At 56.8% G+C, this 57671-nt stretch carries 51 protein-coding genes, 3 tRNA genes and 1 other annotated feature (2 of these 55 running past the window's edge); of the genes, 25 read left to right on the top strand and 29 right to left on the bottom strand.

Annotated features, from left to right (window positions below):
• On the top strand, nucleotides 1–290 hold the 3' portion of the coding sequence (locus EC836_RS20275; RefSeq protein ID WP_158612806.1) for a fimbrial protein. Its footprint begins 205 nt before the window's first position; 290 of the gene's 495 nt are visible here — the last part of the coding sequence; its start codon lies off the left edge, out of view; it ends in the stop codon at nucleotides 288–290.
• Nucleotides 291–347: 57 nt separating this feature from the next.
• On the opposite strand, the gene thrC is transcribed toward EC836_RS20275, so the two are convergent.
• The 4 genes from thrC to EC836_RS20250 all read right to left on the bottom strand — a co-directional run bounded on the left by thrC (nucleotide 348) and on the right by EC836_RS20250 (nucleotide 6087).
• Nucleotides 348–1634, bottom strand: coding sequence for a threonine synthase (gene thrC / locus EC836_RS20270; protein WP_123336440.1), 1287 nt, complete (start codon nucleotides 1632–1634; stop codon nucleotides 348–350).
• A 3-nt stretch (nucleotides 1635–1637) separates the two neighbouring features.
• The gene (thrB, locus tag EC836_RS20265) at nucleotides 1638–2567 is read right to left on the bottom strand and encodes a homoserine kinase (protein ID WP_123336438.1); all 930 of its coding nucleotides are present in this window, start codon (nucleotides 2565–2567) and stop codon (nucleotides 1638–1640) included.
• Between the two features lie 2 nt (nucleotides 2568–2569).
• Nucleotides 2570–5032, bottom strand: coding sequence for a bifunctional aspartate kinase/homoserine dehydrogenase I (gene thrA, locus EC836_RS20260; protein ID WP_123336436.1), 2463 nt, complete (start codon nucleotides 5030–5032; stop codon nucleotides 2570–2572).
• Nucleotides 5033–5057: 25 nt separating this feature from the next.
• Nucleotides 5058–5173 (bottom strand) — a sequence feature (Thr leader region).
• A gap of 215 nt (nucleotides 5174–5388) precedes the next feature.
• Nucleotides 5389–6087: a tRNA/rRNA methyltransferase gene (locus EC836_RS20250; RefSeq protein WP_123336432.1), complete on the bottom strand. Its 699-nt coding sequence runs from the start codon at nucleotides 6085–6087 to the stop codon at nucleotides 5389–5391.
• 612 nt (nucleotides 6088–6699) lie between these two features.
• Here EC836_RS20250 and arcA point away from each other — a divergent pair.
• Entirely contained in the window at nucleotides 6700–7416 is a 717-nt protein-coding gene (gene arcA, locus EC836_RS20245) for a two-component system response regulator ArcA (RefSeq protein ID WP_123336430.1), read from the top strand.
• Nucleotides 7417–7492: 76 nt separating this feature from the next.
• Here the strand turns inward: arcA and creA are convergent, their stop codons facing one another.
• Entirely contained in the window at nucleotides 7493–7969 is a 477-nt protein-coding gene (gene creA / locus EC836_RS20240; RefSeq protein WP_123336428.1) for a protein CreA, read from the bottom strand.
• A 215-nt stretch (nucleotides 7970–8184) separates the two neighbouring features.
• Between creA and robA the strand changes: the two genes are divergently transcribed.
• Nucleotides 8185–9063 carry an MDR efflux pump AcrAB transcriptional activator RobA gene (gene robA / locus EC836_RS20235; protein ID WP_123336426.1) on the top strand — a complete coding sequence of 293 codons (879 nt, stop codon included), beginning with the start codon at nucleotides 8185–8187 and terminating at the stop codon, nucleotides 9061–9063.
• Nucleotides 9064–9107: 44 nt separating this feature from the next.
• On the opposite strand, the gene gpmB is transcribed toward robA, so the two are convergent.
• Nucleotides 9108–9755, bottom strand: a complete 648-nt coding sequence (gene gpmB / locus EC836_RS20230) for a 2,3-diphosphoglycerate-dependent phosphoglycerate mutase GpmB (protein WP_123336424.1) — start codon at nucleotides 9753–9755, stop codon at nucleotides 9108–9110.
• A 49-nt stretch (nucleotides 9756–9804) separates the two neighbouring features.
• Here gpmB and yjjX point away from each other — a divergent pair, with 49 nt between their 5' ends.
• A complete protein-coding gene (yjjX, locus tag EC836_RS20225) occupies nucleotides 9805–10329 on the top strand; it encodes an inosine/xanthosine triphosphatase (protein ID WP_123336422.1) in 525 nt (174 codons plus the stop codon).
• Here yjjX and trpR read toward each other — a convergent pair.
• Both trpR and sltY read right to left on the bottom strand, forming a co-directional pair.
• Nucleotides 10326–10658: a trp operon repressor gene (gene trpR / locus EC836_RS20220; protein WP_123336420.1), complete on the bottom strand. Its 333-nt coding sequence runs from the start codon at nucleotides 10656–10658 to the stop codon at nucleotides 10326–10328. The genes yjjX and trpR overlap by 4 nt on opposite strands.
• A 99-nt stretch (nucleotides 10659–10757) precedes the next feature.
• Nucleotides 10758–12680 (bottom strand): murein transglycosylase, encoded by a 1923-nt coding sequence (gene sltY, locus EC836_RS20215; RefSeq protein ID WP_123336418.1) that lies wholly within the window; start codon nucleotides 12678–12680, stop codon nucleotides 10758–10760.
• A gap of 262 nt (nucleotides 12681–12942) precedes the next feature.
• Between sltY and atzF the strand changes: the two genes are divergently transcribed.
• The 9 genes from atzF to deoR all read left to right on the top strand — a co-directional run bounded on the left by atzF (nucleotide 12943) and on the right by deoR (nucleotide 25474).
• Nucleotides 12943–14745, top strand: a complete 1803-nt coding sequence (gene atzF / locus EC836_RS20210; protein WP_123336416.1) for an allophanate hydrolase — start codon at nucleotides 12943–12945, stop codon at nucleotides 14743–14745.
• Nucleotides 14738–18355, top strand: coding sequence for an urea carboxylase (gene uca / locus EC836_RS20205; RefSeq protein WP_123336414.1), 3618 nt, complete (start codon nucleotides 14738–14740; stop codon nucleotides 18353–18355). Before atzF ends, uca begins: the two co-directional genes overlap by 8 nt.
• A gap of 10 nt (nucleotides 18356–18365) precedes the next feature.
• Entirely contained in the window at nucleotides 18366–19076 is a 711-nt protein-coding gene (locus EC836_RS20200; RefSeq protein WP_123336412.1) for a GntR family transcriptional regulator, read from the top strand.
• Nucleotides 19077–19104: 28 nt separating this feature from the next.
• The gene (urtA, locus tag EC836_RS20195; RefSeq protein ID WP_123336410.1) at nucleotides 19105–20373 is read left to right on the top strand and encodes an urea ABC transporter substrate-binding protein; all 1269 of its coding nucleotides are present in this window, start codon (nucleotides 19105–19107) and stop codon (nucleotides 20371–20373) included.
• Nucleotides 20374–20450: 77 nt separating this feature from the next.
• A complete protein-coding gene (gene urtB / locus EC836_RS20190; protein WP_123336408.1) occupies nucleotides 20451–22010 on the top strand; it encodes an urea ABC transporter permease subunit UrtB in 1560 nt (519 codons plus the stop codon).
• On the top strand, nucleotides 22010–23086 hold the full coding sequence (gene urtC / locus EC836_RS20185) for an urea ABC transporter permease subunit UrtC (protein ID WP_123336405.1): 1077 nt from the start codon (nucleotides 22010–22012) through the stop codon (nucleotides 23084–23086). The genes urtB and urtC overlap by 1 nt, the downstream gene beginning before the upstream one ends.
• A complete protein-coding gene (gene urtD, locus EC836_RS20180) occupies nucleotides 23079–23870 on the top strand; it encodes an urea ABC transporter ATP-binding protein UrtD (protein WP_123336403.1) in 792 nt (263 codons plus the stop codon). Before urtC ends, urtD begins: the two co-directional genes overlap by 8 nt.
• Nucleotide 23871: 1 nt before the next feature.
• On the top strand, nucleotides 23872–24570 hold the full coding sequence (gene urtE / locus EC836_RS20175; protein WP_123336401.1) for an urea ABC transporter ATP-binding subunit UrtE: 699 nt from the start codon (nucleotides 23872–23874) through the stop codon (nucleotides 24568–24570).
• A gap of 160 nt (nucleotides 24571–24730) precedes the next feature.
• Nucleotides 24731–25474, top strand: a complete 744-nt coding sequence (gene deoR, locus EC836_RS20170) for a DNA-binding transcriptional repressor DeoR (RefSeq protein WP_123336399.1) — start codon at nucleotides 24731–24733, stop codon at nucleotides 25472–25474.
• A gap of 39 nt (nucleotides 25475–25513) precedes the next feature.
• Here deoR and EC836_RS20165 read toward each other — a convergent pair whose 3' ends face one another.
• A complete protein-coding gene (locus EC836_RS20165) occupies nucleotides 25514–26461 on the bottom strand; it encodes a 2-hydroxyacid dehydrogenase (RefSeq protein ID WP_123336396.1) in 948 nt (315 codons plus the stop codon).
• 205 nt (nucleotides 26462–26666) lie between these two features.
• Here EC836_RS20165 and ettA point away from each other — a divergent pair, with 205 nt between their 5' ends.
• Complete coding sequence (gene ettA / locus EC836_RS20160) at nucleotides 26667–28334, top strand: energy-dependent translational throttle protein EttA (RefSeq protein ID WP_123336395.1); 1668 nt, start codon at nucleotides 26667–26669, stop codon at nucleotides 28332–28334.
• A 68-nt stretch (nucleotides 28335–28402) separates the two neighbouring features.
• Here the strand turns inward: ettA and EC836_RS20155 are convergent, their stop codons facing one another.
• Nucleotides 28403–30145: a ShlB/FhaC/HecB family hemolysin secretion/activation protein gene (locus EC836_RS20155; protein ID WP_148050393.1), complete on the bottom strand. Its 1743-nt coding sequence runs from the start codon at nucleotides 30143–30145 to the stop codon at nucleotides 28403–28405.
• Nucleotides 30146–30300: 155 nt separating this feature from the next.
• The gene (locus EC836_RS20150) at nucleotides 30301–32571 is read right to left on the bottom strand and encodes a filamentous hemagglutinin N-terminal domain-containing protein (RefSeq protein ID WP_158612805.1); all 2271 of its coding nucleotides are present in this window, start codon (nucleotides 32569–32571) and stop codon (nucleotides 30301–30303) included.
• Nucleotides 32572–33072: 501 nt separating this feature from the next.
• Here EC836_RS20150 and EC836_RS20140 point away from each other — a divergent pair.
• Complete coding sequence (locus EC836_RS20140; RefSeq protein ID WP_123336388.1) at nucleotides 33073–33258, top strand: hypothetical protein; 186 nt, start codon at nucleotides 33073–33075, stop codon at nucleotides 33256–33258.
• A gap of 238 nt (nucleotides 33259–33496) precedes the next feature.
• Here the strand turns inward: EC836_RS20140 and EC836_RS20135 are convergent, their stop codons facing one another.
• Nucleotides 33497–34393: a LysR family transcriptional regulator gene (locus EC836_RS20135; RefSeq protein ID WP_123336386.1), complete on the bottom strand. Its 897-nt coding sequence runs from the start codon at nucleotides 34391–34393 to the stop codon at nucleotides 33497–33499.
• 95 nt (nucleotides 34394–34488) lie between these two features.
• Here EC836_RS20135 and EC836_RS20130 point away from each other — a divergent pair, with 95 nt between their 5' ends.
• Nucleotides 34489–35490 carry a zinc-binding alcohol dehydrogenase family protein gene (locus EC836_RS20130; RefSeq protein ID WP_123336384.1) on the top strand — a complete coding sequence of 334 codons (1002 nt, stop codon included), beginning with the start codon at nucleotides 34489–34491 and terminating at the stop codon, nucleotides 35488–35490.
• Between the two features lie 59 nt (nucleotides 35491–35549).
• On the opposite strand, the gene nadR is transcribed toward EC836_RS20130, so the two are convergent.
• From nadR to serB, 3 genes are read right to left on the bottom strand one after another with little or no spacing between them, the layout of a single operon-like run.
• Nucleotides 35550–36809: a multifunctional transcriptional regulator/nicotinamide-nucleotide adenylyltransferase/ribosylnicotinamide kinase NadR gene (nadR, locus tag EC836_RS20125; protein WP_123336382.1), complete on the bottom strand. Its 1260-nt coding sequence runs from the start codon at nucleotides 36807–36809 to the stop codon at nucleotides 35550–35552.
• Between the two features lie 18 nt (nucleotides 36810–36827).
• Complete coding sequence (gene radA, locus EC836_RS20120) at nucleotides 36828–38210, bottom strand: DNA repair protein RadA (RefSeq protein WP_123336380.1); 1383 nt, start codon at nucleotides 38208–38210, stop codon at nucleotides 36828–36830.
• 9 nt (nucleotides 38211–38219) lie between these two features.
• Nucleotides 38220–39197, bottom strand: a complete 978-nt coding sequence (gene serB / locus EC836_RS20115; protein WP_123336378.1) for a phosphoserine phosphatase — start codon at nucleotides 39195–39197, stop codon at nucleotides 38220–38222.
• A gap of 125 nt (nucleotides 39198–39322) precedes the next feature.
• Here serB and EC836_RS20110 point away from each other — a divergent pair, with 125 nt between their 5' ends.
• Nucleotides 39323–40048, top strand: coding sequence for a YtjB family periplasmic protein (locus tag EC836_RS20110; protein WP_123336375.1), 726 nt, complete (start codon nucleotides 39323–39325; stop codon nucleotides 40046–40048).
• 56 nt (nucleotides 40049–40104) lie between these two features.
• Here EC836_RS20110 and deoD read toward each other — a convergent pair whose 3' ends face one another.
• The 10 genes from deoD to EC836_RS20055 all read right to left on the bottom strand — a co-directional run bounded on the left by deoD (nucleotide 40105) and on the right by EC836_RS20055 (nucleotide 50920).
• Nucleotides 40105–40824: a purine-nucleoside phosphorylase gene (gene deoD / locus EC836_RS20105; protein WP_105594813.1), complete on the bottom strand. Its 720-nt coding sequence runs from the start codon at nucleotides 40822–40824 to the stop codon at nucleotides 40105–40107.
• An 85-nt stretch (nucleotides 40825–40909) separates the two neighbouring features.
• Nucleotides 40910–42136 carry a phosphopentomutase gene (gene deoB, locus EC836_RS20100; protein ID WP_123336373.1) on the bottom strand — a complete coding sequence of 409 codons (1227 nt, stop codon included), beginning with the start codon at nucleotides 42134–42136 and terminating at the stop codon, nucleotides 40910–40912.
• Nucleotides 42137–42199: 63 nt separating this feature from the next.
• Nucleotides 42200–43522: a thymidine phosphorylase gene (gene deoA, locus EC836_RS20095; protein WP_123336371.1), complete on the bottom strand. Its 1323-nt coding sequence runs from the start codon at nucleotides 43520–43522 to the stop codon at nucleotides 42200–42202.
• An 835-nt stretch (nucleotides 43523–44357) separates the two neighbouring features.
• Complete coding sequence (gene deoC, locus EC836_RS20085; protein WP_123336367.1) at nucleotides 44358–45137, bottom strand: deoxyribose-phosphate aldolase; 780 nt, start codon at nucleotides 45135–45137, stop codon at nucleotides 44358–44360.
• Between the two features lie 285 nt (nucleotides 45138–45422).
• Complete coding sequence (locus tag EC836_RS20080) at nucleotides 45423–46199, bottom strand: TatD family hydrolase (RefSeq protein ID WP_123336365.1); 777 nt, start codon at nucleotides 46197–46199, stop codon at nucleotides 45423–45425.
• A complete protein-coding gene (locus tag EC836_RS20075) occupies nucleotides 46196–47242 on the bottom strand; it encodes a patatin family protein (RefSeq protein WP_123336363.1) in 1047 nt (348 codons plus the stop codon). The genes EC836_RS20080 and EC836_RS20075 overlap by 4 nt, the downstream gene beginning before the upstream one ends.
• A gap of 106 nt (nucleotides 47243–47348) precedes the next feature.
• Nucleotides 47349–47510 (bottom strand): DUF1328 domain-containing protein, encoded by a 162-nt coding sequence (locus EC836_RS20070; protein ID WP_105594818.1) that lies wholly within the window; start codon nucleotides 47508–47510, stop codon nucleotides 47349–47351.
• A 136-nt stretch (nucleotides 47511–47646) separates the two neighbouring features.
• Nucleotides 47647–48258, bottom strand: a complete 612-nt coding sequence (gene osmY / locus EC836_RS20065; RefSeq protein ID WP_123336361.1) for a molecular chaperone OsmY — start codon at nucleotides 48256–48258, stop codon at nucleotides 47647–47649.
• A gap of 318 nt (nucleotides 48259–48576) precedes the next feature.
• On the bottom strand, nucleotides 48577–50166 hold the full coding sequence (gene prfC / locus EC836_RS20060) for a peptide chain release factor 3 (RefSeq protein ID WP_123336359.1): 1590 nt from the start codon (nucleotides 50164–50166) through the stop codon (nucleotides 48577–48579).
• Between the two features lie 79 nt (nucleotides 50167–50245).
• On the bottom strand, nucleotides 50246–50920 hold the full coding sequence (locus EC836_RS20055) for a DNA-3-methyladenine glycosylase I (protein ID WP_123336357.1): 675 nt from the start codon (nucleotides 50918–50920) through the stop codon (nucleotides 50246–50248).
• 29 nt (nucleotides 50921–50949) lie between these two features.
• Here EC836_RS20055 and EC836_RS24750 point away from each other — a divergent pair, with 29 nt between their 5' ends.
• Both EC836_RS24750 and yghU read left to right on the top strand, forming a co-directional pair.
• Nucleotides 50950–51138: a hypothetical protein gene (locus EC836_RS24750; protein WP_158612804.1), complete on the top strand. Its 189-nt coding sequence runs from the start codon at nucleotides 50950–50952 to the stop codon at nucleotides 51136–51138.
• Nucleotides 51092–51943 (top strand): glutathione-dependent disulfide-bond oxidoreductase, encoded by an 852-nt coding sequence (gene yghU, locus EC836_RS20050; RefSeq protein ID WP_123336355.1) that lies wholly within the window; start codon nucleotides 51092–51094, stop codon nucleotides 51941–51943. Before EC836_RS24750 ends, yghU begins: the two co-directional genes overlap by 47 nt.
• 640 nt (nucleotides 51944–52583) lie before the next feature.
• On the opposite strand, the gene yjjG is transcribed toward yghU, so the two are convergent.
• From yjjG to EC836_RS20035, 3 genes are read right to left on the bottom strand one after another with little or no spacing between them, the layout of a single operon-like run.
• Complete coding sequence (yjjG, locus tag EC836_RS20045) at nucleotides 52584–53264, bottom strand: pyrimidine 5'-nucleotidase (RefSeq protein ID WP_123336353.1); 681 nt, start codon at nucleotides 53262–53264, stop codon at nucleotides 52584–52586.
• Nucleotides 53265–53277: 13 nt separating this feature from the next.
• Nucleotides 53278–53718, bottom strand: a complete 441-nt coding sequence (gene rimI / locus EC836_RS20040) for a ribosomal protein S18-alanine N-acetyltransferase (RefSeq protein WP_123336351.1) — start codon at nucleotides 53716–53718, stop codon at nucleotides 53278–53280.
• Nucleotides 53681–54103, bottom strand: a complete 423-nt coding sequence (locus EC836_RS20035; protein WP_123336349.1) for a DNA polymerase III subunit psi — start codon at nucleotides 54101–54103, stop codon at nucleotides 53681–53683. The genes rimI and EC836_RS20035 overlap by 38 nt, the downstream gene beginning before the upstream one ends.
• A gap of 104 nt (nucleotides 54104–54207) precedes the next feature.
• Here EC836_RS20035 and rsmC point away from each other — a divergent pair, with 104 nt between their 5' ends.
• From rsmC to EC836_RS20015, 4 genes are all read left to right on the top strand, one after another.
• Nucleotides 54208–55242, top strand: a complete 1035-nt coding sequence (rsmC, locus tag EC836_RS20030; RefSeq protein WP_123336347.1) for a 16S rRNA (guanine(1207)-N(2))-methyltransferase RsmC — start codon at nucleotides 54208–54210, stop codon at nucleotides 55240–55242.
• Between the two features lie 176 nt (nucleotides 55243–55418).
• Nucleotides 55419–55505, top strand: a tRNA-Leu gene (locus EC836_RS20025).
• A gap of 33 nt (nucleotides 55506–55538) precedes the next feature.
• A tRNA-Leu gene (locus EC836_RS20020) sits at nucleotides 55539–55625 on the top strand.
• Between the two features lie 35 nt (nucleotides 55626–55660).
• Nucleotides 55661–55747 (top strand) — tRNA-Leu (locus EC836_RS20015).
• A 142-nt stretch (nucleotides 55748–55889) separates the two neighbouring features.
• Here EC836_RS20015 and EC836_RS20010 read toward each other — a convergent pair.
• On the bottom strand, nucleotides 55890–56174 hold the full coding sequence (locus EC836_RS20010; RefSeq protein ID WP_123336345.1) for a DUF1435 domain-containing protein: 285 nt from the start codon (nucleotides 56172–56174) through the stop codon (nucleotides 55890–55892).
• Between the two features lie 247 nt (nucleotides 56175–56421).
• Here EC836_RS20010 and EC836_RS20005 point away from each other — a divergent pair, with 247 nt between their 5' ends.
• Nucleotides 56422–57540 carry a diguanylate cyclase gene (locus tag EC836_RS20005; RefSeq protein ID WP_123336343.1) on the top strand — a complete coding sequence of 373 codons (1119 nt, stop codon included), beginning with the start codon at nucleotides 56422–56424 and terminating at the stop codon, nucleotides 57538–57540.
• Between the two features lie 12 nt (nucleotides 57541–57552).
• Nucleotides 57553–57671, top strand: partial view of a YbaK/EbsC family protein gene (locus EC836_RS20000; RefSeq protein ID WP_123336341.1) — the 5' portion only. Its footprint extends 349 nt past the window's final position; the window shows 119 of its 468 coding nt (coding positions 1–119); it begins with the start codon at nucleotides 57553–57555; its stop codon lies beyond the right edge, outside the window.

Here is a 57671-nt window from a genome sequence, read left to right as displayed (position 1 = left end):
AACCGATCAATTACACCATCACCTGCAGCTCCTGGAGTAGTTCCCGGCAGATATCGTTAACGTTGGTGGGCGATGGGGCGAGCTTTGATAATAAATACCTTAAAACCGATCATCCCTCACTTGGCATAAAATTTCTGGCTGATGATAAACCGTTCGACCTGAACAAGCCACTGGTACCCAGTTACCCTAAACAGCCTGTCCTGCAGGCCGTACCGGTGAAGTCAGGTAATATCACAACAGGTGGGGGGAAGTTCAACGCCAGCGCCACGCTGAAAATAGACCTTCACTAAGTCTGACCACTGATAAAAAAAGGTCCCCTGAGGGGACCCTATCTCATGCCTACAGTGTTACTTCTTCAGCAGGAATTCTCGCAGATCGGCGAACTCGGCCTTCATCTTGTGCGACAGCAGCGGCAGATCCGCGCGCTCGGCCAGGGCTTCCGGCAGAGGCAGCTTGCGGTCGAGGATCGCTTCCACGCTCTCAATGAACTTCGCCGGATGCGCCGTGCCCAGGAACAGGCCAAACTCCCCTTCCTGGAGCTGATCGCGCAGCAGGCGATAGGCGATCGCCGCATGTGGCTCTGAGATGTAGCCCAGGTCGGCCAGTTCGCGCATGGTTTCTTTGGTGGTTTCATCACTCACCGCACCGAAGCCCAGATCCTGCAAACGCCAGGTTTTACGGCGGAAAATCTCTTCCACGCGCGGCCAGTTATTTGGCTGCGACACGTCCATGGCGTTAGACAGCGTGGCAACAGTGACATTTGGTGTCCACTGGCCGTCGGCCAGGAAGCGCGGCACGGTATCGTTGGCATTGGTGGCGGCGATAAAACGCTTCACCGGCAGGCCCAGTGATTTTGCCAGCAGGCCGGCGGTCAGATCGCCGAAGTTGCCGCTTGGAACCGAGATCACCAGCTGATTGCGTTTTTCCTGCGGCAGCTGCGCAACGGCTTCAAAGTAGTAGCAGATCTGCGCCAGCAGGCGGCTGATGTTGATCGAGTTCGCCGAGTTCAGGCCAATCGCCTTCTTCAGCTCTTCATCGTCAAAGGCCTGCTTAACCAGCGCCTGACAGGCATCAAAGTCACCGTCGATAGCGATAGTCTGGATGTTGCCGCCCAGCGTACAGAACAGTTTTTCCTGCAGCGGGCTGATTTTACCCTGCGGATACAGGATAACGACGCGCACGTTTTCCATACCGTAGAAGGCATGAGCCACGGCGGCACCGGTATCACCGGAGGTGGCGGTCAGAATAGTGATCTTCTCGTCTGAATCGCTGACATGCGACAGCATCTGCGCCATAAAACGGCCGCCGAAGTCCTTAAAGGCCAGCGTCGGGCCGTGGAACAGCTCCAGAGCGGCGATATCGTCCGTCACGCTGGCCACCGGTGCCGGGAAGGTAAAGGCGGTTTTCAGACGCGCCAGCAGCTGCTCTTTGGGAATTTCATCGCCGATAAATGCCGACAGGATTTTGCTGCTGCGAGTGACAAAGTCCTCCTCCAGCAGCGCATCAATATCGGTCAGTTCGAATTCCGGTAACTCCAGCGGAAAGAACAGGCCCTGCTGTGAACCCAGCCCCTGCTTCACCGCCTGGGCGAAGCTAACCTGCTCGTTGTGATCCTTAAGATTGTACAGTTTCATGCGTTATCCCAGTTTACGTGCGCCTGCCGTATCTAAACGACAAATATGAACGAAGCCTTCATCATTTTGCAGATAGTTCTGGCGAAGCCAGTCTGCCATCCGCTGTGCCGTATCCAGCTGATTGCACACGGCAAACAGCGTCGGCCCTGAACCCGAAATACCGCAGGCCAGCGCGCCGATATCGGCCGCCGCCTGACGTGCTTCGGCAAAGCCGGGCAGCAGTCGGGTACGGTAAGGTTCAGCAATCACGTCCTGCATCAGCTTCGCGGCCAGTGCCGGCTGCTGCGTGTGGCAGGCATGTATAAAGCCGCCGAGGTAGCGACCGTGACGAATAATATCCTCTTTGCGGTACTGCGCCGGTAAAATCGCGCGCGCCTCGGCGGTAGAGACTTTAATCCCCGGATACGCCATCACCCACAGCCAGTCATCAAAGCCTGGCACGGCCTGGCTGATAATGCCGTTTTCTTCCAGCATCAGCTGCATGCCGCCGAGGAAGCACGGGGCAACGTTATCGTAGTGAACGCTGCCGGAGATCCGCCCTTCCAGCTCGCCCATCAGCGCCAGAAGTTCGGTATCGTTCAGCGGCTTACCGCAGAACTCGTTCATGGCCATTAAACCGGCAACGACCGAGCAGGCGCTGGACCCGAGGCCGGAACCAATCGGCATGTTTTTTTCCAGCGTCATCGCCACCGGAACGCGCTTGCCGATCGCTTCACAGAAGCGGTCCCAGCACTGATAAACAATGTTTTCTTTCGGATCGGCGGGCAGTTTGCTGACAAAGCTGCCTTCATTGCGCAGGCTGAACTCATCAGCCGCTTCTACGCTGACGCAGTCGCCCAGCAGCGTGCCATCAATCGGCGATACCGCCGCCCCCAGCACGTCGAAGCCGACGCTGACGTTGCCAATTGAGGCAGGGGCATGAATCTTAACCATGTTTAAACTCCCAACTTCCACGACAGAGTGCGTAACAGATCGGCAAACACGCCCGCCGCGGTCACATCATTACCGGCACCGTAACCACGCAGCACCAGCGGAATTGGCTGATAGTAACGGCTGTAGAAGGCCAGCGCGTTTTCGCCGTTTTTCACTTTAAACAGAGGATCGTTACCGTCTACGGCATCGATCTTCACTTTACAGACGCCGCCCTCTTCAATCGCGCCAACGAAGCGCAGGACTTTGCCCGCATCACGCGCCGAGGCAACCCGGGCCGCAAACGCATCGTCCAGTTCCGGCAGGCGAGCCATAAAGGTATCGACATCGGCAATCGCGGTAAACTCTTCCGGCAGCACGGCTTCGATCTCAATATCATCCAGTTCCAGCTGATAGCCTGCCTCACGTGCCAGAATCAGCAACTTACGCGCCACGTCCATCCCGGAAAGATCGTCACGCGGGTCGGGCTCGGTAAAGCCCATCTCACGCGCCATGTTGGTGGCCGCAGACAGCGATACGCCTTCGTCCAGCTTACCAAAAATAAACGACAGCGAGCCGGAGAGAATACCGGAGAAGCGAAGCAGTTCATCACCGGCGTTCAGCAGGTTTTGCAGGTTCTCAATCACCGGCAGACCGGCACCCACGTTGGTATCGTACAGGAACTTACGGCGTGATTTCGCCGCCGCTGCACGCATCTGCTGGTAATAACTGTACGACGAGGTGTTGGCCTTTTTGTTCGGCGTCACCACGTGGAAACCATCGGCCAGGAAATCGGCGTAGCGGTCGGCAACCTGCTGGCTGGAAGTACAGTCAACGATCACCGGGTTAAGCAGATGATACTCTTTGGCCAGGCGCTTCAGCCGGTCCAGATCGAACGGCTCTTTTGTCGCCTGCAGCTGTTCCTGCCAGTTTTCCAGTGGAATGCCGTGAACGTTAGTCAGCAGCGCACGCGAATTGGCAATGCCGCACACGCGCAGATCGATGTGCTTGTTCTTCAGCCACGCCTGCTGGCGATGAACCTGATCGATTAATGCACCGCCCACGCCACCCACGCCGATCACAAACACCTCGATCACCTGATCGGTGGCGAACAGCATCTGATGCACCACGCGCACGCCGGTGGTCGCCTCATCGTTGCTGACTACGGCGGAGATAGAGCGCTCGGAAGAACCCTGCGCGATGGCCACGATATTGATGTTGGCGCGGGCCAGCGCGGAGAAGAACTTGGCCGAGATCCCGCGCAGTGTGCGCATGCCGTCGCCGACCACGGAGATCACTGCCAGCCGCTCCATCACGTCCAGCGGCTCCAGCAGGCCGTCTTTCAGCTCCAGATAGAATTCATCTTCCAGCACCTTGCGCGCACGTAACAACTCGCTCTGAGACACGCAGAAGCTGATGCTGTATTCGGATGATGACTGGGTGATCAGCACCACGGAGATGCCGCTGCGGGACATAGTGGCGAACACGCGCGCCGCCATGCCGACCATGCCTTTCATTCCCGGACCGGAAATGTTGAACATTGCCATATTGTTCAGATTGGTGATGCCTTTCACCGGCGTGTCGTCATCGCTGGCGCTGTCGCCGATCAGCGTGCCCGGAGCCTGTGGGTTGGCAGTGTTTTTAATCAGGCAGGGGATTTGGAACTGGGCGATGGGTGCGATGGTGCGGGGATGCAGAACTTTCGCGCCGAAGTAGGAGAGCTCCATGGCCTCCTGATACGACATCGACTTCAGCAGCCTGGCATCCGGAACCTGGCGCGGGTCGCAGGTATAAACCCCGTCGACGTCAGTCCAGATTTCGCAACAGTCGGCGCGCAGACAGGCGGCCAGCACGGCCGCAGAGTAGTCGGAACCGTTACGGCCCAGCACCACCAGTTCGCCGCGCTCGTTGCCGGCGGTGAAACCGGCCATCAGCACCATATTGCTGGCCGGAATTTTACTGGCAGCAATGCGGCGAGTGGATTCCGCGATATCCACGGTGGATTCCAGATAGTGCCCAATCGCCAGCAGGTTTTCGACCGGGTTGATCACGCTAACGCCGTAGCCGCGCGCCTGCAGAAGGCCTTCCATAATCGCAATCGAGAGTTTCTCACCGCGGCAGATGATGGCGGCGTTAACGCTGTCCGGGCACTGGCCCAGCAGGCTGATACCGTGCAGAACCTGCTTAAGCTGCGCGAACTCCCGATCGACCACGCCCTTCAGGCGGTCGAAGTCGAAGCCCGGCTGGGCTTCCGCCAGCCCCTGTAACAGCTCGGCAAAAATACGCTCGGCATCGGTAATATTCGGCGCCGCATCCTGCCCGCTGATAGTTTTTTCAATCATCGCCACCAGATGATTGGTAATTTTTGCTGGCGCGGACAATACGGTAGCAACCTGTCCCTGCTGTGCATTGCTTTCCAGAATGTCAGCCACACGCAGAAATCTTTCCGCATTGGCTACCGAGGTTCCACCGAATTTCAGCACTCGCATGTTCAAACTCTCCTGAATTTTTCACGAAAAAAAAGCCCGCACTGTTCAGGTGCGGGCTTTTTTCTATTTTACTCTTTATGCGTCAGCCCGCACCGTTACCTGTGGTAATGGTGGTGGTGGTGGTGGTAATAATGATTGTGGTAATCAGGCTGTTTTTACGCATTTTAGATTTATCGTCTGTCTGTCTGTAAAATCTGTCGGCCTTCAGAAGTAAAGCAATTGCCCCACTAAGTCAATTTTTTTATCGCCAGTGGCCCACCGGCCCGGCGACGTCAGTTGAGACAAATTTAGCCTGATGCCGATCTGTTCTGTTATCTCTGCGAAAGTTGGCAGTAAATCACGCCATCAATCCGGGATTAACCAGCGTTTTTATCTGCCAGCTTTTTTTCCACATCGTGAAGTAAACGGTGCAGCATTGCCGTATCGCGCTGCTGTAGCAGACCGAGGCGCTGCTGAAGCCAGTCCGCCAGTTTAACGTCATCCGCCACTTCCAGCGTCTCCAGCAGCTGCTGCGCACGCTGGCGTAGAGCCGCCAGTTGAGGAACCTCTGCTGCCGGTTCTGCGGCCGCACTGACCTGGCGCAGCGCCGAAAGCTGATAACAGAAGACCATTACCGCCTGGCCCAGATTCAGCGAAGGATAGTCCCCGGCCATCGGGATCCCGGTCAGCAAATCGACCTGCTCCAGCTCGTCATTAGTCAGGCCGCTATCCTCCCGTCCAAACACCAGCGCGGCGCTGCCGATCCACTGCTGCTTTTCTTCCAGCACGGCTTGTACCTGCTGCGGCGTGGCGTAGTAGCGAAACTTTGCCCGGCTGCGGGCGGTGGTGGCGATGCTGAAGTCGATGTCCTCCAGCGCAGCGGCCAGAGAATCCCAGCGGGTGGCGTTATCGAGGATTTCCGTCGCACCGTGGGCAACCCGCCTGGCGGCCTCGTCAAGATGCACATCGCTGCTGACGATACGTAACTCGCTAAATCCCATGGTTTTCATCGCGCGCGCAGCGGCACCGACATTTTCAGGACGAGCGGGGGATACAAGAATAAGAGGAAAACGCATAACCGCCTTTACTATTAACAAAACCCGGGCGGATACTTTGCCATGCCGGCCGCGCAAATGACAGAAAGTGATATTTAACAACTCGCCAACAGCACCACGGTAGCAATTTAAAAGCGGTGAATCTGATGTTACACTAGCCTTCTGTTGAATAAGCAATAAAAACCTGATGTTACGTAAATAAAACCAGTTTTATCAATTGATTAACAATTGTTAAATGTATAGCGAACGTTAGTTTAACCTCCCATGATTAATCGTTAGCATTTGGCTCCGTTTGTGAGCTAAGCTGGCATTCTGGGAAGAGTTTTTCACAAAACTGTTAACGTGCTACAATTGGTTTGATATAAGTCAACTAAGCGTTATTTTATTGCTTAATGGTTGTTGCCAGTGCTGTTATGTTGCCGTTGTTGCAGTTAGGATGTATGCCGTATTTGCACTGCCGGGGCATTCAGACGCCACCCGTTTGGCTACGCTGACCATGTTGTTGACAGTAACTTAGGTGTATCCAGAAAATTATTCTGTACTGCTGTTCTTTTACCGCTGATTTTTAACATCAGCCACGCGACAGCGGTATGTCCTGTTCCAGTTTTGTTGGCAATTTTAGGTAGCGAACACATGCAGACCCCGCACATACTTATCGTTGAAGACGAATTAGTCACTCGTAATACACTCAAAAGTATTTTTGAAGCCGAAGGCTACATGGTTTATGAAGCTACGGATGGTGCCGAAATGCACCAGATCCTGACGGAAAACGACGTCAATCTGGTAATTATGGACATCAACCTGCCCGGTAAAAACGGCCTGTTGCTGGCACGTGAACTGCGTGAGCAGGCCAATGTCGCTCTGATGTTCCTGACCGGTCGCGACAACGAAGTCGACAAAATTCTCGGTCTGGAAATCGGCGCTGATGACTACATCACCAAGCCGTTTAACCCACGCGAACTGACCATCCGCGCCCGCAACCTGCTGTCGCGCACCATGAATCTGGCCGCAGTTAGCGAAGAGCGCAAGCTGGTCGAAAGCTATCGCTTCAACGGCTGGGAGCTGGACATTAACAGCCGCTCGCTGATCAACCCACAGGGCGAACAGTACAAGCTGCCGCGCAGCGAATTCCGTGCGATGCTGCACTTCTGTGAGAATCCGGGGAAAATTCAAACCCGTGCCGATCTGCTGAAGAAGATGACCGGTCGCGAGCTGAAGCCGCATGACCGTACTGTGGACGTCACCATTCGCCGCATCCGTAAACATTTCGAATCAATTCCGGATACCCCGGAGATCATCGCCACCATTCACGGCGAAGGTTATCGCTTCTGCGGCGATTTGGAAGATTAACGGAAACCGTATTGAATCTGAATGGGCCGAATTTATTCGGCCCATTTTTTTGCTCAGAATCAATTAGTTCCGCAGATCACTTACCGCCCCATGGAATAATCGGCACCGCGCTGAGTGCATTTTTCGGCGAGCCGTCAACGACCTTGTCGGAATAACTCAGATAGATTAAAGCATTACGATTTTTGTCATAAAAGCGGACAACCTGCAGCTTTTTAAATACCAGCGAAGTACGCTTGCGGAAAACCACTTCACCATTCGATTTTCCCTGGGCAATTTTATCTGAAAGCGTAACAGGCCCCACCTGCTGGCAGGAAATAGCCGAGTCCGATGTATCCTCGGCAAGCCCCAGCCCGCCCTTGATGCCGCCGGTTTTCGCCCGGCTCAGATAGCAGGTGACATTCGTCACATCCGGGTCATCAAATGCCTCAACGACAATCTTATGATCCGGGCCAAATAATTTGAAAACCGTGTCAACCGAACCGACCTCTTCAGCCTGTAAAGAGAATGAAACCAGCGCGACTGAAGCGACTATTAACAATTTTTTAATTGTCATGACGTTACCATTTCAAAGAAAATAGCCAACATTGTATGTCATCTCGGATGACATACATAGCTCACGGCTACTCACGCGAACGACTATCAATGAGTAATTGATTCAGCACATTCTTAAAACTATAACCGCGTACTTAACTTTTGCTTTTAGTGCTACTATCCACCGACTTTGCTTTTTTGCTGCAACACTGAACTGAGTAGAATTGAGGACGATTTATGGACCAAGCCGGTATCATTCGAGATTTGCTTGTCTGGCTGGAGAGCCACCTGGATCAACCGCTGTCGTTAGATAACGTCGCGGCGAAGGCAGGCTATTCAAAATGGCATTTACAAAGAATGTTTAAAGACGTCACGGAGCACGCGATTGGTGCCTATATCCGTGCACGTCGGTTGTCGAAAGCGGCGGTTGCCCTGCGGTTAACCAGCCGTCCGATACTGGACATTGCTTTACAGTACCGCTTTGATTCGCAACAGACCTTTACCCGGGCCTTCAAAAAACAGTTTAACCAGACCCCAGCCTGGTATCGCCGGTCATCCGACTGGAACGCATCAGGTCTGCGCCCCCCTATTCGCCTTGGAGATTTCAAACTCCCGGAGCCGACGTGGGTCAGCATGCCCGAAACAGCGTTACTTGGGCAGACGCAGAGCTACACCTGCACTCTGGAACAGATTTCCCGTTTCCGCGACGACATGCGCCTGCACTTCTGGCGGCAGTTTCTGACCGAAACGGATACGGTTCCCCCGGTGCTGTACGGTCTGCACCAGTCACATCCCAGTTCTGAAAAAGATGACGAGCAGGAAATTCTTTACACCACCGCCGTTATGCCCGATCAGAACTCGAGCCAGCTACTCTCGGCACAGCAGGTCACGTTGGAAGGGGGGGACTACGTGCAGTTCACCTATGAAGGATCCACCAGCGGGCTGCAGGATTTTGTCCTGCTGCTTTACGGCACCTGTATGCCGACTTTGCAGCTTACCCGCCGTCACGGTCAGGATATCGAGCGCTTCTATACCCACGGCGGTAAGAAACGTGCTGAGCCACCGACGGAGATTCGCTGCGAATATCTGATCCCTATCCGACGCATGCCGGAGTAAGCAGGGGAAACAGTAAGGGGCCGGTCATACCGGCCCTTTTTTATTTAGCGCTGCAGTTCGTCTAGCGCGGGCTCGTCCAGGTGGGTGATATCCCCGGCGGTTTCCACCACCCAGCCGGAGGCCAGCCACGGGCTTTCCTGGTGCTCGATACGTGAAATCGAACAGTTACGTAGCCGCAGTCGGCGCTCCGCGTTAGCCGGCAGGCCGAGGATGGTGCTGAGCAACACACCCAGCGCCATGCCGTGGCTGACCAGCAGCGGGCGACTTCCCTCTGGCAGATCCAGACAGGCGTTGAGGGCCTGATGCATACGCTCTGCCATCTCACTCATCGATTCACCCTGCGGGATGCGACCATCCACGGTGCCGTCCACCAGCGCCTTGCGCCAGCTTTCTTCTTCCGGGTTGAGTGAATCCAGCGCGCGCTGTTCCAGCACGCCCATATTCAGCTCGCGCAGTCGCGGATCGACGGTAACATCACAGCCGCAGGCGTCGGCAATAATCTCAGCGGTACGGCGGGTACGACCCAGATCGCTGGCGATCACATGGGTAATTCCGAGGCTTTTAACGCGCTCTCCCACCTGATGTGCCTGTAATTCTCCCTTTACAGTCAGCGCGCTGTCTGACTGCCCCTGAATGCGACGAGCGGCATTCCAAAGCGTTTCTCCGTGGCGAACAAGATAGACCTGTAACATACGTTTTTCCGTTATACTGCGATTATTTACGTAAAGGGTTCAAACAATTATGTACCATGTTGTCGCTGCTACCAGCAATCCTGCCAAAATTAAGGCAATTACCCAGGCCTTCAGCGATATTTTCGGAGAAGGATCCTGCCACATTGAGGGTGTTGAGGTCGACAGTGGCGTAGCGGCACAGCCCATTACAAATACAGAAACGCGAACTGGCGCACGCCAGCGAGTGATGAATGCCAGACAGGTCCGACCTGAAGCCGACTTTTGGGTGGCGATTGAAGCCGGAATCGAAGAGGATACGGCCTTCGCCTGGATGGTGATTGAGAATCATAAGCTACGCGGTGAATCCCGTTCCGCCAGCTTTACGCTGCCCGCCATTGTGATGAAGGGTATACATGAAGGGCGCGAGCTGGGCGAGGAGATGGCGCGTCTGACCGGCATCGATAATATCAAACAGAAAGGCGGCGCTATCGGAGCCTTCACCGCCGGGCATCTGACCCGCACCAGCGTGTACCACCAGGCGCTGATCCTCGCCCTCTGCCCGTTCCATAACGACGTTTACAGCCAGCCGGTTTAAACCCGATCGCTGCCATTGAGCAGTTGCGCTTCCAGCCAGGCTTTCAGAGCCGGGGGCGCACTTTTCAGGCTGTTCGATCCGCGCGTAATGGTGGCGATCCCTGCACCCAGTTCGTTCTTCAGCTCGCGCTGGCTCATCTCGCCGCGCATCAGCTCTTCCACAATCCTCAGCCGGGTGCCCAACGCTTCACGCTCGTCCGGGGTCAGCATCAGCTGGAGCAGCGGCAGGTGCAGTTCGCTCTGATAGGCGCGCTGCATCAGGACGACAAAGCGCAACCAGTCTTCATTTGGGGGTTCAACGGATACCGGAACAGGGGAATCATCGGTCATGATGGGTTGCCATACTATTTAACTAGTACAGAAGTGTAGCATCATCCCCGCCATACTTGAAGCCGCAACTGCAACAGCCGCTGCGGCCTGAGAAGCCCTTTAATAACGCTGCTGCCACTCGCTGTCGGCAAACAGCTTGTCCGGCTTATTAAGGAAATAACGGTAATAGGCGTCATAGGCCAGCACGTTTTTCACATAGCCGCGCGTTTCTGAAAACGGAATGGTCTCAATAAACGCCACCGGATCCAGACGCCCGGCGCTGTTGCCCTGCCAGGTTCTCACCCGGCCCGGCCCGGCGTTGTAGGCGGCAGACGCAAAGATGCGGTTCTGTCCGAACTGCTGATAGACCGATTCCAGATACTGCGTGCCAATCTGAATATTGGTTTCCGGATCCAGCAGCTGGCTGCTGTTGCTGTAGCCGCTGATGCCGAATTTGGTCACCGTATGCTGGGCGGTGGCCGGCATCACCTGCATCAGCCCGGAAGCGCCAACCGGCGAGCGGGCTTTCGGATTCCACGCACTTTCCTGGCGCGCAATGGCCATCGCATAGCTTGGCGGAATGCTTTTCCCGTCGATGTAGCGCTCAAACTGGCTCTGCCACGCCAGCGGGAAGCGCTCCTGCAGGCTGTTCCACAGCTTACCGGCAATGGTCGCCTGCACGCTGAGATCCCACCAGCCCTGCTTCAGCGCATAGCTGGCCAGCATCTGCTGCTGACCGGCGGTGCGGCTGCCAATCAGATAGCTCCACTCGCTGCGCGCCAGATTATCCATGCCCCAGTACATCAACTCGCGCACCCGGGCAATTTCCGGCCCGGTGGTCAGCGCGCCGTCAATTGCCGGAGCCTTATCAATCTGCAACGGATATTCCACGCCCAGCCGCTGTGCGGCCACCATCGGATAGAAGCCGCGTTCCTGCATCAGCTTGCGCAGAATGCCTTCGGCTTCGTCATTGCGACCGCGTTCCAGCAGCAGGTCAGCCTGCCAGTACTGCCACTCGTCTTTCTCCTTCGCTTCCACCGGCAGGCGGGCAATCCAGGTATTCAGGCCACGGCGATCGTTGTTGCCCAGCGACATCCGCACCCGGCGCTCAACCAGCGAGGTCGAATCACTGCGCATCACCACATCATCACGCCAGCGGCCCTGTTCGCTGGTAATGTCGTTACCCATCATCCGCCAGGCCACCGCCTCTTTCAGCTCCTGCACCTGCTGCTCGTCGAGCTTCTGCTGCACCGTCAGCGAAGGGATCATCTGCCGCGCCAGTTCCGCATCGGTGCGTGCCACGCTGGCAAAGGCAATCGCCGTCGCCTGGCGGGTAAATTCAGTCGGACCAACGCTGGCCGCGAAGGTCTGAAGGGTCATCGGGTCGTTTTGCAGGTTCATTACCGCGCTGGCGATGGTCTGATAATCATCCGGCAGCTGCTTCGCCAGATAGTTAACCAGGCTACCGTTGCCCGCCTTCATCGCCAGGCGAATACGCTCCAGCGTGGTGATCGGATTTTGCTGCCCGGCCTGCTGCCAGACGGTGAAAAGTTTGTCGCAGGTGGCGGGCAGGGACGAGCCGGTCAACCAGATCTCTTTGGCGCCCTGCCAGGCCACCTGCTGCTCGCCGGTAGCCCATTTGGCGTAATACCAGTTACAGCGTGCGGCAACGGGCTTCGGGGCCTGCGGGCTGAATACCAGCAGCCCGCGCCAGTCTTCGCGGCGCGCCAGCTCATTAACAAACCGGGCCGGCAGCGAACGCACGGGCGGCAGCGTCGGATAGCGCTGGATAAAGGCGTTCACCGCCAGGCCGGTTTCCTGGCCCAGATCCTGCGTCAGCTGGCGATACTCCAGATAGGGATAAAGCGGATAATCCTGCAGGGTGGGCATCAGCTGCGCCACGGTATCCATCTGTTTGCTATCCCAGGCCTGCTTAATCTGTAAATAGCGGGTGCGCTGCGCATCCAGCGAATCTGCCTGCACGCTGCCTGCTGCCACCACCAAACAGGATGCTACTGTCCACAACTGCCACTTGTCCGCCATGACCTTCCCCACCTTACTTTATTAATCCTGAATACCTGAAACGACCCCCTTCATGCTAACCAGGTACGGCCGGTTGCGCCATGTGGCGAACAAATATTTACCGAAATCCCTTCAGCGCCCCATTTTTGGTCAATCGCTGCGCGCTGATTGTGCACACCAAAACGCAATAATAATAAAAACCACTACTATTCAGTTAGTTAAAAACATGGCACGCGCTTTGCTCTGTTGAATTCCATCTTGTATACCAGACGGAATTCAACATATGGCTTTAACCACAGGATTTACGTTACAGGACTGGCAGCATCACTATCAGCAGCATCCTGACTCGGTGCTGTCCACGCTGGAGTCGCTGCTCGCCGGGCTCTCCATCGCCGATAATGCCTGGCTGTACCTCGCCTCCCCCGCGCAGCTGCGGGCGCAGGTTGAACCGCTGCTGGCGGCCTGGCAGCAGAACCCGGCCTCGCTGCCGCTGTTTGGCGTTCCCTTCGCGGTTAAAGACAATATTGACGTCGCGGGCTGGCCGACCAGCGCCGCCTGCCCGACCTTCACTTATCAGGCCGAGGCCGATGCAACGGCGGTAGCCAGACTGAAGGCGGCCGGTGCCGTGGTGATGGGCAAAACCAACCTCGACCAGTTCGCCACCGGTCTGGTCGGCACGCGCTCGCCTTTCGGCGCGGTATGCAACACCTTTAATGCCGAATACGTCAGCGGCGGTTCCAGCTCCGGCTCCGCATCGGTGACCGCGCGTGGACTGGTTGGTTTTGCCCTCGGGACCGATACCGCCGGTTCCGGCCGCGTACCCGCCGGCTTTAACAATATCGTCGGCCTGAAGCCGACCAAAGGCTGGCTGTCGGCGACCGGCATGCTGCCCGCCTGCCGCCTGAACGACACCATTTCGATTTTTGCCCTGACGGTGGAGGATGCCTTCCTCGTCGCCAGCTGCGCCGGATGCTACGACAGCCAGGATGCCTATTCGCGCATTGACCCGGGCCTGGCTCCGGCCGCCCTCTCCACCGCGCCGCGCCTGGCGATTCCGGCTATCCCGGAGTTCTTCGGTGATGCCCAGGCCGCCGCCGCGTGGGAAGCCGCGCTGGCAGCACTGACCGCCGGAGGTGCAACGCTGCATCCGATTGATTTCACCCCGTTCCACCAGTTGGCCGAGCAGCTTTACTACGGCCCGTGGGTGGCCGAACGCACCGTGGCCGTCGGTGACATGCTTAACCGGCCGGACGAGATGGATCCGGTGGTGTACGGCATCGTCAACAGCGGCCATAACTACAGCGCCGTGGAAACCTTTAAAGCCGAATACCTGCGCGCCGAGCTGACCCGCCAGATCCAGCAGACGCTGAGCCAGTTTGACGCGCTGGTGGTGCCGACCTCGCCGACCATTCACACCCTCGAAGAGATGAAGCAGGAGCCGGTGCGCTACAACTCGCAGTTCGGCACCTACACCAACTTTACCAACCTCGCCGACCTGTCCGCGCTGGCGCTGCCCGGTCCGTTCCGCGCCGATGGACTGCCTGCCGGGATCACCGTGATCGCTCCGGCCTGGTACGACCGCGCACTGGCGGAGTTTGGCCGCCGCTGGCAGCAGCAGCAGGCGCTCAGCCTTGGCGCAACCGGGCTGCCGCAGCCCGCAGTTGCCACTTCATTACCTGCATCACCGCTGCATGTGCGCGTGGCGGTGGTCGGTGCTCACCTGACCGGCATGCCGCTGAATCATCAGCTGACCCGCCGCGACGCGGTGCTGATAGAAGAAACGACCACCGCCGCCTGCTACCGGCTGTATGCGCTGGCCAACACCACGCCGGCAAAACCCGGACTGGCGAAAGACAGCGCGGGCGCGGCGATTATCGTTGAGCTGTGGGATATCCCGCTGGCCCGCTTCGGCGAGTTTGTCGCGGAAATCCCGGCCCCGCTGGGTATTGGAACGCTGGAACTGGCCGATGGCCGCACGGTGAAGGGCTTTATCTGCGAACCGGCAGCACTGGCCGAAGCGACTGAAATCACCGCATTTGGTGGCTGGCGCAACTGGCTGGCCCGTCAGGAGACGTCACATGTTTAATACCGTACTGATTGCCAACCGCGGCGAAATCGCCTGCCGCGCCATCCGCACCCTGAAGCGCCTGGGGATTACCAGCGTGGCGGTGTTCTCCGATGCGGATCGGAATTCCCAGCATGTCAGAGATGCCGATATTGCCATCGCGCTGGGCGGCGAGAAGGCCAGCGACAGCTACCTGAAAATTGACAAGATCCTCAACGCGGCGCTGGAAACCGGCGCTCAGGCCATCTGGCCGGGCTACGGTTTTCTGTCAGAGAGCCTGCCGTTTGCCGCCGCCTGCGAAGAGGCCGGCGTGGTCTTTATCGGCCCGACCGCGCATCAGATCGGTGAATTTGGCCTGAAGCACCGGGCGCGCGAACTGGCCGCCGCCGCAGGCGTGCCGATGACGCCGGGCACGCCGCTGCTCTCCTCGCTGGATGAGGCACTGACCGCTGCAGAACGCATTGGCTACCCGATTATGCTGAAAAGCACCGCAGGCGGCGGCGGCATCGGTCTGACCCGCTGTGAGGACGACGCCGCGCTGCGCAGCGCCTGGGAGAGCGTCCGCCGCCTCGGCGAGCAGTTCTTCAGCGATGCGGGCGTGTTCCTGGAACGCTGTATCGATCGCGCCCGCCACGTTGAGGTGCAGATCTTCGGTGACGGCCAGGGCAAAGTGATTGCCCTCGGCGAACGCGATTGCTCACTTCAGCGCCGCAACCAGAAAGTGGTGGAAGAAACCCCGGCACCGAGCCTGCCCGCCGCCACGCGCAGCGCGCTGCTGGAATCCGCCGTCAAGCTGGGCGAGCTGGTGAACTACCGCAGCGCCGGCACCGTGGAATATATCTACGATGCCGCCCGCGACGAGTTTTACTTTCTCGAAGTGAATACCCGCCTGCAGGTGGAACATCCGGTCACCGAATGCGTCACCGGCCTGGACCTGGTGGAGTGCATGCTGCAGGTAGCCGCAGGCGAGCAGCCCGACTGGGCGCGTATGGCTCAGGCTCCGCAGGGAGCCTCGATTGAGGTACGCATCTACGCGGAAGATCCGCTGAAGAACTTCCAGCCCAGCCCCGGCGTACTGACCGAAGTCAGCTTCCCGGATGACGTGCGCGTGGACAGCTGGATCACCACCGGTACTGAAGTTTCCGCCTTCTACGATCCGATGATCGCCAAGCTGATCGTTCATGCCGAAAACCGCGGTGCGGCGCTGAAAAAAATGCAGATCGCGCTGAATCAGACCCGGCTGCACGGCATCGCCACCAACCTCGACTATCTGCGTCAGGTTGTCGCCACGGACGCCTTCCACAGCGGTAAGGTGTGGACGCGCATGCTGGACAGCTTCAGCGCCGCGTCGCCGGTGATTGAAGTGATTCAGCCGGGCACCTGGAGCAGCATTCAGGACTATCCGGGCCGCCTTGGCTACTGGGATATCGGCGTGCCGCCTTCCGGCCCGATGGATGACTACGCTTTTCAACTCGCCAACCGCATTGTCGGAAATGCGGAAGAGGCCGCCGCGCTGGAGTTTACCCTGCAGGGGCCGACGCTGCGCTTCCACAGCGATGCGCTGATTGCCCTGACCGGGGCGCGCTGCCCGGCCACGCTGGACGGTGAAGAGGTCGTTTACTGGCAGCCGCTGGCGGTGAAAGCGGGACAGACGCTGACGCTGGGCCGCGCGCAGCAGGGCTGCCGTACCTACCTGGCGGTGCGTAACGGTTTCGACGTGCCGGAATACCTCGGCAGCCGTTCGACCTTTGCCCTCGGCCAGTTTGGCGGCCACGCTGGGCGCACCCTGCGCGTCGCCGATATGCTGGCGATTTCGCAGCCCGAGCTGGAAGCCTGCACCACCCCGGCTCCGGTCAGCGAGCCCCGTGCGCTGCCTGCAGCCGCGCAGCCGGTCTACGGCGATGAGTGGCGCATCGGCGTGCTCTACGGACCGCACGGCGCACCCGACTTCTTTACCCAGCAGTCGATTGATGAATTCTTTGCCAGCGACTGGCACGTTCACTACAACTCTAACCGCCTTGGCGTTCGTCTGGTGGGACCGAAACCCGGCTGGGCGCGGGTTAACGGCGGCGAAGCCGGGCTGCATCCTTCCAACGTTCACGACTGCGAATACGCTATCGGCGCAATCAACTTTACCGGCGACTTCCCGGTGATCCTCACCCGCGACGGGCCGAGCCTGGGCGGCTTTGTCTGCCCGGTGACCATCGCCAAAGCCGAGCTGTGGAAAGTCGGCCAGGTGAAACCGGGCGATCGTCTGCGCTTCCACCCGATTAGCGCGGAAGAAGCTCATGCGCTGGAGCAGGCGCAGGCCCGCAGCGTGGAAAACCTGAGCGCGCTGCATCTGCCGAGCTTTGCGGTGCCGTCGCTGGCGGAAACCGTCCACGGTTCCGCCACCATCCTCGCCTCACTGAAAGCCACCGCCACCACGCCAACGGTGGTCTGGCGCCAGGCGGGCGACAATTACATCCTGCTGGAATACGGCGATAACGTGCTGGACCTGGCGCTGCGCCTGCGTATCCATCTGCTGATGACCGCGCTGCGCGAGTACGGCCAGCCCGGCGTTGAAGAGCTGTCGCCCGGCGTACGTTCGCTGCAAATCCGCTACGACAGCCGCATTCTCAGCCAGAAACAGCTGATGACGCTGCTGCAGGAGCTGGAGAAGAACCTCGGCGATGTCAGCCGGATGAAGGTGCCGTCGCGCATCGTGCATCTGCCGATGGCCTTTGAGGACAGCGCCACGCTGGGCGCGGTGGAACGCTATCAGGAAACCGTGCGCGCCAGCGCCCCATGGCTGCCGAACAACGTCGACTTTATCCAGCGCATTAACGGCCTCAGCAGCCGTGACGAAGTGAAAGACACGATCTTTGACGCCAGCTACCTGATCCTCGGCCTGGGCGACGTTTACCTCGGCGCACCCTGTGCCGTACCGATCGACCCGCGCCACCGCCTGCTGAGCTCGAAGTACAACCCGGCGCGAACCTTCACCGCCGAAGGCACCGTCGGCATTGGCGGCATGTACATGTGCATCTACGGCATGGACTCCCCCGGCGGCTATCAGCTGGTGGGCCGCACGCTGCCTATCTGGAACAAATTCCTGAAAAACGCGCAGTTTGCTGCGAATGAACCCTGGCTGCTGCACTTCTTCGACCAGGTGCGCTTCTACCCGGTCAGCGAAGCCGAGCTGGATGTGCTGCGCGACGATTTCCGTGAAGGCCGCGCCAGCGTGCGTATTGAGCACACCGAATTCGACTTTGCGGAACACACGCAGTTCCTCGCCGATAACGCCGGGTCTATCGCCGATTTCCGCCGTCGCCAGGCCAGCGCTTTTGATGCCGAAGTGGCGCTGTGGGCGCAGGAAGAGGAAGGCGCACCGCTCAGCAGCAGCGAGAATCTGCTGCCGCCGGAAGAGGACGACAGCGCCCTGCAGGTCAGTGCCGATATGAACGGCAACATCTGGAAAATTCTGGTGCAGGAAGGTGACGTCGTTGAGGCCGGACAGCCGCTAATCGTGGTAGAGGCAATGAAAATGGAGCTGGCAATCAACGCACCGCAGGCCGGTCGGGTAAAACGCATTGGCTGTCAGTCAGGCCGTCCGGTCAGTCCGGGCGATGCGCTGCTGTGGCTGGAATAGGGATCTGAATATGCAGGGATCGTCGCAGAAAAACAGCAAAGATCGGCCGGAGGTGCTGGCCGATCGCGTCTATCACGCACTGAAAAATGACATTTTTGACTTTCGTCTGATGCCGGGCGACCGCTTCAGCGAAAGCGAAATCGCCGCACGCATGGCGGTCAGCCGTACTCCGGTGCGTCAGGCGCTGTTTCGCCTGGAGCGTGAAGGCTATGTCGAAGTGTGGAACCGCCTCGGCTGGCAGGTTCGCCAGTTTGATTTTGCGTACTTCGAAGAACTGTACGACCTGCGCACGGTGCTGGAGTGCGAGGCGGTGAAAAGGCTGTGCCGCCTGCCCGCAAGGCAGTGCAGCGAGCTGCTCGACCGGCTGACGTGCTTCTGGATCGATGAACCGCGCCTGGCGGACTTTATTGCCGTTTCCCTGCATGACGAGGCGTTTCATATGGCGCTGGTTTCCGCCGCAGGCAACGAGGAAATGGCCCGTATTCACAGTGAGTTAACCGAAAAAATCCGCATCATCCGCCGCCTCGACTTCACCCGTGAGGATCGCGTTGATGCCACCTATAACGAACACGCGCAGATCTTAAACGCGGTACTACACCAGCAAAGCGAGGAGGCCCAAAAAATTCTGACCGACCATATTGCCGTCAGCAAGGCAGAGGTCAGAAAAATCACATTGCATATGCTCCAACAGGCGAGGCTACACACGGTTTCACCCACATAATCTTTTAAAAAATTTCAGGGGATTACTGATGAAAAGACGTTCATTGCTCAAGGCCTTTGCACTTTCTGCCACCGTTATTGGCATGGGATTATCCTGGAACGCTCAGGCGGCCGACACCATTAAAGTCGGCATTATGCACTCGCTCTCCGGCACCATGGCGATTTCCGAAACGCCGCTGAAGGACGTGGCGCTGATGACTATTGATGAGATCAACGCCAAGGGCGGCGTGCTGGGCAAAAAGCTGGAGCCGGTGGTGGTCGATCCCGCCTCTAACTGGCCGCTGTTTGCGGAAAAAGCCCGCCAGCTGCTGACGCAGGATAAGGCCGCCGTGGTGTTTGGCTGCTGGACGTCGGTATCCCGCAAGTCCGTTCTGCCGGTGTTTGAAGAGCTGAACGGCCTGCTGTTCTATCCGGTGCAGTATGAGGGCGAAGAGATGTCGCCGAACGTGTTCTACACCGGCGCCGCGCCAAATCAGCAGGCGATCCCGGCGGTTGAGTATCTGATGAGTGAAGACGGTGGCTCGGCAAAACGCTTCTTCCTGCTGGGTACCGACTACGTTTATCCGCGCACCACCAACAAGATCCTGCGCGCTTTCCTGCACTCTAAAGGCGTGAAGGACAGCGATATCGAAGAGGTCTACACGCCGTTTGGCTACAGCGACTACCAGACTATTGTTTCCAACATTAAAAAGTTCTCTGCCGGGGGCAAAACGGCGGTGGTATCCACCATCAACGGCGACTCTAACGTGCCGTTCTACAAAGAGCTGGCGAACCAGGGCATTAAAGCGACCGACGTGCCGGTCGTGGCCTTCTCGGTAGGGGAAGAAGAGCTGCGCGGGATTGATACCAAGCCGCTGGTCGGCAACCTGGCCGCGTGGAACTACTTCGAATCGGTGGATAACCCGACTAACGCCAAGTTTGTTGCGGCGTATAAAGCCTATGCCAAAGCGCACAAGCTGCCGAACGCCGATACCGTCGTGACCAACGACCCGATGGAAGCCACCTATGTCGGCATCCATATGTGGGCGCAGGCGGTAGAGAAAGCGGGCACCACTGACGTGGATAAAGTGCGTGCCGCGATGGCCGGACAGACCTTTGCCGCGCCGGACGGCTTCACCCTGACCATGGATCAGACCAACCACCACCTGCACAAACCGGTGATGATTGGTGAAATCGAAGATAACGGCCAGTTCAACGTGGTGTGGCAGACCGATAAGCCGGTTCGCGCCCAGCCGTGGAGCCCGTACATCGCCGGTAACGACAAAAAGCCTGACCACCCGGTAAAAACTACCAACTGATAGTCCCGTTCCGAAGGGCCAGGCGCTGCCTGGCCCGCTGAAATTCATCGCACCCGAGAAAAGCGAGAGAGCACACTATGATGCGATTGCTGCTAATACTGCTGTTCAGCCTGCCATGCCTTGCCGTGGCCGGACCGGCAGCGGACTTTTCCGCCGCCAGCCGCAGCGATCAGCTGAAGATCCTCCAGCAGTGGGCCGCCGCGCCGGACCCTGCCCGCCTGCCGCTGTTGCAGGCCCTGCACGGTGAAACCATGGTTCTGGACGAAAACAAACAGCCCTTCAACCAACTTAAAGATCGGCTGACGCCGCTGGAAGGCAGCGCCGCACCGGTAGGCGCCACCAAAAAGCTGTTTATGAACAACCGACTGCGCACGATGATTGCCACCACGCTGGCCGCCCATCAGCTGGTCAGCCCGCAGGCCACCACGCGGCTGAAGGCGGCGCGCGCGCTACAAAATGATGCTCAGCCCGATCAGCTGCCGCTGCTGCGCCAGCGTCTGGCCGCAGAGCAGGATAGCGACGTACACGCGGTATTAGCCCAGGCCGTTGCCGGGCTGCAGCTGGCCGACGGCGATCCGCAGGTACGCCTGCAGGCGGTCAAACTGCTGGGCGAAACCAGCGATCCGCAAACCCAGGCCAGCCTGGAACGCCTGCTGTCGCCACAAAATGAAGCGGATGCCGGCGTACGCGCCGCCGCCGCCGACAGCCTGAAGCAGATCCGCCATCGTCTGATGCTGGGCGAGGTGCTCGGCCAGGCCTTTACCGGCCTGTCGCTGGGCTCCGTGCTGCTGCTGGCGGCGCTCGGCCTGGCGATTACCTACGGCCTGCTGGGGGTGATAAATATGGCCCACGGCGAGATGCTGATGCTCGGTGCCTACGCCACCTGGATGGTGCAGAACCTGTTTCAACGCTTTGCCCCGGAGTGGCTGGCATTCTATCCGCTGCTGGCGCTGCCGGTGGCCTTCTTTATCACCGCCGCCATCGGCATGGTGCTGGAACGCACCATTATCCGTCATCTTTACGGCCGCCCGCTGGAAACGCTGCTGGCGACCTGGGGCATCAGTCTGATGCTGATCCAGCTGGTGCGCGTGGTATTCGGCACCCAGAACCTCGAAGTGGCTAACCCGGCCTGGCTCTCCGGCGGCATGCAGGTGCTGCCGAACCTCGTCCTGCCGTACAACCGCCTGGCGGTGATGGTGTTTGTGGTCGGCGTGCTGGTGCTGACCTGGCTGCTGCTGAATAAAACCCGCCTGGGGATGAACGTGCGGGCGGTGACGCAGAATCGCGCGATGGCCGACTGCTGCGGCGTGCCTACCGGGCGCGTCGATATGCTGGCCTTCGGCCTCGGTTCCGGCATTGCCGGACTGGGCGGCGTGGCGCTCTCACAGCTGGGCAACGTCGGGCCGGAACTGGGCCAGGGTTATATCATCGATTCCTTCCTGGTGGTGGTGACCGGCGGCGTTGGCCAGCTGGCGGGCACGGTGGTGGCCGCACTCGGCCTCGGTATTCTCAATAAGGTGCTGGAACCGCAGATTGGGGCCGTGCTCGGCAAAATCCTGATCCTCGTGCTGATCGTGCTGTTTATCCAGAAGCGGCCGCAGGGGCTGTTCGCCTTTAAAGGAAGGGTGATTGACTGATGACGCAACCCATGACGCTAACCGTGGCGCAAAAAGCGCCGCGTCTGACCCTCGGGCTGGGAGCGGTGCTGCTGCTGGCCCTGCTGGTGCTGCCGTTCCTCGCGCTGCTGCCGCAGGATAACCCGCTGGCGCTGTCGACCTATACGCTGACGCTGGTCGGCAAAATTCTCTGCTACGCCATCGTCGCCGTGGCGCTGGATCTGGTATGGGGCTACGCCGGGCTGCTTTCGCTCGGCCACGGCCTGTTCTTCGCGCTGGGTGGCTATGCGATGGGTATGTACCTGATGCGTCAGGCCGCCGGTGATGGCCTGCCCGCCTTTATGTCGTTCCTGTCGTGGAGCGAGCTGCCGTGGTTCTGGGCCGGAACGCAGCACTTCGCCTGGGCGCTATGCCTGATCGTGCTGGTGCCGGGGGTGCTGGCGCTGGTGTTCGGCTGGTTTGCCTTTCGATCGAAGATCAAAGGGGTCTACTTTTCAATCATGACCCAGGCGCTGACCTATGCCGGGATGCTGCTGTTCTTCCGCAATGAAACCGGCTTTGGCGGCAACAACGGCTTCACCGGTTTTACCACGCTGCTCGGCTTCCCGATTACCACCACCGGCACGCGCATCGGGCTGTTTGTCGCCACCGTGCTGCTGCTGGTTATCAGCCTCGGCATCGGCTTTGCGCTGGCCCGCAGCAAGTTCGGCCGCGTGCTGACCGCGGTGCGCGATGCGGAAAACCGCCTGATGTTCTGCGGCTACGATCCGCGCGGCTTTAAGCTGTTTGTCTGGACGCTGTCGGCGGTGCTGTGCGGGCTGGCCGGTGCGCTGTACGTGCCGCAGGTCGGCATTATTAATCCCGGCGAAATGTCGCCGACCAACTCGATCGAGGCCGCTATCTGGGTCGCACTGGGCGGGCGCGGCACGCTGATTGGCCCGATGCTGGGTGCAGCGATCGTTAACGGCGCGAAAAGTTGGTTCACCGTCGCCTTCCCTGAATTCTGGCTGTTTTTCCTCGGCCTGATGTTTATTCTCGTTACGCTATTCCTGCCGCGTGGCGTGATCGGCCTGCTGCGCAGGAGGAAACATGACTGAACAACTGTTTACCCAGCCCCATCCGTCCGACCGCCACCGCAGACAAACCGACCCGGTCCTGCAGTTGGAGAAGATCAATGTCTCCTTTGACGGCTTCCGGGCGCTGACCGATCTGTCATTGCAGATTGGCGTGGGCGAACTGCGCTGCATTATCGGCCCCAACGGCGCGGGCAAGACCACGCTGATGGACGTAATCACCGGGAAAACCCGCCCGGATACTGGCCGGGTAGTCTACGACCAGGATACCGACCTCACCACCCTGTCGCCGCCGGAAATCGCCCGCGTCGGCATTGGCCGCAAGTTCCAGAAGCCGACGGTGTTTGAAGCGCTGACGGTGTTTGAAAATCTCGAAATCGCGCTGAAAACCGATAAATCCGTCTGGGCCTGCCTGCGGGCAAAGCTCAACGGCGAGCAGCAGGACAGGATTGATGAGGTCCTCCAGCTGCTACGCCTCGGCGGCAGCCGCCAGCGCACCGCCGGACTGCTCTCACACGGGCAGAAGCAGTTCCTGGAGATCGGCATGCTGCTGGTGCAGGACCCACATCTGCTGCTGCTGGACGAACCGGCCGCCGGGATGACCGATGCCGAAACCGAGTACACCGCCGAGCTGTTTCGCGGCCTCGCCGGGAAGCACTCGCTGATGGTGGTGGAGCACGATATGGGCTTTGTGGAAACCATTGCCGACCACGTGACGGTGCTGCATCAGGGCCAGGTGCTTGCGGAAGGATCGCTGCGCCAGGTACAGGCCAACGAGCAGGTTATTGAAGTCTATCTGGGGCGCTGACATGTTAAAAGTATCGGAATTGAATCAGTACTACGGCGGCAGCCATATTCTGCGCGGGCTGTCGTTTGAGGCCCGCCCCGGCGAGGTTACCTGCCTGCTGGGCCGCAACGGGGTGGGGAAAACCACCCTACTGAAATGCCTGATGGGGCTGATCCCTGCGAAATCCGGCACCATCAGCTGGCAGGATAAGACCATCAATAGCCGCAAACCACACCAGCGGGTACAGGCCGGGATCGCCTACGTGCCGCAGGGCCGCGAGATCTTTCCCCGCCTGACCGTGGAAGAGAACCTGCTGATGGGGCTGGCGCGCTTTTCCGGCGCGCAGGCCGCTAAAGTGCCGGAGGAGATCTGGCAGCTCTTCCCGGTGCTGCTGGAAATGCGGCAGCGGCGCGGCGGCGATCTGTCCGGCGGCCAGCAGCAGCAGTTGGCGATCGGGCGTGCGCTGGCCTGTAAACCGCAGCTGCTGATCCTGGATGAACCCACCGAGGGGATCCAGCCTTCGGTGATCAAAGAGATCGGTGCGGTGATCGCCGGGCTGGCAGCGCGCGGCGATATGGCGATCCTGCTGGTTGAGCAGTTCTATGACTTCGCCGCCGAGCTGGCCGACAGCTACCTGGTGATGTCGCGCGGGGAAATTGTGCAGCGCGGTCGCGGCGAGGATATGGAAGCGGACGGCGTACGCGGGCTGGTGGCGATCTGACACCCGCCCTGGCCGCGCCTGCGTGCGGCCAGGATCGGTTTTCCGGCAGGTTTGCGCGGAATTTGCGGCGCTATCCTGTTGAAGGTACACTCCAAATGCCTGAAATGGTCCAGGGTAATCGTTTACCTTCACCGTCATTCGCCACATTGGAAGAACCATCATGGAAACCCGGCGCGACGAGCGCATAAACAAGCTGGCCCAGGCGCTGAAGCGCACCGATAAAATCCATCTGAAAGAAGCGGCCCGGCTGCTGGGCGTCTCTGAGATGACTATCCGCCGCGATCTGAATGAAGGTCCCGACGCGGTGGTGCTGCTCGGCGGTTATATCGTTGCCGATCCCATTCGCAATCAGAGCCACTACTTTGTTTCCGATCAGATGAGCCAGCACGTGGAACAAAAGCGGTTACTTGGCGTGCGGGCGGCGGCGTTGATTAACCCCAATGAGACGATCTATCTGGATTGCGGTACCACGATCCCCTGGATCATTGACGCCATCGATAACGATCTGCCGTTTACCGCCGTCTGCTGTGCGGTGAATACGTTTCTTGCCCTGAAGGAAAAACCGGCCTGCCGGGTGATCCTCTGCGGCGGTGAATTCCACCCGGACAACGCCATGTTTACACCGCTGGGCCAGCTGTCGGTGATGGACAATCTCTGCCCGGATAAAGCGTTTATTTCCGCAGCGGGCGTGGATATCAAACAGGGCGCCAGCTGCTACAACCTCAACGAGCTGCCGGTGAAACTGCTGGCGCTTCAGCGCGCGCGCCAGCGGCTGCTGGTGGCCGACAGCAGCAAATTCGGCAAGGTGCTGCCGGCGCGCATCGCCGATCTCAGCGCCTTCGACGGGCTGATCAGCGACGCCGCTCCGCCACAGGATCTGGGGATCCCGGTGATCTGCCCATAAAGCTGACGTCCCTACCGGCAACCGACAGCCCGTCAGGCTTTAAGATCGATCGTTAAGGATCGCCTCGCCGTCGCGCAGACGGCGCAGATTTTCACACACCCCGGCCACAATCCCACTGATGGAAATATCGGTCACGCCGCCGATATGCGGCGTGGCGATCACGTTGTGGCGGAACAGTCCATCCTGCGGGTCCGGCGGCTCCTGCCAGAACACGTCCAGCCCGGCTCCGGCCAGTTGTCCGCTCTCCAGCGCCGCCAGCAGTGCGCCCTTCTCGATCAAACCACCCCGACCCACGTTAATTAGGAAGCTGCCGGGCTTCATCTTCGCCAGCGCGGGTTCGTCAATAATATGGTGCGTTTCCGGGTTATCCGGCAGGCTCAGCACCACAAAATCGGACTCGGCCAGCAGCTCAGGCAGCTGTTCCATGGTGCCCAGCCAGTCCAGCCGATGGCGGCGGGCAAACTCCGCGTCCACGCTGCGCTTAACACCGGTTACCCGCATATCAAACGCCGCCAGCCGCTGCGCCAGCGCCTTGCCGATGCCCCCGAGGCCCACCAGCCCCACGGTTTTCCCCTTCAGGCCAAGGCCAATCGGCTGGCCGAGCCGACGATCCGCCAGCATCTGCGGGACTTCGCTGGCTTTACGGGCCAGGCCCAGCATCATCCAGATGGCCAGTTCGGCGACCGAGTCCGCATTGCCGGAGATATCGGTCGGCACGTTGGCGACCGCGATGCCACGAGCGCGAGCGGCGGCGATATCCACCCGCTCCAGCCCGGCACCCGACTGCTGGATCAGCTTCAGCCGATCGGCGGTGTGCAGCAGCGACTCGCTGACCTGGGTCATGGTCGGGATCAGCGCGTCAAACCCGGCCAGACTCTTCCCGGCCTGCTCTGCGGAAGCGACAAACTCAACGTCGGGCAGCGTCTCACGAAGCTGCTGGATCATGCCGCCCCAGGCATTTTCTTGCGCCGCGATCAGGACTCTCATCGATATCTCCATAATTTATAAGACAAAAAAATTAGCATAGCGTTACATGGTGAGAAATCAAACAGATATCCAATTGTTGGGGTGATATCGGGATAATCCGCTGCCTGGTGGCTGTGATTAAGCGGGGAAAACAGCTAAACTCCGTGGTTTGAAAGGGCAACAGTGCGCCCTGCTAATAACTCAGACCATAAGAGGCTCAATCTACGTGGCTCAATTCGTCTATAGCATGCATCGCGTCGGCAAAGTCGTGCCGCCGAAGCGTCATATTCTAAAGAACATCTCACTCAGCTTCTTCCCGGGTGCCAAAATCGGCGTGCTCGGCCTGAACGGCTCGGGTAAATCCACCCTGCTGCGCATCATGGCCGGCATCGATAAAGATATCGAAGGCGAAGCGCGTCCGCAGCCTGGCATCAAAATTGGCTATCTGCCGCAGGAACCGCAGCTGAATCTGGAACACACCGTGCGCGAATCGGTGGAAGAAGCGGTTGCCGAAGTGGTTGGTGCGCTGAAAGGTCTGGACGAGGTGTACGCGAAGTACGCAGAGCCGGATGCAGACTTCGACAAACTGGCTGCACAGCAGGGCAAGTTCGAAGAGATTATCCAGGCGCACGACGGCCACAACCTCAACACCCAGCTGGAACGTGCCGCCGACGCGCTGCGCCTGCCGGACTGGGATGCGAAAATTGCTAATCTGTCCGGTGGTGAACGCCGCCGCGTGGCGCTGTGCCGCCTGCTGCTGGAAAAACCGGACATGCTGCTGCTGGACGAACCGACCAACCACCTGGACGCCGAGTCCGTTGCCTGGCTGGAACGTTTCCTGCACGACTTCGAAGGGACCGTTGTGGCGATTACCCACGACCGTTACTTCCTGGATAACGTAGCGGGCTGGATCCTGGAGCTGGACCGTGGCGAAGGTATTCCATGGGAAGGCAACTACTCCTCATGGCTGGAGCAGAAAGATGCGCGTCTGGCGCAGGAAGCCTCCAGCGAAGCCGCACGCCGTAAATCGATTGAGAAAGAGCTGGAGTGGGTGCGTAAAGGCGCCAAAGGCCAGCAGTCGAAAGGTAAGGCGCGTCTGGCTCGCTTCGAAGAGCTGAACAACACCGAATACCAGAAGCGTAACGAAACCAACGAGCTGTTTATTCCACCTGGTGCCCGTCTGGGTGACAAAGTGCTGGAAGTCAGCAACCTGCGTAAATCCTACGGCGACCGTCTGCTGATTGACGATCTGAGCTTCTCCGTACCGAAGGGTGCAATTGTCGGCATCATCGGTCCGAACGGCGCGGGTAAATCCACGCTGTTCCGCATGATGTCCGGTCAGGAACAGCCTGATTCCGGCGACATCGTGCTGGGTGACACCGTCAAGCTGGCTTCTGTCGATCAGTTCCGTGACAGCATGGACAACTCGAAAACCGTGTGGGAAGAAGTGTCCGGCGGTCAGGATATTATGCGCATCGGTAACACCGAGATGCCAAGCCGTGCCTACGTGGGCCGCTTTAACTTTAAAGGCGTCGATCAGGGTAAACGCGTGGGCGAACTGTCCGGCGGTGAGCGCGGTCGTCTGCACCTGGCGAAGCTGCTGCAGGTCGGCGGCAACATGCTGCTGCTCGATGAACCGACCAACGACCTGGATATCGAAACCCTGCGCGCGCTTGAAAACGCCCTGCTGGAGTTCCCGGGCTGTGCAATGGTTATCTCGCACGACCGCTGGTTCCTGGACCGTATTGCTACTCACATTCTGGACTACCAGGATGAAGGTAAGATCGAGTTCTTTGAAGGTAACTTCACCGAATACGAAGAGTACAAGAAACGCACGCTGGGCGCAGAAGCGCTGGAGCCAAAGCGTATCAAGTACAAGCGTATGATTAAGTGATGAAGTAACCCCCTTTGCCAGATGGTATCAAGGGGGTTATCTCGTATGTCAATCATCATGAGCAGCGTCTAAAATCGTATCCCCGCCGTTATCCAACCGGTTGCTTTATTCTGAACGGTGACCAGTTCGTCACGTCCCTGTCGCCACGCATAGCTGGCATTAATAAATGCCCGCGTTTTAAAGTTATAATTAATTCCAACTCCGTATCCTTTCAGGGCAACCGTCTGATTAACAGCAGAAAATTTTTGTAGTTTCCCACGGCCGTAGTCATAGAACAGCTGGAAACTAGTATTGTCCATGCCGGGAACGTCCAGATTAAGCGAAGGTGAAATAACGAATCCACTGTCAATACTGGCGGCTGAGTTACTGTAAGCCCGCACTGCATATGCCCCGCCCAGCGACATTTTTTCCGCACCGTCAAGATTCTTGCTGGCCTGCTGTCCACTGAAGTTAAGCCCTAAAGTGATCCCCGGATACAATCCCTGAAGATAATTAAAACTTTCGGTTAAAACTGCATAACGGCCGCGTGTATCGCTGCCGTTCCATTCATCACTATTGCTGAGCACACCCAGAGCAGGAGATAGCCCATACTGAAGAATAAAGGGCTTACCCAGTAAACTACCCTGGCTGTCACCATTTACAGGCAGGCTGAATACCGGCGCATGCCGTCGGTTACTCATATCCCAAAAATTATCGTTCATACGCTTGAAATCAATATTCATGCCTAACGACAAATTATTTCGTCTGCCGCGTAACAGGGGATAACTGCCATAAAGGGAAGCAATGTCGGCATATCCATCCCCCAGTCCTCGCAGAGACGGTCCCCCCAACTTATAACTAACGCGCGAAAATGATAAACCCAGCCGCCCTCCTCTCACGCCAACAGGTGCATCCCAGGCAAGCCGCCCGATCAGCGTGTTGCCGTGGTTACTGTCATTTGTGGTTTGCAGAAAATCGGGGGCGGCATAGCCCAGTGCCTCAAGACGATCGCCAAGGCCCAGAGGACTGTTAATGTTAGCCTGGACGCCAAACCGCGTGCGACCGCTGGATAATGATCCCATATTATCAACCACCACCATGCCTTCCACACGCCGGGCAGGCGTGACATCCAACCATAATGCACTGCCCCCTGGTTCCTGACCTGCCTGTAAATAGGGGGTCAGCTCACCCACACCAGGCAAATTTGTTACATTTCCCAGGGAATTTTCAACTCGGGCAATCTGTTCTTTAAACTCATACATCTGCTTTACATAACGATTCAGCACACTGTCTTTCACCAACGAGCTATTTTTATGTATACGAATGGATTCAATTCGTCCCTGCATTACGTCTATAGTGACTACTCCACCCGTTATTTTTTGGTCAGGTATATAGGCATAGCTCAACCGCTCCCCGTGAGCCTGTAGCAGGGACGTAATATTAATCGCCACATTACGTAATGCATTCAACGTCATTTTCCTGTTACGGTAATCCGCTACCAGCTTCTCAACTTCATTCCTCGCGACCTCCGGCACATGGATAACACGAATAAGCTTTACTTCAATTTGGGCTCCGGCATTTTCATCCTCTGGCCTGGGTGTATTTTCCGGTAGAGATAAAGTTTCTGATTTTTCACTATTTCGTGGTGAAGGATTGTTGAGCATAGGGTTGTTTTTTAATATCTGTCCGCTAACCGACCCCATTTCAGCAGGCGTAGCAGCATGTAGCGGCACCGTCCCCATCATAAGACCTGTAAGTCCCGAAATCAGGGACAGAGGAAATGCTTTAAAAGGTGAAATTAAATTCATTAATCGGCTTAAAATCCATTTCAAAAAAAGCCACCTCAATATTTCTATTGAGGTGACATATTTATCATTATTTAATCTGAAGATGAAGCAGTTGCGCCAAAATCAGACCCATAAGGGAAAGTTTGGAGAAAAATGCACAATACAATCACAGACTGGCAGTGATTTTTATTGACTAGATGTTACCATCCACCCCTCTTAGGGGGGGCAAAGATATTATCACTACCATCTCCCCATGGGTCATTGTATCCACCAGAATGACCAGATCCACTATTACCCCATCCCCAGTCATTGTACCCGTCATGTTGTCCTGAACCACCCGGCTTTCCTGATTTAGGCTGGACTACGCCATTAACGATAACATCGCCTTTTGCATTTTTAAATTTGACATCAACATTTTTACCATTCAGGGTGAGATTGCCATTTCTGTATCCACCCGTTTGAACTGAATTAAGCGTAAGATTATTTTTTGCCGTTAAGTTTGCATCCCCTTCTACACTAATTGAATCTCCGCCATAGGCTGGATGAGAATCCTGGCTTTCGATAATATTATTGGCCTGGACGGTAAGGCTTCCATCGACAGACAACCCGTTAGAGACGATAAAATCTCCACCCGCCTGAATATCTGCAACGCCGCCAACGCTGGTTTTATCTGCCTTAACGTTTTTATCACCTTTAATAACAAGGTCATTACTAAAACGCGCGCCGGATTTTAACTCAATATCTGATTCATTGGATAAACGCAATGATCCAGCATTCCCGCTGATGCTCTTAATATTGTTGTGACCGGCCATCAGGTCATAATCAGCATAGGAAGTGTAACCGCTACCGCCAAGTTTCAAATTATCGGTATTAATAGAAGATGTTTTCCCTTGAGTGAGATTACCCGTCAAATTAATAGTAACATTCCTTGAAGAGACATCACCATCCAGCGTGATATTTTTACCGTAGAGTGATATATCCTCTGCTGAAGCCTTAGCTCCGGTTTTCTGGATAAAATTCTTCTCGGTAGCCAGAGTCAGAGAACGGCCAGCGGTAATATCGTCACCCATGGAAATGTCTTTCCATGAATGTAGATTTACGTCCTCTTTCATATTTATTTTTGCACCAGAAGATTGATTCACTCCTCCTCTGGAATCAACATACATGTTATTACCGCTCATATCACCATTAATATTCACGTCACCATCTGTGGTCGATAAATATAAATCACCATAATTATGAGATTTGTTATTAGCATTGATATCGCCACCGTAATTTGTAACGATTAATTTACTTTTGCTATTTACCACCGCATCGACAAACCCTTCACTGATTGAACCATGACCGGCTTTAATATTGTTCTTGTTTGTCGATTTATCTGCCAGTTCGTAGTTATTACCCCTTGTGACATTGTTAACACGAACTTCTTTACTAAACGTTGAATTTCGACCATTTTCGGTGGTTAACACATTATCAGACTGAATAATAACGTCACCATCAAATGTGCTTTTATCAACATTCACATAGCCGTCTTTTTTTCTACTAATAATTTTTATACCTGCATTTTTTGCGGTCAGATCGGCACCAATATTGGTATTTTGACCCTCAACGTAGATCTCACCCATCACCCCTGATTTTATCTTTCCACCAACATCAATCGTGCTGTTAGTGTTACCATAACTAATAAGAAGAACAGAACCATCATTCTGGTAGTTAACATTGCTGGCTTCTAATACGCCCGTGTTATTGATCACTCCACGAGTCAATTGGTCTGTAGCCCATGCTGTCAGCATGATGTTACCGCCTTTAGCGACAACAATTCCGCCATTTTTCACTAAGGCATTTAAGCTACCTGCATTCACTCTCACGTTCATTCGGCCGAGTGAAGGGAATGAAAGTGTGATATCTTTGCCTGCTGCTAAGTTGACATCACCCTGCTTAGTATTAATCTTGCCGTTATTTTCAACCTGACCCGCGCCAATCAGGGCAACGGAGTTAGCTGCATTAATATCACCCTGGTTAATCACCTTACCATCTTCATTACCGGTAAAGTGTAAGTTACCGTTATTGAATTCATCATTTTTTATATCAAGTGACGATGCAACAAGGCTTCCAACATTGATCGTAGCCCCCTTACTGATTAATACACCGTTCTGGTTAACGATAAACACCTTACCATTAGCGTTAAGCGCGCCCTGAATAACAGTTGGATCGATGCCATTTATCTTATTAAGAACAGATGAGTTTTGATTCTTTTGGTTAAAGGTCAACCTTTCGTTTTTACCTACATCCATATTATTCCAGTTAACAATCATTTTATCTGTATCTTGCTTTACAGTAGTTTGATTGTTGTTTTTGGAAATATTACCACTGCCACTGACAATTGTTCCATTCCCTACAGCACCAGCACTTCCTATAAATGACAAAGCTATCGCCAAAGAAACAGGCTTAATAACTAAATTTCCTTTCATATATAACTCCATTGTTTACTAACTAAGATCCACAATTATCTTAAATTAATGAGATCTAATGTCAATAAAATGAAAAATAGGAAAAAATCCATTATTCAATATCACAAAACTTAATTGATTAATAAAAAAATTAGCGACATATAAAATTTAGATTAGTGACATATCCAACAAGAAACAGCAGATAACATCGCATGATTTATAAAAAATTGAGATCGGGGCGTTTCATTTACGGCCTGAAGCTCATCTCTGCGTCGGCAGGCGGTCCTCACGCCATGCTTTGCGTGGTGCTCGCTGGCAGTCATAAACAGTTAATGGACTTTCATAGCATAGACAGATGGGGCGTTCAGATGAAGATAATATGCATGGGAGAAATTTATTCAGAATCCATGGTGACAGCAGAGAGCATCCCGGGGAAGCATCGGAGGGGTGTATCATCCTTGGTCCCGATGCAAGAAGAGAAATAATTAACTCGATAGATAAGACGCTTATCGTGGAGTAACTATGAAAAAAATCATGTTATTGACAACCCTGTTCTTTCCGCTATTTTCGCTAACTGCACCCCAGGATAGTTTGGAAAATAATCTAAATTACTGTGCCAGCGTGGGATCCTGGGCTGCTCAAAAAGTCATATCCCAGGAATTAAGTAAAAATAAAAATCTGGATAGTAAGAAAGCTACCGCATTGTGATCCACAGAACACGATTAAAAAATGAAAATAATCCGGTGACACTGGGTGACTGGGGGCAATTGTATACACAAACGATTACCATCACGATCCCCTATATTCATAAAAAGAAAAAACCGCTGACGCTTATTGCATCATCCATCATATCCGCAGCGGAATGTTCACTGACCGATCCCGCATATATCGATAGCACGCCGGAACATTATCGTTTCGATTAACGTCCTGATTATCAGCCTGAGGATTAGCGATAAAAATCCCCAAACACCGGCGAGCTCATCGCAAACTCAATAAAGCTTGCCAGCGCCGGCGTATTCAGCTTCCGCCCCGGATAGACCAGCCACAGTTCGTTGCCCTCTACCTCCCACTCCGACAGTACCTGCACCAGTGTGCCTGCGGCGATCGCCTCCTCGGTCAGAAAGCGCGGCAGCAACGTGATCCCGGCATGATTTAATGCACACTCGCGAGCATAAACCAGATTATCGGTCATATGGGTGGGCGGCAGCAGCCAGCGATAATAATCATCACCCCGCTTCAGCCCCCACTCGCTCCAGGCGTGATGGGCAATGCAGCGATGCTCTGAAAGCTGAGTGGGATCGCGCAGCGGCGCATAATGCGACAGATACTCGGGCGAAGCCACAAGCAGCCGCTCGCAGTAGCCAATCCGGCGGCCAATCAGCGATGAATCCTGCGGCTGCCCGGTGCGTAGCGCAATATCAAATCCCTCATGCACCAGGTCGCGGATCTGATCGGAGACCAGCACCTCCAGCGTGACATCGGGATACGCCTGCTGAAACGCCGCGTTAAAACGCGCCAGCAGTGTCGCACCGATTCCGGCAGGGGACGTGATCCGCAGCCGACCGCTGGGATTTTCCCGCAGGCGTTCAATCGCCTGCCCGGCACGTTCGCTGGCCTGCATCATCTCCTGGCAGTGCACCAGATAGCGCTCGCCGGCGAAGGTCAGATTCAGCTGACGGGTGGTGCGGTTAAGCAGGCGCAGGCCCAGCGCCTGCTCTAGCTGGCTGATGCGCTGGCTGACGCTGGATTTCGGCAGCCCGGCGCGTTTCGCCGCGGCGGTAAAGCTGCCGCATTCGGCCACCAGCGCAAAGAGCGCCATATCCTGAAGCTGTCTGAACATGATTGTTCACCTGAGAAGAACACTGAGTGCGTTATTGTCCATCTTATCATCCTACCGCTGAGCTTCTACACTGGTGTTAGCTCACTAAGGAGAACCGTATGACCATTAAAGCCATTGCCGTTAACCCGGAAAAACCGCAGCAGTTCATTGAAATCCAGCAGCCGCAGCCAACCCCCGGCGAGTACGATCTGCTGGTGGAAATTAAGGCCGTCTCGGTTAACCCGGTCGATACCAAAGTGCATAAGGGCGCTCAGAAGAACGGCTTACAGCAGCCGCGTATTCTCGGTTGGGACGCCAGCGGCGTTGTGCTGGCCGTTGGCAGCAAGGCCAGCGGTTTTAGCATCGGTGATGAAGTGTATTACGCCGGCGATATCACCCGCCCCGGCAGTAACGCCACCCAGCAGCTGATTGACGCGCGTATTACCGGCCACAAGCCGCGTCATCTCGACTGGGCGCAGTCGGCGGCGATCCCGCTCACCGCGCTGACCGCGTGGGAAGGCCTGTTCGATCGTCTGCAGATCGACAAAGCAGCTGAAGGTAAAACACTGCTGATCGTCGGCGGTGCGGGCGGCGTGGGGTCGCTGGCGATCCCGTTTGCCAAACTGCACAGCAAGGTGAAGGTGATCGCCACCGCCTCACGCCCGGATTCCGCACAGTGGTGCCAGGATCGCGGTGCCGATCTGGTGATTGATTACAAAGATATGGCGGCGGAACTGGCGAAGCACGGCCTCAAATACGTGGATTACATCTTCTGCCTGAACGACACCGACGGTCACTGGGCGGCAATGAGCCAGATTATCGCGCCGCAGGGGCAGATTTGTACCATCGTGGAGAACGAGAAACCGCTGAGTATGGACCAGCTGAAGCTGAAAAGTGCGGCGCTGCATTTCGAATTTATGTATACCCGCAGCATGTTCACCACCGACGATATCGCTCGTCAGGGTGAGATTCTGGATGCGACCGCGAAGCTGCTGGATGAGGGGAAAGTGGTTACCTCGCTCAGCAGAACGCTGCACGGGCTGAGCGTGGAAACGCTGACCGAAGCGCACCATCTGGTGCTGGAAGGCCATATGCGCGGCAAAGTGGTGATTGAGTACTGAGTCTGATAACAGCCGCTAGCGAGTAAATCACGTCGATAGCGGCCTGCCGGGCGGGCTGTTTACTGCGCGCCCAGCATCTCCTTCACCAGATCCACACAGCGCAGGAAGCGTTCGTCATAATTATCCTGCTCGACGTGAACAAAGCTGATGCCGTTCTCATTCAGCATTGATACCAGCAGTTCCTGGAACTCTTTGCGATCGACCGAACTGCCCAGGCTGCGCAGGCCGTCGGCCACCCACGGCACGTTGTTCTCCACCAGAATCACCAGATCGAAGCGGTATTCATCGATCAGCGCCTGCACGAAGGGATGTTCACGCCCTTCATACTTCTTGCAGAAGGCCTGAGTGGTGACGAAATCCGTATCGATAAAGGCCACTTTATTGGCGTATTTGACCGCGAAATCAATGTACTGAGCCTGACCCAGGGCGATTTTGTCGTAGTCAGAATACTGTAGCGCCATCTCATCGCCGCCCAGGTGTGAGAAGACGTAATCGCGGCCAAACTCCCATGCGCTGGTGGTGTTGAAGATGTTCGCCAGCTTGTTAACCAGCGTCGATTTCCCGCTGGATTCGCCGCCCAGGATCGCCACGGTGCGCACAAAGAACGGCTTCACTTCGGTAGGAATATATTCCCAGTAGCGGAACGGATCCTGGCGGATCTGCCCGCCGCTGATGCTCATAAAGGATCGCTGCGGATCGATCACCACCGTATCCACGCCCAGATGCGTTTTAAACTGCGGCGCATCGGCCTCTTCACTGGTATAGATCCGATCGGGCACAATGCCACGATCGTCCATAAAGGCGCGGACGCCTTCGCTCCACACGTCCCAGCCGTGGGGATAAGGCTCCATCCCCTCTTCATTAAACGAGTGGATGCGGATATTTTTCTGGTATTTAAAGGTCTGCAACAGCCAGCGCAAGCGGTCGCTGACGGTAGGCTGCTGCGACATCGCGCTGTCTTCAAACAGCTTTCTGTCGCGCGGTTCGTCATAGCCCATGATGATATGCAGCTCGTCCACCTGGCTGCAGGCGCGCTGGATCAGGTAAATATGGCCGGTATGCAGGGGGTAAAATTTACCGAACACCACGCCGATGGTTTTTTCCCGGCGCGGAAACTCCAGCCCGAGGAAGCGGTGCAGCGCCTCCAGCTTTTGCGCGCTGGGGCTTTTGATTTTGGCATTCAGCAGCTGGCTCAGGTAGCCCTTGGTCATGCCGCTGGCGTCAGCAACCTGCTGCAGCGTGCAGCCCTGCTGGCGAATGGCGGTTTTCAGATAATCAAACGACGACACAACATGCCTCCTGCGCGATCGGCGGGCCACTCGGCCCGCCCTGTCTCATTATAGGTCGTCAAGAATCGCCAGCGCATCCGCCAGCTTCTTCACTCCGTAAACCTTCATATTTTCCGGCATTTTCTTCGGCACGTTGGCCGCGGGCACAATCGCGCGGCGGAAACCGTGTTTAGCGGCTTCGGAAATGCGCTCCTGGCCGCTCGGTACCGGACGGATCTCCCCGGCCAGGCCGACTTCACCGAACACCACCAGATCCTGCGGCAGCGGACGATCGCGCAGGCTGGAGACCATCGACAGCATCAGCGCGAGATCGGCGCTGGTTTCCGTGACCTTCACCCCGCCGACCACGTTCACAAATACGTCCTGATCCGCCATCTGCAGGCCGCCGTGGCGATGCAGCACCGCCAGCAGGATCGCCAGGCGGTTCTGCTCCAGGCCCACCGCCACGCGGCGCGGATTGCCCATCATCGAATGATCGACCAGCGCCTGAATCTCCACCAGCAGCGGACGCGTTCCTTCCCACAGCACCATCACCGAGCTGCCGGAAGTCACTTCATCGCCGCGACTGAGGAAAATCGCCGACGGGTTGCTGACTTCGCGCAGGCCCTGCTCGGTCATCGCGAAGACGCCCAGCTCGTTCACCGCACCGAAGCGGTTTTTATGGCTGCGCAGCGTGCGGAAGCGGGAATCGGCGTCGCCATCCAGCAGCACCGAACAGTCGATACAGTGCTCCAGCACCTTCGGACCGGCCAGCGATCCGTCTTTGGTGACGTGGCCGACCATGACAATGGCCACGCCTGTGGTTTTGGCGAAGCGCGTCAGATAAGCGGCAGTTTCCCGCACCTGCGCCACGCTGCCCGGCGAAGACTGGATATCCGCCATATGCATCACCTGAATGGAGTCGATCACCATCAACTTCGGCTGTTCCTGCTCGGCGATCAGGCAGATCTGTTCGATGCTGGTTTCCGACAGCATATACAGATTTTCGGTCGGCAGACCCAGACGATGCGCGCGCATCGCCACCTGCTGGAGTGACTCCTCTCCGGTGACGTACAGGGTCTTCATCCCTTCCGACAGCTTGCACAGGGTTTGCAGCAGCAGCGTACTCTTGCCCGCACCCGGATTGCCGCCGATCAGAATGGCGCTGCCCGGCACCACGCCGCCGCCCAGCACGCGGTCAAATTCTTTAAAGCCGGTGGAGAAGCGCGGCAATGCCTCAAGGCTGATTTCCGACAGCTTCTGCACGCGGCTGGTACCGGCACTGCCGGCGTAACCAGACAGACGCTCATTGCGCGCAGCGGCCGGAGATGCGGCCAGCCGCACCTCGGTGATCGTGTTCCAGGCGTGGCAGGCACTACATTGCCCCTGCCAGCGCGGATAGTCTGCGCCACATTCATTACAGACAAAGGCGCGTTTTACCGCTTTAGCCAAAACTTCCCCTTAACGCTCTTCGTGAACCAGGCTGCCGCTGAGAATACAGAACACGCCCATCAGATCCGCATGACGGATGCTGACCGCGGCCTGTTCATTAACTTTCGGCTTGGCGTGATAGGCAATGCCCAACGCGGAGGCTTTGATCATCGGCAGATCGTTCGCGCCGTCGCCCACCGCGACCGTTTGCTCCGGTGCAATGTTAAACCGCTCGGCCAGGCGCTTCAGCGTGTCGGCTTTATACTGCGCATCAACGATATCGCCCAGTACTTCACCGGTCAGCTTGCCGTCGCGGATCTCCAGCACGTTGGCGGCCACAGCCGACAGGTGCAGGGTGTCCCGCAGGTGCTCGGCATAATAGGTAAAGCCGCCGGAGGCAATTGCTACCTCCCAGCCCAGGGCCTGCAGCTTCTGCACCAGCGAGGTCAGGCCCGGCATCAGCGGCAGCACGTCACGCACCTGCTTGAGAATATTGGCATCGGCATCTTTCAGCGTCGCCACGCGCTGGCGCAGACTGGCGGCAAAGTCCAGCTCGCCACGCATCGCGCGTTCGGTGACTTCGGCCACCAGCTCGCCGCTGCCGGCCAGCTTGGCTATCTCATCAATGCACTCGATTTCAATCGCCGTCGAATCCATATCCATCACCAGCAGACCCGGCGTTTTCAGATGGGGAATGCGACCCAGCGGCGCGACGTCCAGACCCAGTTCATGGGCCAGTTTGGTGGCGCGCGGCGTCAGGGAGCCGGCCAGGCGCAGCACCTGATAATCTTCCACGCCCCAGGCACTGACGATCACCATCGCCGCGCCCAGCCGGTGCTGAAAATCGGTCAGGCGGGCTTTGTCGAGCTGACGCCCATACAGCAGCCAGCCGGTTTGGCCCGCGCGGTAGTCCAGCGGCATGACTTCATCACCGCTGAGAGAAAGAGGTAACCCCGGCCAGAGAGAGACATCGGAAGGCAGGTCGCACCAGGTCAGACTATTTGGCATTACAGCTCCTGTAGGGACTTAATAACTACGACAGAACGACGATAAAGCTGGCAAGAGGCTACCCTGTTAGCCCGCCTTCTGGCAACATAAAGCAGGTCTGTCTGTCTATTTTTTGAAGGGTCACGATGGCAAAAGCCAAACTTAAATTTCGCCTGCACCGAACGGTGATTGTACTGATCTGCCTGGCGCTACTGGTGGTGCTGATGCAGGGTGCATCCTGGTTCAGTCTTGGCCGCCAGATGGCCCGCTCAGGACAGGTAGAAGAACTGGCCCAGACGCTGACCCGTCAGGTCGCGTGGACCCTGACGCCGCTGATGGAAAACGCCGACGATAATCACCAGAAAATCGTTGATACCCTCGACCAGCTCACCCATGAAAGCCGCATTCTGGATGCCGCAGTCTACGATGATGACGGTAGCCTGATCGCCCGCAGCGGCGAAAGCATCAACGTGCGCGACCGGCTGGCGCTGGACGGCCAGCGCGCCGGCAGCTACTTCAATCATCAGATTGTTCAGCCGCTGACCAGCAAAGAGGGTCCGCGCGGTTTTCTTCGCGTTACCCTGGATACCCACGTGCTGGTCACCGAAGCCAAGCAGGTGGATAACACCACCAATATTCTGCGGCTGATGATGCTGCTGGCGCTGGCTATTGGCATCATTCTCAGCCGTACTCTGCTACGCGATCGCCGGACCCGCTGGCAGCAGTCGCCGTTCCTGCTTACCGCCAATAATCCCCTGAGCGAAGACAATGACAGTGAAACTGAAACTGAAACTGAAACTGAGCGCGATTCTACGACTGCCGACGCAGTAAAAGACGTGCCAGATGGCCCGGTAAGCAAGACGAGTAAGTAAAATACGAAAGGGACAGCAGTAGAACGAGGCTGGCAGACGCCAGCCCCGAAGGGGACTTACTCTTTATCACCCAGCAGAACCGACTCCAGCGCGATAACAACCATATCGCTGAAGGTGGTCTGGCGCTCAGCGGCAGTAGTCTGCTCGTGAGTGCGGATGTGGTCAGACACGGTGCAAATCGCCAGCGCCTTCGCGCCAAACTCTGCGGCCACGCCGTAGATACCGGCCGCTTCCATTTCCACGCCCAGAATGCCGTATTTTTCCATCACGTCGAACATCTGCGGGTCCGGGGTGTAGAACAGGTCGGCGGAGAAGATGTTACCGACGCGAGCATCTACGCCCAGCGCCTTCGCCGCATCCACCGCGTTACGCACCATATCGAAGTCAGCAATCGCTGAGAAATCGTGGTCCTTGAAGCGCATACGGTTCACTTTGGAATCGGTGGAAGCACCCATACCAATCACGACATCACGCAGCTTAACGTCTGCACGTACCGCACCGCATGAACCCACGCGAATGATTTTCTTCACGCCGAATTCGGTGATCAGCTCTTTCGCGTAGATTGAGCAGGACGGGATACCCATACCGTGGCCCATCACGGAGATTTTGCGGCCCTTATAGGTCCCGGTATAGCCCAGCATGCCGCGCACGTTGTTCACTTCTACCGCATCCTGCAGGAAGGTTTCCGCGATATGTTTCGCGCGCAGCGGGTCGCCCGGCATCAGAACCACGTCAGCGAAATCACCCATCTCAGCGTTAATATGAGGCGTAGCCATGTTTTAATCCTTATTTATCGGGCCAGGTCGATGCCTGGCCGGTTACGAGTAATCTTGCGTGTTGTCGCCCGTTCAGGCATCAGCATCACTTCAGCAGGTTTTTGCCGTAGTCCATCGGTGACAGGCCAAAGTAGCTGGCAACCGTCTGACCAATGTCAGCAAACGTATCGCTATAGCCCAGGTAGCCCGGTTTCACGCCAGGGCCATAAATCAGTACCGGGATATGTTCGCGGGTGTGTTCCGTTCCGACCCAGGTCGGATCGCAGCCGTGGTCGGCGGTGAGGATCAGAATATCGCCCTCTTTCACTAATTCCATCAGCTCCGGCAGACGGCGGTCAAACAGCTCCAGCCCACCCGCGTAACCCGGAACATCACGACGATGCCCCCAGGTGGAGTCGAAGTCGACGAAGTTGGTAAACACGATGCTGTTGTCCGGCGCGGTGGTCATTTCCGCCACGGTAGCGTCAAACAGCGCGTCCAGACCGGTGGCTTTCACCTTTTTAGTGATGCCGACGTGCGCATAGATATCGGCAATTTTACCGACCGAAATCACTTCACCGCCCTGCTCATCCACCAGTTTTTTCAGAATGGTGGGGGCCGGTGGCTCTACCGCCAGGTCATGACGGTTGCCGGTACGCTCAAAGTGCCCGGCCTTGTCGCCGACAAACGGACGCGCGATCACGCGGCCAATGTTGTAGCCGCCTTCGGTCAGCACTTCACGGGCGATTTCACAGAGTTCGTAAAGGCGATCGAGGCCAAATGTCTCTTCATGGCAGGCAATCTGGAACACCGAGTCCGCAGAGGTGTAGAAAATCGGCTTGCCGGTCTTCATATGCTCTTCGCCCAGCTTGTCGAGGATCACCGTACCGGACGAGTGGCAGTTACCGAGATAGCCCGGCAGGTTGGCTTTTTCCACCAGCATATCCAGCAGATCCTGCGGGAAGCTGTTTTCCAGATCGCTGAAGTAGCCCCAGTCAAACAGCACCGGCACGCCGGCGATTTCCCAGTGGCCAGACGGCGTATCTTTACCGGAAGACAGCTCGCTGGCGTAGCCGTAAGCGCCGATGATTTCCGCGTCTTTATCCAGGCCCAGCGGGAATTTACCCGTGGAGGCTTCTGCGGCTTTGCCCAGACCCAGTTTGGTCAGATTAGGCAGGTTAAGTGGGCCTTTACGCCCTTTATCTGCTTCACCCTTGAAGCACGCCTCAGCAATGTGTCCGAGGGTATCCGAGCCTTTATCACCGAATTTATCGGCGTCTTTACTGGAGCCAATTCCAAAGGAATCAAGCACCATAATAAATGCACGTTTCATCCTGATCTCCTGCGCGATTGTCGCGATGAGCGTTAAAAAAATGCGATCAGAACAGAATACCGCTTATTGCGAGATTCTGCGATAGATAACCGGTGTTTTCTCGGGCTGCGTCTCAGACAGCGTCACTGCCGTCCTGACGGCGGCGGCGGCCTCCTGCCAGCTCTCTTCGCTGGCGGCGTGGATCACCGCCAGCGGCTGCTGACCGTCCACCGTCGTACCCAGCGCGGCAACGTCGCTCAACCCAACGCTGTAGTCAATGCTGTCGCTGGCGCGGCGGCGACCACCGCCCATCGACACCACCGCCATGCCCAGCGCGCGGGTATCCATTGCGCTGACGATCCCGGCACGATCGGCGTAAACCGCTTTGCTCAGCATTGGCGCGGGCAGATAGCTGTCCATGCGCTCGATAAAATCGGTCGGGCCTTTCTGGGCCGCCACCATACGGGCGAAGATCTCCGCCGCGCGGCCGTTATCCAACACGGTCTGCAGTTTTGTACGCGCTTCTTCCGCCGAGCCCGCCAGACCACCGGAAATCAGCATCTCGGCGCACAGCGCCATGGTGACTTCCAGCAGGCGCGGGTTGCGGTATTCGCCGGTGAGGAACTGCACCGCTTCACGGACTTCCAGCGCGTTACCGGCGGTAGAGGCCAGTACCTGGTTCATGTCGGTCAACAGCGCGGTGGTTTTACAGCCCGCGCCGTTCGCCACGCCGACGATCGACTGCGCCAGCAGCTCGGACTGTTCGAAGGTTGGCATAAAGGCGCCGGATCCCACTTTCACATCCATCACCAGCGCATCCAGCCCCTCGGCCAGCTTTTTCGCCAGGATCGAGGCGGTGATCAGCGGGATCGAATCCACCGTCGCGGTGATATCGCGGGTGGCGTAGAAGCGCTTGTCCGCCGGGGCCAGCGAGTTGGTCTGGCCGATGATCGCCACGCCCACCTCTTTAATGATCTGTCGGAAACGCTCATCGTCCGGGAAGATATCAAAGCCGGGGATCGCTTCCAGCTTGTCGAGCGTGCCGCCGGTGTGGCCAAGGCCGCGACCGGAGATCATTGGCACGTAGCCGCCGCATGCGGCGACCATCGGTCCGAGCATCAGTGAGGTCACGTCGCCGACGCCGCCGGTGGAATGTTTATCGACGATTGGGCCGTTGAGGTTCAGCGACTGCCAGTTCAGCACCGATCCGGAGTCGCGCATGGCCATGGTCAGCGCCACGCGCTCCGGCAGCGACATATCGTGGAAGTAGATGGTCATTGCCAGCGCGGCAATCTGTCCTTCAGAGACCGTATTGTCGCGCACGCCGTTGATGAAAAAGCGGATTTCTTCTTCGCTCAGCGCCTGTCCGTCACGTTTTTTTCGAATAATTTCCTGTGGCAGAAACACGGTAACCCCCAATAAGTTTAGTGTGGCCGCCGGGCGGCTCGGTGCTTGTTGTGTACATTTCATTGCATCGCCTGACGGAATGGCGATCTGCGCTGGCTGGCGGTGTCTGTGTCCAGGGCGGGTCCTCGCGCCGCTTTGCGGTGCCTTCACTCCGCTCGTCAGCCGGCCGGACCGGCTCAGACGGCACATCCTTGTGCCGACCGAGCCTTGCGCCCGCGTCCTGCGGGCTCATCCTGGCTTCCTCTCTCCGTTCAGCGCTGCGGATTGCCCTTGCCACAGACACCGCCAGCCCGCTTTGTTCCGTTAGTGTCGTCTTTGTGAAACACCAGGTCTGATGCTTGTTTGCATGCTGTGTCTGCTGCTTCCAGCGTCTATTGCGTTCAATGCTGTGGCCACCGGATTAACCCGACCACCGACACCGCCAGCCCGCTTTGTTCCGTTAGTGTCGTCGTTGAAAAACAGCAATCGGGATGCCTGATAGTAAAGGGCCTCTGCGGTGGCTTGATGGCAATCCGCAGCGCTGAGGCGAAAGCAGCGGGCCCGGAGACGGCAGCAGGGACGCTGACGTCAGGCGATGCGCGGGCAGGACGCCCGCTCATTGCCGATCCGTAAGGCCGGATGCCGGAGCCGAGGGCACCGCGCAAAGCGCGGCGCGAGGACCGCCATCCAGCCACCGCAGAGGCCCGAAACACCCACGACAACCAAAGCGACTAAATCGACTAAATCGACTAAATCGACTAAATCGACCTTTCGACCCAAAAGCCTTAACGCTCCAGCCACGACCAGCCGAATCCGCTACGCCAGCAAAACCCGCACCACCAAAACAAATACGCGATTAATACTTACTATCGCTGCTAGCCCCGGCAAAACCCGCCGCGTTCAGCAGGCTCGCCAGCAGGCTTGATGCGCCAAAGCGGAAATGACGCGCGTCGGCCCAGCCGCTGCCCAGAATGTCATCGGCCAGCTTCAGATACAGCGCCGCATCATCGGCAGTACGCACGCCGCCCGCGGGCTTAAAGCCAACCTGCTGCTGCACACCCTTCTCTGCAATCACCCGCATCATAATTTCTGCCACTTCCGGCGTGGCGTTCACCGGCACTTTACCGGTTGAGGTTTTAATGAAATCAGCACCCGCATCGATCGCGAGCGACGATGCTTTGCGGATCAGCGCCGCGTCTTTCAGTTCGCCGGTTTCGATAATCACTTTTAACAATACGCCCGCTGCCGCGCAGGCCTCTTTACAGGCTTTTACCAGCTCAAAGCCAACGGTTTCATTACCGGCGATCAGCGCGCGATACGGGAAAACCACGTCGACTTCATCAGCGCCGTAGGCAATAGCCGCACGAGTTTCTGCCAGAGCAATTTCTATATCGTCGTTGCCGTGCGGGAAATTGGTCACCGTCGCGATACGAATTTCCGGCGTGCCCTGTTCGCGCAGGGTCTTACGGGCGACCGGAATAAAGCGTGGATAAATACAGATCGCCGCCGTGTTGCCCGCCGGAGATTTCGCCTGATGGCAAAGGGCAATCACCTTCGCATCGGTGTCATCGTCGTTCAGGGTGGTTAAATCCATCAGCTTCAGCGCGCGCAGCGCCTGCGTTTTCACATCGGACATGGTTATCTCCAGAAAAGGGAATTAAAGGTCAGGCCTGACGCAGCAGCCACCCTACAATGTTAGAATAGTAACACTACGATAGAGTAATTTTTGCAGCACAGCTCACAATAAGGTGTTTCATCTTTCAGGATTATTGCATTTAATGTTAGATAAATCACACATTATCCGTGTGCGTTCGCTGTCGTCGAGATGTTACGGGCAGCATAACATTGCAATGTTACAATAATAACATTTTATGTGGCGTGGGATGTGAGCTGTGCTGCGCCTGCTAACAGGATAGTTCGTTTACAGGGCAAACAGCGTGCGGGTGTTTTCTCGAATGGTTTCAGCGACAAGCTCGGGCGGTTCAGGGCGCAGTTCGCAGAGGCTCTGCCAGACGTTTTTCACCCGTTCAGGCCGGTTTGGCTGGCCCTGAAAGCCCTGCAGCGGCATATCCGGTGAATCCGTTTCCAGCAGCAGTGAACTCAGCGGCAGACGGGCGATGGCGTTGCGAGTTTTACTGGCGCGGGGATAGGTAATGGTGCCACCCACGCCGATGGCGTAGCCCGCACGGATAAACGCCAGCGCCTGCTGCTCGCTGCCCGCAAAACCGTGGACCACGCCACGGCGCGGTACTTCAATGCGGCGCAGATGCTGCGCCAGCCGGTCGTGCGTGCGGCGTGAATGCAGGATCACCGGCAGATCGTAATCACGCGCCAGACGAAGCTGAGCATCCAGCACCGCCTCCTGACGTTCGAACTGCGGATGATCAATATAAAGATCCAGCCCCATTTCACCCAGCGCCACCAGCTTAGCGGGCCGCTGCCGCAGGATCTGCTCCAGCGCGGCCAGCGCCCGATCGTCGTGTTCATCGATCGCCATCGGATGCAGCCCGAGCGCGGCATAGATCGGAGGATGATCGGCGGCCAGCACCATTACGCGATCGAAACGCTCGGCCGAGACACTGACGGCAATAATTTTCTCTACGCCGGCTTCCGCGGCCAGGCGCAGGCTCTCCCGTTCATTGCCAACAAACGGAGGAAAGTCAAAATGACAATGGGTATCAACGAATTGCAGGTTCATGCCAGGGATCCTTTATCCAGCTCGCTATCAAATCCCACCGCCGGATCGACAATAATCCCCTCGCGATCGGGTTCGTTCGCCACCGGGGCAGGCGGAACCACGGCTTTAGGATGCAGCTGCCCGCCGCCCAGCCACTGGCCAAGCGTGGCGAGGAAATAACGCCCGCAGCGCCGCCCCAGATGATAATCCTGATTCAGCGACGCAACCCGGCTGCCCAGCGCGTTACTGGCCAGCGCGCGCGGCGGATAAATTTCGATAATACGCAGCTGACCCGGCGGCGCGTCGATAAAGCTCTGGATCTGGTGATAGCTGTCCTCGTGCAGCTGCAGAATGTTCACCAGCGGCTGAAGCGCACTGTCGCTCAGCCAGCGCTCAATGCGCTTCACCCACTGCGGCGTATAGGTCATCTGCGACGGCACGGTGCGGATCACCACAATGGTGTCGGCACCCAGACGCGCGGCTTCCCGCACCGGGATCGCATCGCTGATGCCGCCGTCCAGATAACTGACGCCGGACAGATCCACCCCGTTGCGATACAGGCCCGGGATCGCGCTTGAGGCTTTAATAATGTCGTGCCAGCTGTCGGCATCCGGGGAGAAGTAGTTGGCCGCGTAGTCATCGCTGCGGCAGGCGCACATATAGAATTCACGCCCGGAGCGGAACAGTTTTTCCCCGGCATCCAGCGCCAGTGGAAACTCCTTGCGGGTAACATCGACCAGCCAGTCGAGGTCAATCAGATTGCCACCGCGCACAAAGCGCAGCGGATTGAAGAACTGGCTGCTGGTGGTATAGCGGGTGATCACTCGTCGGGCATAGCCGGGCTGGCCGCAAACGTAGGCAGACAGATTCTGCGCACCGGCGGAGGTGCCAAGCAGGAGATCGAAAGGATTGAAGTGAGCACGCTGGAATTCATCCAGCACGCCAGCGGTGAAGATACCGCGCTGCCCACCGCCTTCACACACCAGGGCGAGGGTGCCCGGTCGGAAAGGTTTGAGACCCAGCGGCGCGATGTTGCCGAGGGTTATCGGGATGCGTTTGCCCAAGTCAGGTATCCTCTTAATACAAGAACCTTAGAGGATACCTGGTCTCAGTCACGCCCGTAAGGCGCTTTTTGCTTTTTGTTGCAATTCGATTAAATTGTTTCGGCTGCTAGAGTTTCTTACGTCCGGTAAACAGACTCACCAGGAAGATAATAATACCCACAACGAAGACGAGTTTTGCCGCCCATGCCGCAGTACCAGCCAGACCACCAAAACCTAACGCGGCTGCAATCAGCGCGATAACCAGAAAGATAATGCCCCAACGAAACATAAGCTTCTCCTTACCACCAAAGTTGAAATCGAACGGCTTGCATCTCTTCCCGATCCGGCATCGGTCACCCACTGCCGGAATCAGTCCGGGATGTCATTCAGCTCAGCAACTACGGGCTGACTGAATATCCTTTTTGCTATTTAACGCTCAGATCGTTCTTCACACTTTTGACGCCATCAATGGCTTTGGCAATTCCTTCAGCGCGTTCGGACTGCGCCTGAGTTTTCACCGTACCGGAAAGCTGGACCACGCCGTTGGTGGTTTCAACTTTCACATTGCGCGACGGCACGATGTCATCAGCTAAAAGTTTAGCTTTAATTTCGCTGGTCGTTGCCGCATCACCGGCGTAACCGCTCACGCTCTGTTTGGTGCTGTCTTTTACGTGCAGTTTATCACTGACGGATTTGACGCCCTCAATTCCCTTAGCCAGCGCGACTGCCTTTTCGGCCTGATCCTGTGAGGATACAAAACCGCTTAGCGTCACCACGCCTTCGTGGGTTTTAACGGAGATATCCGTACTTTTAATCGCTTCGTCATCAACCAGCGCCGCTTTAACTTTCGCCGTTACGCCGCTGTCATCCATGTAGTTACCGACTTTTTTCATAGAGCTATCGATTTTTGAACCCGCACTGTCGGCAGAGCTTTGCGTTTTATTCATCATGGACTCTTCTGCCATCGCAGAACCGCCCACCAGCGCAGAACCTACCAGTACAGCCATCAGAGTTTTAGCAATCTTAGTCTTCATCATCGATTCGTTCCTTTTTAGTCTTCATCACTCACAACGGTGAGCTTTTCAGCTACAAACGGCGTAGCTGTAGATTCCGGTTTCGGTTATCCATAACCGTCAACATCGCAGCATTTGCTGCCGTCCGTTTTGCGTCCTGTAGAAATTAATATAGTCAGGAATCAGGATTTCACCGGATAAGTCGGAGGATTTGCTGGTTAAAGCAGCAAAATAAAGGGGTTTTAGGAGTAGTCTGTAACGAAAAAGGGGGCCGACCTGCTGTGCAGATCGCCCCCCTTTCATGTGATGTCCTGCGAATCAGCAGGTGCGTAAATTCCGCGATTAATGCTCGCGGGTTTTACGGAATACCACATCAGGATAGCGTTCCTGGGTGATGTTCAGGTTGACCATCGTCGGCGCGATGTAGGTCAGGTTATCGCCGCCGTCGAGCGCGAGGTTAACCTCGTTCTTACGCTGGAACTCATCGAATTTCTTCACGTCACTGCACTCCACCCAGCGGGCGGTAGAGACGTTCACCGATTCGTAAATCGCTTCAACGTTGTATTCGCTCTTCAGGCGCGCAACCACCACGTCGAACTGCAGCACACCCACCGCACCCACGATCAGATCGTTGTTGTGGACCGGACGGAAGACCTGAACGGCACCCTCTTCAGACAGCTGAACCAGCCCCTTGAGCAGCTGCTTCTGCTTCAGCGGATCGCGCAGGCGGATACGGCGGAACAGTTCCGGCGCGAAGTTCGGAATACCGGTGAACTTCATGTTCTCACCCTGGGTAAAGGTGTCGCCAATCTGAATCGTGCCGTGGTTATGTAGGCCGATAATATCGCCGGGATACGCTTCTTCCACATGAGAACGGTCACCGGCCATAAAGGTCAGCGCATCGGCAATCACCACATCCTTGCCCAGACGGACCTGACGCAGCTTCATGCCTTTTTCATATTTTCCGGACACCACGCGCATAAACGCCACGCGGTCACGGTGTTTCGGGTCCATGTTGGCCTGGATCTTGAACACGAAGCCGCTGAATTTCTCATCGGCGGCGGTGACGGTGCGCACGTCGGTCGCACGCGGCATCGGCGATGGCGCCCACTCAACCAGACCGTCCAGCATATGGTCCACGCCGAAGTTACCTAACGCAGTACCGAAGAAGACCGGCGTCAGCTGCCCTTCCAGGAAAGCTTCGCGGTCGAACTCGTGGGACGCGCCCTGCACCAGTTCCAGCTCATCGCGCAGCTGCGCGGCGAGGTCTTCACCGATGGCCGCATCCAGATCCGGGTTGTCCAGCCCTTTGACGATGCGAACTTCCTGGATGGTATGGCCTTTACCGGTCTGATACAGATAGGTTTCGTCTTTGTACAGGTGGTAAACGCCCTTAAACAGCTTGCCGCAGCCAATCGGCCAGGTGATAGGGGCGCAGGCGATCTTCAGCTCGTTCTCCACCTCATCCATGACTTCCATCGGGTCGCGGATGTCGCGGTCCAGCTTGTTCATAAAGGTCAGGATCGGCGTATCGCGCAGACGGGTCACTTCCATCAGCTTACGGGTACGATCCTCAACGCCTTTCGCGGCGTCGATAACCATCAGACAGCAGTCGACCGCCGTCAGGGTACGGTAGGTATCTTCGGAGAAGTCTTCATGCCCCGGTGTATCCAGCAGGTTAACCAGGCATTCGCGATACGGGAACTGCATCACGGAGGTGGTAATCGAGATACCACGCTGTTTTTCCATCTCCATCCAGTCCGATTTCGCGTGCTGGTTGGATCCGCGGCCTTTTACCGTACCGGCAGTCTGGATCGCCTGTCCGAACAGCAGCACTTTTTCAGTGATGGTGGTTTTACCGGCATCCGGGTGAGAAATGATGGCAAAAGTGCGGCGACGGGCCACCTCTTGCATAAAGGGTGCATTAGACATGAAGTTCTTCTGAGCCAATTAATCGTTAATGGCCGGCATTTTCGCCGATTCTGTCGTCAGAAACAATGCAGAACGCCGCTTAATCGCCCGAAAGACCCGGCGTTGCTCGGCCAGGCCGTTTCAGCCGCCCTCTTTCCGCCTCGCAGATATCGCGTATGCAGCAGCCCTGCAGGTGATCGTTAACCAGTCCCAGCGCCTGCATCAGCGCATAGGTGGTCACCGGTCCAACCCAGCGCCAGCCACGTTTTTTTAACGCTTTCGACATCGCTTCCGCTTCGGGAGAAGTGTTATTGCCCTGCCAGTAATGAATATCCACCACCTCCGGGCGCGCTTCCGGCTGCGGTTCAAACTGCCAGAACCAGGCGGCCAGCGACCCCGCCTCCGCCACCATTTCCACGGCACGCTGCGCGTTATTGATCGTCGCGAGGATTTTTGCCCGGTTGCGGACAATGCTTTTATCCGCCATCAGTCTGTTGATATCAGCCTCGTCAAAGCGCGCTACTTTTTCGAAATCAAATCCGCCAAAGGCCCGACGAAAATTTTCCCGCTTGTTGTAAATCATCTGCCACGACATGCCGGAATGAAAACCCTCCAGGCAGACCTTTTCAAAAATTAGCCGATCGTCGGTGACCGGCCTGCCCCACTCGCCGTCGTGATAATCGGGCATCTGCGGCTGCCAGTAGCAGCAGGTACGGCCCTCGGCATCGACGATCAGCCCCGTTTCGTGTTGTGCATCGTTTTTTTCGTGTTTCATCTTCACCTCAATCCATTACGGTGCTCTTTATGGATAAACGCACGCCGGTTAGCAATGCTATATCTAAGCAGCGAAAAATGCGGCATTTGGCTTTTGTGGCAACGGTCCGCTATTTTTACTTCACCGGCGGCATCACAGCCGATTCACTTCTTAACAAGGGTATATCGCGTTATGAGCACCAACGACTATCAGCCAGCAAAGGTCTGGAGCGAGAATAAGGCACTCGGCGGCACCTGGGGCAGCATCAACCGCCCGACGGCAGGCGCACGCCACGAAGCCACTCTGCCAACCGGCAAACATCCTCTGCAATTGTACTCGCTGGGTACGCCTAACGGCCAGAAGGTCACGATCCTGCTGGAAGAGCTGCTGGCGCTGAACGAGCACGGCGCGGAGTACGATGCGCACCTGATCCGTATCGGCGAGGGCGATCAGTTCTCATCCGGTTTTGTGGCGGTGAATCCAAACTCCAAGATTCCGGCACTGCTGGATACCTCTACCACACCGGCAACGCGGGTGTTTGAGTCCGGCGCCATTCTGCTGTATCTGGCGGAAAAGTTTGGCCACTTCCTGCCAAAAGATCCTGCTGGTCGCACCGAAGCGCTGAACTGGCTGTTCTGGTTGCAGGGCGCGGCTCCGTACGTCGGCGGCGGTTTCGGCCACTTTTATCACTATGCGCCGGTGAAGATCGAATACGCCATCGATCGCTTTACCATGGAAGCCAAGCGCCAGCTCGATCTGCTGGATAAGCAGTTGGGCGAGCATCGTTATATCGCGGGTAATGAGTACAGCATTGCGGATATCGCTATCTGGCCGTGGTACGGCACGCTGGTGCAGGGTCTGATGTATGAAGCGGCAGAGTTCCTGGATGCGGCGTCGTACAAGAACGTGGTGCGCTGGGCGGACGAGATTGCGCAGCGTCCGGCGGTGAAGCGCGGCCGGATTGTGAATCGCACCTGGGGTCCGGAAGATCAGCAACTGGCCGAGCGTCATGACGCGTCGGATTTTGCAAAGTTGGGGCTGTAAGTTGCGGTGAGATCCGTGAACGGGGTGACCGTTACGGGGCAGGTCGCGGTGGGATCTGAGAATGGGGCTACCGTTACGGGCAGATCGCCGGGTCGCCGTGAATGAACTGAACCCCAAAACCCCTCCCTGGGGGGCTTGACTGCCGCATCCCTGCGGCAGACACCCGGCTAACCTGTCCCGTAACGGTTCCCCTTTCAAATCATTGCGTTGCTGCCAGTTAACGATCGTGAATCTGGACGTTCAGCAATTTTTCGCGGCGGGCTACCTGAGGGAAGTGACTTTCAGGCAGCTACTCAGGAGCATGCGGGCAATCGGGGCTGGGCGGGTTAGCGGACCGTCCGAGCACAGGGATGTGCGAGGCCGAGCGGACATGGACGTGACAGCGGGTCCGCGTTCCGACCAACCCCGATAAGCCAGACATCTAAACGTGCAGCAGCCTGAATCCACCAGCAACACCGAAGCCTTCAGGCAATCGGGGCTGGCCGGATAAGCGGACCGTCCGAGCACATGGACGTGCGAGGCCGAGCGTACAGGGATGTGGCAGCGGGTCCGCGTTCCGGCCAGCCCCGATACGCCATGCGCAGAATGAGCAGCAATTTCACTCTAAAATGCTCGATAAAGGCCCGTTCTGGCCGCAACCTTAACTCAATAACTTATCCTGCAACTCACCCAGCGACGCCACCTGCCACATCGGATTAATCCCTTCCGGCTGAGCACGCCCGTCAGCATTCAGCCAGCAGGTCGCCATCCCGGCATTGATCCCGCCGAGGATATCGGAATCCGGATTATCCCCCACCATCATCACCCGGTTGCGCGGCGGATTACCCATCTGCGCCAGCGCATAATCAAAAATCGCCGGATGCGGTTTGGCATGGCCCACCTGCTCGGAAATCACCAGCAGATCGAAATAGCCAAGGAAACCGATGCGCTCCAGCCGCGCCTGCTGAAGCGCGGTAAAACCGTTGGTGATGATGCCCATTTTTACCCGGCCCTTCAGCGCATTAAGCAGATCCGTTGCGCCCTCCAGCGGCAGGCAAATTTCGGCCATGGCGGTCAGAAAACCGCTGTTCAGATCGTGCGGGGTGACCTGCAAACGATCGGCCCAGCCCTGAAAACGCTGATGCTGTAACTGCAGGGCGCTGATTGCGCCATTCTGATAATCCACCCACAGCGGCTTGTTAATTGCCTGATAATCATCGTAATCGGCGTGGCTGAACTGCACGTCATAGCGCTCAAAAAGCCGCTGCAAACCGGCGAAAGCGTCGAAGTGAAACAGCGTGTCGTCAGCGTCAAATAAAATCCAGTCCCATTGGGTAAGCATCGGTCATTCCCGGTTAAATCGTTAAGGCCATAATCACGGCGTCTTCTTTGCCGTCTGCGGTCGGATAGTAGTTGCGGCGGATCGACACCTCATTGAAATCCAGCTGCTCGTAAAGCGCGATAGCAGGACGGTTAGAGGCGCGAACCTCCAGCCAGAGGGTGAGAATTCCGCGCTGCTCCAGCTCGGCGATCAGGTGCTGTAACAGCTCGCGGCCAAGTCCGCGGCGTTGAAAAGCGGGATCGACGGCCAGGTTAAACAGCGTGGCCTCGTCCAGCACCACCTGCGTGATAGCGAACGCCGCCAGCACGCCGTCGACCTCCAGACGCAGGTTCAGATAGCGTTCACCCTGATTGCTGGCAAAGGTTTTTTCCGACCAGGGAAAAGCGTGGCTGCGCTGCTCAATGGCAAACGCGGCATCAAGATCGTGCGTGGTGAGTAATGAAATCTGATTCATGTTGGCAAATCTGCTGCCATAGCGCCCGTTTGGCACCGGCATTGTGGTAGAGGTCCGCCAGCACTGGCGAAACAAGGTGGGTTCCGGCAAGCGTGGCCGGGGCATCTAATCCTAAGCACCAGCTGTGACAGCGGGTGTCATCCGGCAGCATCGCCAGCTGTTCAGGCGTAAGCATCTGTACCTGCGGTTCGCGCAGTTCCAGCGCGCGCAGCACGTCCGCAACCAGCGGATCCTGCAGTGCGGGTAGCACCTCGGCAATAATCACCAGCCGGGTTTCTGCGGGTAGCGTCACCGCAATTTCGCCCTGCAGGGCACGCGGACGCCGCAGCGTATACTGCGTAATACCCATTTGCTGTAATAACCAGTCGCGTCTGGAAGACATCATTTTTCCTGTCTGGCTGCCCGTGTGACCGGCATAGGGTAACAAAGCCTTCGAAACTGCGCCAACAAACAACTATAATCGCCGCTCTGATTTTTAAGGAGTGACCGATGTCCGCATTTACCCCGGCCAGTGAAGTGATACTGCGCCACAGTGATGAATTTTCCCAACGCCGCGTGCTGTTTGCTGGCGATCTGCAGGATGACCTGCCCGCCCAGCTGGAAACCGCACAGAGCCGGGCACATACCCAGCAATATCATCACTGGCAGATCCTCAACCGCGCTATGGGTGAAAACGTTCTCTTCGGTCTGGTCGCTACGCCAGAAATCGCCGAAGGCTGCGATACGCTGGTGTACTACTGGCCGAAAAACAAGCCGGAAGCCCACTTCCAGCTGCAAAACCTGCTGTCCCTGCTACCGGTTGGCACCGACATCTTTGTGATTGGTGAAAACCGCAGCGGCGTGCGCAGTGCCGAACAGATGCTGGAAAACTGGAGCAAGCTGGAAAAAATCGACAGCGCCCGCCGCTGTGGCCTGTACCACGGCCGTCTGGATAAGCAACCAACGTTTGATGCCGAAGGCTACTGGGAAGATTACCCACTGGGCGATCTGACCATCAAAACCCTGCCGGGCGTATTCAGCCGCGATGGCCTGGACATCGGCAGCCAGCTGCTGCTTTCCACGCTGACGCCGCACACTAAAGGCAAGGTGCTGGACGTGGGCTGTGGCGCAGGCGTGCTGTCCGTGATGCTGGCCAGCCACTCTCCGAAGGTTCGACTGACGCTGACCGATGCCAGCGCCAGCGCCGTCGCCGCCAGTGAAGCCACGCTGGCCGCTAACGGCCTGGAAGGCACCGTGGTCGCCGGTAACGTCTATTCCGGCATTACCGGGCGCTTCGATATGATTATCTCCAACCCGCCGTTCCACGACGGCATGCAGACCAGCCTGGATGCGGCACAGACGCTGATCCGCGGCGCCGTCACGCATCTGAATACCGGCGGCGAACTGCGCATCGTAGCTAACGCCTTCCTGCCGTATCCACAGGTACTGGATGAAACCTTCGGCAGCCACGAAGTGCTGTTGCAGAACGGCCGCTTCAAAGTGTATCGCGCCGTTAAAGGCCGCGCGCCGAAAGCATCACGTTAATGAACGTCAGGGGGCCGCAAGGTCCCCTGAAAGCGTGCTGAAACCTCCCAAAATCCCCCATTCGCTGTTTTTTCAGGCGATTGATCCAACAATAAAAAATAACTGTTGACGTCCCGGGTAAAATCTCTAGAATGCGCCTCCGTGGTTGCGATATAACGTTGTTATGTTGCGGGTATGCGAAGGTGGCGGAATTGGTAGACGCGCTAGCTTCAGGTGTTAGTGTCTTAACGGACGTGAGGGTTCAAGTCCCTCTCTTCGCACCAAAAACCATGTTATTCATATTACGCAGCATCTGCGCGAAGGTGGCGGAATTGGTAGACGCGCTAGCTTCAGGTGTTAGTGTTCTTACGGACGTGAGGGTTCAAGTCCCTCTCTTCGCACCAAATGCGGTGATATGAGTAAAAAAGATCAACAGGACGCGAAGGTGGCGGAATTGGTAGACGCGCTAGCTTCAGGTGTTAGTGTTCTTACGGACGTGAGGGTTCAAGTCCCTCTCTTCGCACCATGTTGATTTCTTCTCTCTGAAAGACTCCCGGCACGTATCCCCAGAAGTATAAAATTCACTCCCGGTATTATTCGTTTTATTCTGTTAGTCCTTAATCTTTGCGGTGATATATCCATCGTCCCTGATGGTGCTGATTATCTGCTTATTGCGTGCTGAAATTCACGGTAATGGCAGCAAGCCCGCCCACCAGCGCAATACACGACGGCAGCAGCATATAGTGACGCAAACGCTTGTGATAGAGCATCACCACGGTGGCCAGAAACGCCACGACCATCAGCATCCGCCATTCGGTGAATGACAGCTCCATCATTGCCATCAGCGGCATAACCGTGCAGGGCAGCAGAACGCCCCAACCGCTATCGAGTCTTTTACCCATCATCCAGCTTATCCCCCATAGTCCACACGCAGTGATCATTGCGGCTACCATAGCTGTGTCCACACAATTTCAAATGATAATGATTACCAATATCATATGACACTTTTTATCACTTTGCAGCAACATTGTTGAAACTTTATTCCGGCGGATGACAGCCTGATTGATAAATGTTAGATTGACTCGGATCACAATTCAGAAAAATCAAATAATAACAGCTCTAAACTATTCCAGTTGATAAGCATCTGTCGTCTGCAGCGAGCCATGCTTTGATATTCCAGGGCAGTCACGAGTAAATAAAATGCAAACTAAAATCTATGATGAATTGCTTAACAGCAAGCGTCGCCTGTCGTTGATGCTATTTCTTTTTTTAAATATTGTTACCGCTTTATTTTTGTCGCTTCGCGCCACCAGCCACACGCCACTCACGGCCTGCGCCCCCACGCTACTTATCGCGATATTCAGTGTGGCATTGCTAGCAAGATTGCTAATTAATCCTGCGGCACAAATACAGCGCCTGAATAGTGTGGCTCTATTTACCGGCATTCTATGGGCATGGCATATATTCTCCCGCTTTCATTATCAGTTCTATATCGCCGATAATTACCTGCTGGTCGCCCTGGTCAGCGTGTTCTTTATTAGCGCCATTGCACTGGGGGATCACCTGCTGGCGTTTTGCCTGCATGCCTTACCCACTGCGGCAACCGTGCTGATCCTGGATGGCGGGCGCAATACACTGTTAATGCTGTTTACCGTCACGCTGCCGCTGGTCGGCTTTACTCTTCATCACCTGATGCTGCGGCGGCTGGATAATTTTACCCGTCGCCTGCTCAGCCAGCTGTACGCGGAAAAAGAGTCCTACAGCGATCTCAGCATGCTGGACCCGCTCACCGGGTTGTATAACCGCCGTGGCCTGACCAACCGCCTGCAAAGCATTCTTGAGAAACACTCGGGCAATCACTTTGTCCTGCTGCTGGATATTGACAATTTCAAGGCCTACAACGACAACTACGGCCACACGATGGGCGATCAGGCGTTAATACGCGTTTCTACCGCCATTCGTGATGCGGTGCGCTCACGGGATGTGGTTACACGCTTTGGCGGCGAAGAGTTTCTGGTGCTGCTGACCAACGTGAATGAAACCATCGCGATGCAGCTGGCGGAGCGCATTCGTCAGTACGTGGTTAATCTGGAAATATCTCACCGTTTTAACGATAAGGTATCGACCCACGTTACTCTCAGCGCCGGTATTGCCCCGCTGGAAGGTGACGATTTTAACACCGCACTGACCAATGCTGACCGCGCGCTGTATCTGGCGAAGAATCAGGGGCGCAATATGCTGCTGTCCTGGCAGGACCTGATGCACAGCACCCAGCCACAGGCCGCCGATCCCCAGAATGTCTTCACCGGCGGAAAATAAAGGAGGAGTTACATGAGTCTGGAATCCGTACGTCAGTTCTTTGCCGAGCGAGCACCTGAAATTGCCATTATTGAACTGGAAGAGAGCACCGCCACCGTCGATCTGGCCGCGCGGGCCCATCAGGTTGAGCC

This window comes from Erwinia sp. JUb26 (assembly GCF_003751505.1).
Taxonomy (GTDB): Bacteria; Pseudomonadota; Gammaproteobacteria; order Enterobacterales; family Enterobacteriaceae; genus Erwinia.
This window is presented reverse-complemented; position numbering and strand designations above follow the sequence as displayed.

What these genes read in the sequence shown, in the direction of transcription:
- deoC (WP_123336367.1), bottom strand. Translation starts at nt 45,137, where the DNA reads ATGTCCGATGTGAAAACGCAGGCGCTGCGCGCGCTGAAGCTGATGGAT.
- uca (WP_123336414.1), top strand. Translation starts at nt 14,738, where the DNA reads ATGTTTAATACCGTACTGATTGCCAACCGCGGCGAAATCGCCTGCCGC.
- thrA (WP_123336436.1), bottom strand. Translation starts at nt 5,032, where the DNA reads ATGCGAGTGCTGAAATTCGGTGGAACCTCGGTAGCCAATGCGGAAAGA.
- robA (WP_123336426.1), top strand. Translation starts at nt 8,185, where the DNA reads ATGGACCAAGCCGGTATCATTCGAGATTTGCTTGTCTGGCTGGAGAGC.
- EC836_RS20035 (WP_123336349.1), bottom strand. Translation starts at nt 54,103, where the DNA reads ATGATGTCTTCCAGACGCGACTGGTTATTACAGCAAATGGGTATTACG.
- EC836_RS20140 (WP_123336388.1), top strand. Translation starts at nt 33,073, where the DNA reads ATGAAAAAAATCATGTTATTGACAACCCTGTTCTTTCCGCTATTTTCG.
- arcA (WP_123336430.1), top strand. Translation starts at nt 6,700, where the DNA reads ATGCAGACCCCGCACATACTTATCGTTGAAGACGAATTAGTCACTCGT.
- EC836_RS20070 (WP_105594818.1), bottom strand. Translation starts at nt 47,510, where the DNA reads ATGTTTCGTTGGGGCATTATCTTTCTGGTTATCGCGCTGATTGCAGCC.
- creA (WP_123336428.1), bottom strand. Translation starts at nt 7,969, where the DNA reads ATGACAATTAAAAAATTGTTAATAGTCGCTTCAGTCGCGCTGGTTTCA.
- deoD (WP_105594813.1), bottom strand. Translation starts at nt 40,824, where the DNA reads ATGGCTACGCCTCATATTAACGCTGAGATGGGTGATTTCGCTGACGTG.
- sltY (WP_123336418.1), bottom strand. Translation starts at nt 12,680, where the DNA reads ATGGCGGACAAGTGGCAGTTGTGGACAGTAGCATCCTGTTTGGTGGTG.
- EC836_RS20055 (WP_123336357.1), bottom strand. Translation starts at nt 50,920, where the DNA reads ATGAAACACGAAAAAAACGATGCACAACACGAAACGGGGCTGATCGTC.
- urtB (WP_123336408.1), top strand. Translation starts at nt 20,451, where the DNA reads ATGATGCGATTGCTGCTAATACTGCTGTTCAGCCTGCCATGCCTTGCC.
- EC836_RS20150 (WP_158612805.1), bottom strand. Translation starts at nt 32,571, where the DNA reads ATGAAAGGAAATTTAGTTATTAAGCCTGTTTCTTTGGCGATAGCTTTG.
- EC836_RS20250 (WP_123336432.1), bottom strand. Translation starts at nt 6,087, where the DNA reads ATGCGTTTTCCTCTTATTCTTGTATCCCCCGCTCGTCCTGAAAATGTC.
- osmY (WP_123336361.1), bottom strand. Translation starts at nt 48,258, where the DNA reads ATGATGAAGACTAAGATTGCTAAAACTCTGATGGCTGTACTGGTAGGT.
- urtE (WP_123336401.1), top strand. Translation starts at nt 23,872, where the DNA reads ATGTTAAAAGTATCGGAATTGAATCAGTACTACGGCGGCAGCCATATT.
- yjjG (WP_123336353.1), bottom strand. Translation starts at nt 53,264, where the DNA reads ATGCTTACCCAATGGGACTGGATTTTATTTGACGCTGACGACACGCTG.
- gpmB (WP_123336424.1), bottom strand. Translation starts at nt 9,755, where the DNA reads ATGTTACAGGTCTATCTTGTTCGCCACGGAGAAACGCTTTGGAATGCC.
- EC836_RS20130 (WP_123336384.1), top strand. Translation starts at nt 34,489, where the DNA reads ATGACCATTAAAGCCATTGCCGTTAACCCGGAAAAACCGCAGCAGTTC.
- EC836_RS20110 (WP_123336375.1), top strand. Translation starts at nt 39,323, where the DNA reads ATGGCAAAAGCCAAACTTAAATTTCGCCTGCACCGAACGGTGATTGTA.
- yjjX (WP_123336422.1), top strand. Translation starts at nt 9,805, where the DNA reads ATGTACCATGTTGTCGCTGCTACCAGCAATCCTGCCAAAATTAAGGCA.
- rsmC (WP_123336347.1), top strand. Translation starts at nt 54,208, where the DNA reads ATGTCCGCATTTACCCCGGCCAGTGAAGTGATACTGCGCCACAGTGAT.
- EC836_RS20010 (WP_123336345.1), bottom strand. Translation starts at nt 56,174, where the DNA reads ATGGTAGCCGCAATGATCACTGCGTGTGGACTATGGGGGATAAGCTGG.
- urtC (WP_123336405.1), top strand. Translation starts at nt 22,010, where the DNA reads ATGACGCAACCCATGACGCTAACCGTGGCGCAAAAAGCGCCGCGTCTG.
- prfC (WP_123336359.1), bottom strand. Translation starts at nt 50,166, where the DNA reads ATGTCTAATGCACCCTTTATGCAAGAGGTGGCCCGTCGCCGCACTTTT.
- serB (WP_123336378.1), bottom strand. Translation starts at nt 39,197, where the DNA reads ATGCCAAATAGTCTGACCTGGTGCGACCTGCCTTCCGATGTCTCTCTC.
- thrB (WP_123336438.1), bottom strand. Translation starts at nt 2,567, where the DNA reads ATGGTTAAGATTCATGCCCCTGCCTCAATTGGCAACGTCAGCGTCGGC.
- urtD (WP_123336403.1), top strand. Translation starts at nt 23,079, where the DNA reads ATGACTGAACAACTGTTTACCCAGCCCCATCCGTCCGACCGCCACCGC.
- EC836_RS20080 (WP_123336365.1), bottom strand. Translation starts at nt 46,199, where the DNA reads ATGAACCTGCAATTCGTTGATACCCATTGTCATTTTGACTTTCCTCCG.
- EC836_RS20200 (WP_123336412.1), top strand. Translation starts at nt 18,366, where the DNA reads ATGCAGGGATCGTCGCAGAAAAACAGCAAAGATCGGCCGGAGGTGCTG.
- yghU (WP_123336355.1), top strand. Translation starts at nt 51,092, where the DNA reads ATGAGCACCAACGACTATCAGCCAGCAAAGGTCTGGAGCGAGAATAAG.
- EC836_RS20165 (WP_123336396.1), bottom strand. Translation starts at nt 26,461, where the DNA reads ATGAGAGTCCTGATCGCGGCGCAAGAAAATGCCTGGGGCGGCATGATC.
- EC836_RS24750 (WP_158612804.1), top strand. Translation starts at nt 50,950, where the DNA reads ATGGATAAACGCACGCCGGTTAGCAATGCTATATCTAAGCAGCGAAAA.
- deoB (WP_123336373.1), bottom strand. Translation starts at nt 42,136, where the DNA reads ATGAAACGTGCATTTATTATGGTGCTTGATTCCTTTGGAATTGGCTCC.
- EC836_RS20005 (WP_123336343.1), top strand. Translation starts at nt 56,422, where the DNA reads ATGCAAACTAAAATCTATGATGAATTGCTTAACAGCAAGCGTCGCCTG.
- trpR (WP_123336420.1), bottom strand. Translation starts at nt 10,658, where the DNA reads ATGACCGATGATTCCCCTGTTCCGGTATCCGTTGAACCCCCAAATGAA.
- urtA (WP_123336410.1), top strand. Translation starts at nt 19,105, where the DNA reads ATGAAAAGACGTTCATTGCTCAAGGCCTTTGCACTTTCTGCCACCGTT.
- deoR (WP_123336399.1), top strand. Translation starts at nt 24,731, where the DNA reads ATGGAAACCCGGCGCGACGAGCGCATAAACAAGCTGGCCCAGGCGCTG.
- rimI (WP_123336351.1), bottom strand. Translation starts at nt 53,718, where the DNA reads ATGAATCAGATTTCATTACTCACCACGCACGATCTTGATGCCGCGTTT.
- atzF (WP_123336416.1), top strand. Translation starts at nt 12,943, where the DNA reads ATGGCTTTAACCACAGGATTTACGTTACAGGACTGGCAGCATCACTAT.
- thrC (WP_123336440.1), bottom strand. Translation starts at nt 1,634, where the DNA reads ATGAAACTGTACAATCTTAAGGATCACAACGAGCAGGTTAGCTTCGCC.